Annotated in this window: 56 protein-coding genes and 3 tRNA genes (2 of these 59 cut by a window edge); 23 read left to right on the top strand and 36 right to left on the bottom strand. The window is 35.2% G+C overall.

Annotated features, from left to right (window positions below):
* Positions 1-300: the beginning of a DegT/DnrJ/EryC1/StrS family aminotransferase gene (locus FLB_RS13020; RefSeq protein ID WP_064716390.1), read on the bottom strand. The gene continues 831 nt to the left of window position 1, outside the view; the window shows 300 of its 1,131 coding nt (coding positions 1-300); its start codon is at positions 298-300; its stop codon lies beyond the left edge, outside the window.
* A 141-nt stretch (positions 301-441) separates the two neighbouring features.
* On the opposite strand from FLB_RS13020, the gene FLB_RS13015 reads away from it, so the two are divergent.
* The 4 genes from FLB_RS13015 (at position 442) to FLB_RS13000 (ending at position 4,685) form a co-directional block, all read left to right on the top strand.
* Positions 442-1,674 (top strand): 3-deoxy-D-manno-octulosonic acid transferase, encoded by a 1,233-nt coding sequence (locus FLB_RS13015; RefSeq protein WP_064716389.1) that lies wholly within the window; start codon positions 442-444, stop codon positions 1,672-1,674.
* Positions 1,671-2,114 (top strand): GNAT family N-acetyltransferase, encoded by a 444-nt coding sequence (locus tag FLB_RS13010; protein WP_064716388.1) that lies wholly within the window; start codon positions 1,671-1,673, stop codon positions 2,112-2,114. Before FLB_RS13015 ends, FLB_RS13010 begins: the two co-directional genes overlap by 4 nt.
* 34 nt (positions 2,115-2,148) lie before the next feature.
* Positions 2,149-4,305: a S46 family peptidase gene (locus tag FLB_RS13005; protein ID WP_064716387.1), complete on the top strand. Its 2,157-nt coding sequence runs from the start codon at positions 2,149-2,151 to the stop codon at positions 4,303-4,305.
* Positions 4,306-4,475: 170 nt separating this feature from the next.
* Positions 4,476-4,685: a hypothetical protein gene (locus FLB_RS13000; protein ID WP_064716386.1), complete on the top strand. Its 210-nt coding sequence runs from the start codon at positions 4,476-4,478 to the stop codon at positions 4,683-4,685.
* A 114-nt stretch (positions 4,686-4,799) separates the two neighbouring features.
* On the opposite strand, the gene FLB_RS12995 is transcribed toward FLB_RS13000, so the two are convergent.
* The 4 genes from FLB_RS12995 to mutS all read right to left on the bottom strand — a co-directional run bounded on the left by FLB_RS12995 (position 4,800) and on the right by mutS (position 8,185).
* Entirely contained in the window at positions 4,800-5,147 is a 348-nt protein-coding gene (locus FLB_RS12995) for a DUF1508 domain-containing protein (protein WP_064716385.1), read from the bottom strand.
* A 114-nt stretch (positions 5,148-5,261) separates the two neighbouring features.
* Positions 5,262-5,347: transfer RNA gene (locus FLB_RS12990), tRNA-Leu, on the bottom strand.
* A 15-nt stretch (positions 5,348-5,362) separates the two neighbouring features.
* A tRNA-Gly gene (locus tag FLB_RS12985) sits at positions 5,363-5,435 on the bottom strand.
* 143 nt (positions 5,436-5,578) lie between these two features.
* Positions 5,579-8,185, bottom strand: coding sequence for a DNA mismatch repair protein MutS (gene mutS / locus FLB_RS12980; protein WP_064716384.1), 2,607 nt, complete (start codon positions 8,183-8,185; stop codon positions 5,579-5,581).
* Between the two features lie 150 nt (positions 8,186-8,335).
* Here mutS and FLB_RS12975 point away from each other — a divergent pair, with 150 nt between their 5' ends.
* The 3 genes from FLB_RS12975 to FLB_RS12965 all read left to right on the top strand — a co-directional run bounded on the left by FLB_RS12975 (position 8,336) and on the right by FLB_RS12965 (position 11,629).
* Complete coding sequence (locus FLB_RS12975) at positions 8,336-8,776, top strand: DUF1573 domain-containing protein (protein ID WP_064716383.1); 441 nt, start codon at positions 8,336-8,338, stop codon at positions 8,774-8,776.
* 67 nt (positions 8,777-8,843) lie between these two features.
* Positions 8,844-9,374, top strand: coding sequence for an RNA methyltransferase (locus tag FLB_RS12970; RefSeq protein WP_064716382.1), 531 nt, complete (start codon positions 8,844-8,846; stop codon positions 9,372-9,374).
* A 95-nt stretch (positions 9,375-9,469) separates the two neighbouring features.
* A complete protein-coding gene (locus tag FLB_RS12965; RefSeq protein WP_082923294.1) occupies positions 9,470-11,629 on the top strand; it encodes a T9SS type B sorting domain-containing protein in 2,160 nt (719 codons plus the stop codon).
* Between the two features lie 170 nt (positions 11,630-11,799).
* Here FLB_RS12965 and folK read toward each other — a convergent pair whose 3' ends face one another.
* Positions 11,800-12,933 (bottom strand): 2-amino-4-hydroxy-6-hydroxymethyldihydropteridine diphosphokinase, encoded by a 1,134-nt coding sequence (gene folK, locus FLB_RS12960; RefSeq protein WP_064716381.1) that lies wholly within the window; start codon positions 12,931-12,933, stop codon positions 11,800-11,802.
* Positions 12,934-13,245: 312 nt separating this feature from the next.
* Here folK and sppA point away from each other — a divergent pair, with 312 nt between their 5' ends.
* Positions 13,246-15,006 carry a signal peptide peptidase SppA gene (gene sppA / locus FLB_RS12955; RefSeq protein ID WP_064716380.1) on the top strand — a complete coding sequence of 587 codons (1,761 nt, stop codon included), beginning with the start codon at positions 13,246-13,248 and terminating at the stop codon, positions 15,004-15,006.
* A gap of 225 nt (positions 15,007-15,231) precedes the next feature.
* Here the strand turns inward: sppA and FLB_RS12950 are convergent, their stop codons facing one another.
* Positions 15,232-16,029 (bottom strand): DUF2797 domain-containing protein, encoded by a 798-nt coding sequence (locus tag FLB_RS12950; RefSeq protein WP_064716379.1) that lies wholly within the window; start codon positions 16,027-16,029, stop codon positions 15,232-15,234.
* Between the two features lie 185 nt (positions 16,030-16,214).
* On the opposite strand from FLB_RS12950, the gene FLB_RS12945 reads away from it, so the two are divergent.
* On the top strand, positions 16,215-17,729 hold the full coding sequence (locus FLB_RS12945) for a GH3 auxin-responsive promoter family protein (RefSeq protein WP_064716378.1): 1,515 nt from the start codon (positions 16,215-16,217) through the stop codon (positions 17,727-17,729).
* Positions 17,730-17,805: 76 nt separating this feature from the next.
* On the opposite strand, the gene FLB_RS12940 is transcribed toward FLB_RS12945, so the two are convergent.
* Positions 17,806-18,243 carry a VOC family protein gene (locus FLB_RS12940; protein ID WP_064716377.1) on the bottom strand — a complete coding sequence of 146 codons (438 nt, stop codon included), beginning with the start codon at positions 18,241-18,243 and terminating at the stop codon, positions 17,806-17,808.
* A gap of 9 nt (positions 18,244-18,252) precedes the next feature.
* Positions 18,253-18,693: a hypothetical protein gene (locus tag FLB_RS12935; RefSeq protein ID WP_064716376.1), complete on the bottom strand. Its 441-nt coding sequence runs from the start codon at positions 18,691-18,693 to the stop codon at positions 18,253-18,255.
* Positions 18,694-18,816: 123 nt separating this feature from the next.
* Between FLB_RS12935 and FLB_RS12930 the strand changes: the two genes are divergently transcribed.
* A tRNA-Pro gene (locus FLB_RS12930) sits at positions 18,817-18,890 on the top strand.
* Positions 18,891-19,063: 173 nt separating this feature from the next.
* On the opposite strand, the gene serB is transcribed toward FLB_RS12930, so the two are convergent.
* From serB to FLB_RS12910, 4 genes are all read right to left on the bottom strand, one after another.
* Entirely contained in the window at positions 19,064-20,299 is a 1,236-nt protein-coding gene (gene serB / locus FLB_RS12925; protein WP_064716375.1) for a phosphoserine phosphatase SerB, read from the bottom strand.
* A gap of 219 nt (positions 20,300-20,518) precedes the next feature.
* On the bottom strand, positions 20,519-21,751 hold the full coding sequence (clpX, locus tag FLB_RS12920) for an ATP-dependent Clp protease ATP-binding subunit ClpX (protein ID WP_064716374.1): 1,233 nt from the start codon (positions 21,749-21,751) through the stop codon (positions 20,519-20,521).
* Between the two features lie 127 nt (positions 21,752-21,878).
* Entirely contained in the window at positions 21,879-22,553 is a 675-nt protein-coding gene (clpP, locus tag FLB_RS12915) for an ATP-dependent Clp endopeptidase proteolytic subunit ClpP (RefSeq protein WP_064716373.1), read from the bottom strand.
* Positions 22,554-22,755: 202 nt separating this feature from the next.
* Positions 22,756-24,081, bottom strand: coding sequence for a trigger factor (locus FLB_RS12910; RefSeq protein ID WP_064716372.1), 1,326 nt, complete (start codon positions 24,079-24,081; stop codon positions 22,756-22,758).
* 195 nt (positions 24,082-24,276) lie between these two features.
* Between FLB_RS12910 and FLB_RS12905 the strand changes: the two genes are divergently transcribed.
* Complete coding sequence (locus FLB_RS12905; protein WP_064716371.1) at positions 24,277-25,002, top strand: SDR family oxidoreductase; 726 nt, start codon at positions 24,277-24,279, stop codon at positions 25,000-25,002.
* Positions 25,003-25,329: 327 nt separating this feature from the next.
* Here FLB_RS12905 and FLB_RS14160 read toward each other — a convergent pair whose 3' ends face one another.
* Genes FLB_RS14160 through FLB_RS12885 form a run of 3 tightly spaced genes read right to left on the bottom strand, consistent with a single transcriptional unit; the run spans position 25,330 to position 27,203 of the window.
* Complete coding sequence (locus tag FLB_RS14160) at positions 25,330-25,674, bottom strand: phage holin family protein (protein ID WP_082923293.1); 345 nt, start codon at positions 25,672-25,674, stop codon at positions 25,330-25,332.
* A gap of 36 nt (positions 25,675-25,710) precedes the next feature.
* Positions 25,711-26,478, bottom strand: a complete 768-nt coding sequence (locus FLB_RS12890; protein WP_064716368.1) for an alpha/beta fold hydrolase — start codon at positions 26,476-26,478, stop codon at positions 25,711-25,713.
* 11 nt (positions 26,479-26,489) lie between these two features.
* Entirely contained in the window at positions 26,490-27,203 is a 714-nt protein-coding gene (locus FLB_RS12885; protein WP_064716367.1) for a pyridoxine 5'-phosphate synthase, read from the bottom strand.
* A gap of 114 nt (positions 27,204-27,317) precedes the next feature.
* Between FLB_RS12885 and FLB_RS12880 the strand changes: the two genes are divergently transcribed.
* From FLB_RS12880 to murI, 8 genes are all read left to right on the top strand, one after another.
* Positions 27,318-27,977 (top strand): CBS domain-containing protein, encoded by a 660-nt coding sequence (locus FLB_RS12880; RefSeq protein ID WP_064716366.1) that lies wholly within the window; start codon positions 27,318-27,320, stop codon positions 27,975-27,977.
* Between the two features lie 28 nt (positions 27,978-28,005).
* A complete protein-coding gene (locus tag FLB_RS12875) occupies positions 28,006-28,890 on the top strand; it encodes an NAD kinase (RefSeq protein WP_064716365.1) in 885 nt (294 codons plus the stop codon).
* A gap of 166 nt (positions 28,891-29,056) precedes the next feature.
* Positions 29,057-29,743: a DUF6089 family protein gene (locus FLB_RS12870; protein WP_064716364.1), complete on the top strand. Its 687-nt coding sequence runs from the start codon at positions 29,057-29,059 to the stop codon at positions 29,741-29,743.
* Positions 29,744-29,745: 2 nt separating this feature from the next.
* A complete protein-coding gene (locus tag FLB_RS12865) occupies positions 29,746-30,486 on the top strand; it encodes an isoprenyl transferase (protein WP_064716363.1) in 741 nt (246 codons plus the stop codon).
* Positions 30,419-33,175, top strand: coding sequence for an outer membrane protein assembly factor BamA (gene bamA / locus FLB_RS12860; RefSeq protein WP_064716362.1), 2,757 nt, complete (start codon positions 30,419-30,421; stop codon positions 33,173-33,175). The genes FLB_RS12865 and bamA overlap by 68 nt, the downstream gene beginning before the upstream one ends.
* On the top strand, positions 33,135-34,253 hold the full coding sequence (locus FLB_RS12855; RefSeq protein ID WP_317039028.1) for an OmpH family outer membrane protein: 1,119 nt from the start codon (positions 33,135-33,137) through the stop codon (positions 34,251-34,253). Before bamA ends, FLB_RS12855 begins: the two co-directional genes overlap by 41 nt.
* A gap of 20 nt (positions 34,254-34,273) precedes the next feature.
* Positions 34,274-34,771: an OmpH family outer membrane protein gene (locus FLB_RS12850; RefSeq protein WP_064716361.1), complete on the top strand. Its 498-nt coding sequence runs from the start codon at positions 34,274-34,276 to the stop codon at positions 34,769-34,771.
* An 83-nt stretch (positions 34,772-34,854) separates the two neighbouring features.
* The gene (murI, locus tag FLB_RS12845) at positions 34,855-35,631 is read left to right on the top strand and encodes a glutamate racemase (protein WP_064716360.1); all 777 of its coding nucleotides are present in this window, start codon (positions 34,855-34,857) and stop codon (positions 35,629-35,631) included.
* A gap of 21 nt (positions 35,632-35,652) precedes the next feature.
* Here murI and FLB_RS12840 read toward each other — a convergent pair whose 3' ends face one another.
* The gene (locus tag FLB_RS12840; protein WP_064716359.1) at positions 35,653-36,171 is read right to left on the bottom strand and encodes a gamma carbonic anhydrase family protein; all 519 of its coding nucleotides are present in this window, start codon (positions 36,169-36,171) and stop codon (positions 35,653-35,655) included.
* Positions 36,172-36,189: 18 nt separating this feature from the next.
* The gene (locus FLB_RS12835; RefSeq protein ID WP_064716358.1) at positions 36,190-37,188 is read right to left on the bottom strand and encodes a type IX secretion system membrane protein PorP/SprF; all 999 of its coding nucleotides are present in this window, start codon (positions 37,186-37,188) and stop codon (positions 36,190-36,192) included.
* 158 nt (positions 37,189-37,346) lie between these two features.
* Between FLB_RS12835 and FLB_RS12830 the strand changes: the two genes are divergently transcribed.
* From FLB_RS12830 to FLB_RS12820, 3 genes are all read left to right on the top strand, one after another.
* Positions 37,347-38,240, top strand: coding sequence for a NifU family protein (locus FLB_RS12830; protein ID WP_064716357.1), 894 nt, complete (start codon positions 37,347-37,349; stop codon positions 38,238-38,240).
* 154 nt (positions 38,241-38,394) lie between these two features.
* Entirely contained in the window at positions 38,395-38,838 is a 444-nt protein-coding gene (locus tag FLB_RS12825; RefSeq protein ID WP_064716356.1) for a hypothetical protein, read from the top strand.
* 75 nt (positions 38,839-38,913) lie between these two features.
* Positions 38,914-39,738 carry a mechanosensitive ion channel family protein gene (locus tag FLB_RS12820; RefSeq protein WP_064716355.1) on the top strand — a complete coding sequence of 275 codons (825 nt, stop codon included), beginning with the start codon at positions 38,914-38,916 and terminating at the stop codon, positions 39,736-39,738.
* A 2-nt stretch (positions 39,739-39,740) separates the two neighbouring features.
* Here FLB_RS12820 and tsaB read toward each other — a convergent pair whose 3' ends face one another.
* From tsaB to FLB_RS12785, 7 genes are all read right to left on the bottom strand, one after another.
* Complete coding sequence (gene tsaB, locus FLB_RS12815) at positions 39,741-40,406, bottom strand: tRNA (adenosine(37)-N6)-threonylcarbamoyltransferase complex dimerization subunit type 1 TsaB (protein WP_064716354.1); 666 nt, start codon at positions 40,404-40,406, stop codon at positions 39,741-39,743.
* 76 nt (positions 40,407-40,482) lie between these two features.
* The gene (locus FLB_RS12810; protein WP_064716353.1) at positions 40,483-41,778 is read right to left on the bottom strand and encodes an efflux RND transporter periplasmic adaptor subunit; all 1,296 of its coding nucleotides are present in this window, start codon (positions 41,776-41,778) and stop codon (positions 40,483-40,485) included.
* 6 nt (positions 41,779-41,784) lie between these two features.
* Complete coding sequence (locus tag FLB_RS12805; RefSeq protein WP_064716352.1) at positions 41,785-43,152, bottom strand: TolC family protein; 1,368 nt, start codon at positions 43,150-43,152, stop codon at positions 41,785-41,787.
* A gap of 81 nt (positions 43,153-43,233) precedes the next feature.
* Positions 43,234-44,349: an efflux RND transporter periplasmic adaptor subunit gene (locus FLB_RS12800; RefSeq protein WP_064716351.1), complete on the bottom strand. Its 1,116-nt coding sequence runs from the start codon at positions 44,347-44,349 to the stop codon at positions 43,234-43,236.
* A 26-nt stretch (positions 44,350-44,375) separates the two neighbouring features.
* A complete protein-coding gene (locus tag FLB_RS12795; RefSeq protein WP_064716350.1) occupies positions 44,376-45,641 on the bottom strand; it encodes an ABC transporter permease in 1,266 nt (421 codons plus the stop codon).
* Between the two features lie 2 nt (positions 45,642-45,643).
* Entirely contained in the window at positions 45,644-46,888 is a 1,245-nt protein-coding gene (locus FLB_RS12790; protein WP_064716349.1) for an ABC transporter permease, read from the bottom strand.
* The gene (locus FLB_RS12785; protein ID WP_064716348.1) at positions 46,881-47,582 is read right to left on the bottom strand and encodes an ABC transporter ATP-binding protein; all 702 of its coding nucleotides are present in this window, start codon (positions 47,580-47,582) and stop codon (positions 46,881-46,883) included. The genes FLB_RS12790 and FLB_RS12785 overlap by 8 nt, the downstream gene beginning before the upstream one ends.
* A gap of 162 nt (positions 47,583-47,744) precedes the next feature.
* Between FLB_RS12785 and FLB_RS12780 the strand changes: the two genes are divergently transcribed.
* Positions 47,745-49,154, top strand: a complete 1,410-nt coding sequence (locus tag FLB_RS12780) for a DUF4403 family protein (RefSeq protein ID WP_064716347.1) — start codon at positions 47,745-47,747, stop codon at positions 49,152-49,154.
* Positions 49,155-49,184: 30 nt separating this feature from the next.
* Here FLB_RS12780 and FLB_RS12775 read toward each other — a convergent pair whose 3' ends face one another.
* From FLB_RS12775 to FLB_RS12725, 11 genes are all read right to left on the bottom strand, one after another.
* Positions 49,185-49,445 (bottom strand): hypothetical protein, encoded by a 261-nt coding sequence (locus tag FLB_RS12775; protein ID WP_064716346.1) that lies wholly within the window; start codon positions 49,443-49,445, stop codon positions 49,185-49,187.
* Positions 49,435-49,977 carry a DUF420 domain-containing protein gene (locus FLB_RS12770; protein ID WP_064716345.1) on the bottom strand — a complete coding sequence of 181 codons (543 nt, stop codon included), beginning with the start codon at positions 49,975-49,977 and terminating at the stop codon, positions 49,435-49,437. Before FLB_RS12770 ends, FLB_RS12775 begins: the two co-directional genes overlap by 11 nt.
* Before the next feature lies 1 nt (position 49,978).
* Entirely contained in the window at positions 49,979-50,665 is a 687-nt protein-coding gene (locus FLB_RS12765) for an SCO family protein (RefSeq protein ID WP_064716344.1), read from the bottom strand.
* A gap of 1 nt (position 50,666) precedes the next feature.
* The gene (locus FLB_RS12760) at positions 50,667-51,308 is read right to left on the bottom strand and encodes a hypothetical protein (protein WP_064716343.1); all 642 of its coding nucleotides are present in this window, start codon (positions 51,306-51,308) and stop codon (positions 50,667-50,669) included.
* Between the two features lie 75 nt (positions 51,309-51,383).
* On the bottom strand, positions 51,384-51,734 hold the full coding sequence (locus tag FLB_RS12755; RefSeq protein WP_064716342.1) for a cytochrome C oxidase subunit IV family protein: 351 nt from the start codon (positions 51,732-51,734) through the stop codon (positions 51,384-51,386).
* 20 nt (positions 51,735-51,754) lie between these two features.
* Positions 51,755-52,732, bottom strand: a complete 978-nt coding sequence (locus FLB_RS12750; protein WP_064716341.1) for a cytochrome c oxidase subunit 3 — start codon at positions 52,730-52,732, stop codon at positions 51,755-51,757.
* A 42-nt stretch (positions 52,733-52,774) separates the two neighbouring features.
* Positions 52,775-53,362 (bottom strand): heme-copper oxidase subunit III, encoded by a 588-nt coding sequence (locus tag FLB_RS12745; protein WP_064716340.1) that lies wholly within the window; start codon positions 53,360-53,362, stop codon positions 52,775-52,777.
* Between the two features lies 1 nt (position 53,363).
* The gene (cyoE, locus tag FLB_RS12740) at positions 53,364-54,263 is read right to left on the bottom strand and encodes a heme o synthase (protein ID WP_064716339.1); all 900 of its coding nucleotides are present in this window, start codon (positions 54,261-54,263) and stop codon (positions 53,364-53,366) included.
* A gap of 103 nt (positions 54,264-54,366) precedes the next feature.
* Positions 54,367-56,472: a hypothetical protein gene (locus FLB_RS12735; RefSeq protein WP_064716338.1), complete on the bottom strand. Its 2,106-nt coding sequence runs from the start codon at positions 56,470-56,472 to the stop codon at positions 54,367-54,369.
* A 14-nt stretch (positions 56,473-56,486) separates the two neighbouring features.
* Positions 56,487-57,230 carry a deoxyribose-phosphate aldolase gene (deoC, locus tag FLB_RS12730; RefSeq protein WP_064716337.1) on the bottom strand — a complete coding sequence of 248 codons (744 nt, stop codon included), beginning with the start codon at positions 57,228-57,230 and terminating at the stop codon, positions 56,487-56,489.
* A 173-nt stretch (positions 57,231-57,403) separates the two neighbouring features.
* Positions 57,404-57,671, bottom strand: partial view of a VanZ family protein gene (locus FLB_RS12725; RefSeq protein ID WP_197488967.1) — the 3' portion only. The gene runs 50 nt beyond the window's last position; only the last 268 of its 318 coding nucleotides appear in the window; its start codon lies off the right edge, out of view — the gene reads right to left on this strand; its stop codon occupies positions 57,404-57,406.

Raw genomic sequence — 57,671 nt, 5'->3', positions numbered from 1 at the left:
GGTAAGTTGCAATAATGCAATCACTTCTACTGTTGCTGCAAACGTAAAATCGGCAGTGATTACTTCGTCTCCAGGCTTTAACCCTAACCCCATCATAGCAATTTGCAACGCATCGGTACCATTAGCACAAGGAATGACGTGTTTTACACCCAAATAAGTTTCTAATTCTTTCTGGAAAGTATGCACTTCAGGTCCGTTGATGTAAGTATTCGTATCTAAAACGTTTTGAATTGAGGCATTTACAACGTCTTTTATTTTATCATATTGACTTTTTAAGTCAACCATTTGAATTTTTTTCATTGGAAATTAATTTAAAGTTTGAAAATAAAGAGAAAATATCCTGATTTATTTTCGAAAAAAAGTGAGACAAAAATAGTCATTTAATGCCTTAGCACAATGAAAAACCATAAAGAAACTGTATTTTAGCCAAAATTTAACCCTATGTTTTTTTTATACAATTGCATTGTTCAAATCGCTGGATTGCTTTTAAAAATCGTTGCGCTCTTTAGTCCAAAAATAGCACTTTTTGTAAAGGGTAGAAAACATGTTTTTAAGACTTTAGAAGAAAAAATTCAACCCAACGACAAAACCATTTGGTTTCACGCTGCTTCCTTAGGCGAATACGAGCAAGGACTTCCAGTTATTGAAAAAGTAAAAGAAAAATTTCCTTCCCATAAAATTATAGTCACCTTTTTTTCTCCTTCAGGTTACGAGGTACGAAAGAATAATACTGTGGCTGATTGCACGGTTTACTTACCATTGGATACACAAAAAAATGCCCAAAAATTCATTGAGTTAGCCAATCCCGAACTGGTTTTCTTTATCAAATACGAATATTGGCCGAACTACTTAAACGAACTCAAAAAACGAGACATCAAAACCTATTTGATTTCTGGAATCCTAAGAGAAAACCAAGCCTTTTTTAAGTGGTACGGCGGTTTTTACAAAAAAGCACTGAACGCTTTTGATTTCTTTTTTGTACAAAACGAATCTTCGAAACAACTCTTGCAAAGCCTTGGTCACCAAAATGTTTTGGTTTCTGGAGATACGCGTTTTGACCGTGTGAGTACCATTTTAGAAAAAGACAACACCCTTGATTTTATAGCCGAATTCAAGAACAACAAAACCACTGTTGTTATAGGTAGTTCTTGGCCGAAAGACGAAGAAATTATCGCACAATATATTAACGAATCCACCAACGAAAACGTAAAATTCATTATTGCGCCGCACAATATAAAGGCAGAGCAAATAGCAAAACTAAGAGAACAAATTACCAAACCGACTGTCTTATTTTCTGAAAAAGAAAATCAATCCCTATCCGGCCAGCGCGTTTTTATTATCGACACCATTGGAATTTTAACCAAAATCTACAGCTACGCAGACATCGCTTATGTAGGAGGCGGTTTCGGAAATCCAGGGGTTCATAATATTTTAGAACCGGCAACTTTTGGAATTCCAATCGTAATTGGCCCTAATTATTCGCATTTTGCAGAAGCAATTGCGTTAGTAAAAGCAAAAGGTTGCATTTCTATTAAAAATAAATCAGAACTTTCGTTACTATTTAACGAATTGTTAAATAATACCCGTATTCGAAAAGAAAAAGGCGAAATTTGCAGAACGTTTATCCAAAACAACAAAGGAGCGACAAAAATGATACTAAAACATATCCAATGACACAATTTAAACCATTAGAAAATAAAGATATTGACATCATCTCTTCTTTAATGGCTGATTTTTATGCTATTGATCATTATCCTTTTAATCCTGAAGTTGCCCAAAACTTATTTAAAGAATTTATCGAGAACAAAAAACTAGGTCAAGGCTGGCTAATACTCCAAGACAACGAGGTAGCGGGATACTTGATTCTTACATTTGTTTTTAGCTTTGAATACCAAGGCATGATTGCTTTTTTAGATGAATTGTATATACTCCCTAAAGCTCAAGGCAAAGGAATAGGCAAAGAAGCAGTGGCTTTTGCTCAAGCCCACTGCAAAGCATTGGGAATACAACTTATTTACTTAGAAGTAGAAAAACACAATGTTCCTGCACAGCAATTATATCAAAAAAATGGTTTCATCAATCACCCACGAAAATTGATGCAATACAAATTATAACTTCAATACCTTTTTTTTAAACACAATTACTCTTATGAAATTCTTAAAACTATTCTTATTCCTTTTTGTATTCCAAACCCAAGCCCAACAAGGCGGCATGTGGATTCCTTCTCTCTTGGAAGGAATGAACGAAAAAGAAATGAAAAGCTTGGGCATGAAAATGACTGCCAAAGACATTTATGACACCAACAGATCCAGCTTAAAAGACGCTGTGCCTCAATTTAACGGAGGTTGTACCTCCGAAGTTATTTCGCCAAAAGGACTTTTACTAACCAATCATCATTGTGGTTACGGACAAATCCAATCGCACTCTAGCACCGAGCACGATTACTTAGCCGATGGTTTTTGGGCCTTTAAAATGGAAGATGAATTACCTAATAAAGATTTAGTAGTCACTTTTATTGTCAAAATAGAAGACGTGACCAAACAAGTTTTAGAAGGAGTAAATTCACTCACTAATGAAGCCGAAAAACAAAAGAAAATCCAAGAAAACATTAGCGCTTTAAGCAATTCATTTCCCAAAGAAGCTTGGCAAGAAAACAAAATCCGAACATTCTATGACGGTAATCAATACTTACTTTTTGTTACCGAAACCTTCAAAGACGTACGTTTAGTTGGTGCGCCACCCACTTCGATAGGGAAATTTGGATCGGATACCGATAACTGGGTTTGGCCACGTCATACTGGAGATTTTTCCCTTTTTAGAATATATGCCGACAAAAACAATCGTCCTGCAGCCTATTCAAAAGACAATGTTCCGTATACTCCAAAACACTTTTTACCGGTTTCTTTAGATGGAATTGCCGAAGACGACTTCACTTTAGTTTTTGGATATCCAGGAAAAACCAATGAATACCTACCTTCAGTTGCCATCAATCAAATTGCAAACGAACTGAATCCTGCAAAAATAGAAATCAGAGAACAAGCACTGAAAGTAGCCGATGGCTTCATGAGAAAAGATAATGCTATCAAAATTCAATATGCTTCAAAATACGCTGGGACCGCTAATTATTGGAAAAAATGGCAGGGAGAAACTCTAGGCATCAAGAAATCAAATGCAATTGCCGTCAAAAAAGAAGCCGAAAAGAAGTTTCAAGAAAAGGTTAGCAAAGCCAAAAAAGAAAAAGAATACGGTAACCTTTTGAGTGATTTCGAAAAAAACTACACTGAAATTGCGCCTTACGCTTTGGCCAGAGAGTATTTTAACGAAACTGTATTAAAAAACACAGAACTGCTTACTGTCGCTTTTAAATTCTATCAACTAGAACAACTCTACAATACCAAAGGCGAACAATCTTTTACAGACAGAAAAAACAATCTTTACAACGGACTAGGCGCCTTTTACAAAGATTTTAGCGCTAAAGTTGACGAAAAAGTATTCGAACAACTCCTTACGTTATATGCTACAAAAGTCCCAAAGCAATTCTTGCCAAATACACTTAACAATATTGATGTTAGCCAACTAACAAAATCCATTTATTCTAGTTCTAAACTAACATCCTATTCTGGTTCAAAAGAACTGCTAACGGGCGATACCAAAACGGTATTAGAAAATATTAATCGAGATCCGGCTTTTGTTCTGGTAAAAAGCATGGCTGACATGTATCAAAAGGAAGTGAATCCTACTTACGAGGCTTTAAATTTGAAAATAACAGAATTGCAACGCAATTACATGAAAGCACAATTAGAACTGAGCGAAAATTCAAGAATTTTTCCAGATGCTAATAGCACTTTGAGGGTGACTTATGGAAAAGTAAAAGGATACGAACCAAAAGACGGCGTATACTATAGCCCAATTACTTATCTAGATGGGATCATGGAAAAATACATACCTGGCGACTACGAATTTGATGTCTCTCCAAAATTGATTGACTTATATAAAAACAAAGATTTTGGAAATTATTCCATAAACGGGAAAATGCCAGTATGCTTTATTGGCACCAATCATACCACAGGTGGAAATTCAGGAAGTCCAGCGCTAGATGCCAAAGGAAATTTAATTGGATTAAACTTTGATCGCGTTTGGGAAGGCACTATGAGTGATATTTATTACGACCCTAGCATTTGTCGAAATATCATGGTAGATATTCGCTATGTGCTTTTTATAATCGACAAATATGCGGGAGCCAAAAATTTGATTGAAGAATTACAATTAGTACATCCTAAAAAAACCCAAAAAGGGAAACGTTAGTAACTAAAAGCTACTATTTTAACACGCCCACCAAATTGGCATACTATTTGATATTTAACCCATCGTGAACATAGAATATAATTTAAAAAAAATACAAAAAAATATATTGCGTATTAATTTTTTTATATCTTTGCCACGAATTAATAATTAACCTTTATAATAAAATTAAGATGAAAAAAGTATTTTTAAGTTTAGCTGCTGTTGCTGTATTAACTGTTGTATCTTGTAAAAAAGCTGACGCTGCTGCTGAAGGAGCTGAAGCTACTGCTGACACTGCTGCTGTAGCTGTTGACTCTGCTGCAACTCCAGCTGTTGATTCTGCTGCTACTGTAGTTGATTCTGCTGCTGCTCCAGCTACTGAAGCTCCAGCTAAAAAGTAATTTTTAAATTACAGAAAAAAATCAAGCCATCCATGTGATGGCTTTTTTTTGTACCTAAAAAAGCTCAAGAAACCATCTTGAGCTTTTGTTTTTTTTCTCTTTAACACTGAAGCATCAATCTGGAAAAACAAAGGTGTTTTCAGAAAAATCCAAAATCTCAGCCAACGCTGCATACTTTTTTATCTCCTCAATTCCTTTTATCAATCGCAACTCCGTAGTATATTTTCTACTGGTCGCCAAATGACGCTCACCCAACAAAAGCTTGAAAAAATATTGCCCCTTGGCAGATTTTACTTTTACAAAAACAGCCGTATCAATAGACGCCTTCAACAACACTATATCTTCTTCGCCCTCAAACTTCAATTCATAGCTTTGACTGGTAAAAATCACCTTTCCTTTACGCGAAGTAAAAACAAACTTATAGGTATCATTAAACCGTTTACTTACCACAAAAGCACCCATACACTTAATTTATACGTTAAAGATTTTAGAATCAAAATAATCCACTCACAGTGGACCAATGTTAGGATTTGTCATAAATAAAAAAAGCTCCAAACATAGTTTGAAGCTTTCTTGTACTCAGAGCGGGACTTGAACCCGCACGAACATTGCTGTTCACTGGATTTTAAGTCCAGCGTGTCTACCAATTTCACCATCCGAGCATTATGTGGTGTTTGAGCGAAAAACGGGGCTCGAACCCGCGACCTCGACCTTGGCAAGGTCGCGCTCTACCAACTGAGCTATTTTCGCGTTTCAAATTCTCAAAAGAACTGCAGTACTTGTTTCGTATTGCGGTGGCAAATTTAGCACAAATATTCAATAAAACAAGCCTTTTTTAGAAAAAAAATTCAATAAAAATATAACTTTCTGATAACCTATTCTTTACACTACAATTATTTTCGGCTCAACATTCGTTTTATCTCATTCAGCTTCATCAAAGCCTCCATTGGCGTTATCGAATTAATATCTAATTGTAAAATTTCTTCTTTAATCTCCTCCAACAAGGGGTCATCTAGATTAAAAAAACTCATTTGCATCTCATCTTTTGCGGCTTTGATTCCATTTAAAGCATCTCCTGAATGGTCTTTTTCTAGTTTCTTTAATATTTTCTGTGCTTTCAAAATCACCAACTGCGGCATTCCAGCCATTTTAGCTACGTGAATCCCAAAACTATGCGCAGAACCTCCTTTGACTAATTTTCGAATAAAAAGCACGGTATCTTTTAATTCTTTTACAGCGACATTATAATTCTGTATGCGCTTCAATGAATCGCTCATTTCATTCAATTCATGATAATGCGTAGCAAAAAGGGTTTTGGGTTGCGATGGATGCTCGTGCAAAAACTCAGCAATAGCCCAAGCAATAGAAATTCCATCATAGGTACTTGTTCCTCGACCGATCTCGTCTAAAAGCACCAAACTTCGATCTGAAATATTATTCAAAATAGAAGCCGTCTCATTCATTTCGACCATAAAAGTAGATTCGCCCATCGAAATATTATCTGAAGCTCCTACCCTAGTAAAGATTTTATCAACAATCCCCATTCTTACGCTATCTGCGGGAACAAAACTTCCCATTTGAGCCAAGAGCACAATCAAAGCCGTTTGTCTCAAAATAGCCGACTTACCCGACATATTGGGTCCCGTAATCATAATCAACTGCTGGGTATCTCTATCTAGGAAAACATCATTGGCGATGTAAGGCACTCCAACAGGCAATTGTTTTTCAATTACCGGATGACGACCGTTTTTGATATCCAACTCAAAGGTTTCATCCAATTCAGGGCAAACATATTGGTTTTCGATTGCCAATTGAGTAAAGGAACACAAACAATCCAACTGAGCTACCAAATTGGCATTCATTTGAACTGGTTTAATATAAGTTGAAATCCATTGAACCAATTGCTCAAAAATCTCTCCTTCGATTTTATGTATTTTTTCCTCGGCACCTAAAATTTTGGTTTCGTATTCCTTTAGCTCTTCAGTAATATAACGCTCCGCATTCACTAAGGTTTGTTTACGAATCCATTCGCTCGGTACTTTGTCCTTGTGTGTATTTCGAACTTCGATGTAATAGCCAAAAACATTATTAAAAGAAATTTTCAATGAAGAAATTCCCGTTCGCTCCGATTCTCTTTTTTCAATTCCTTCTAAGAATTCTTTTCCAGAAGTAGAAATCGCGCGTAACTCATCTAATTCTGAGTGTACACCAACCGCAATCGCATTTCCTTTGGCGATAGCCACTGGCGCATCTTGATTTAAGGTCGTTTTTATTTTCTCACGAAGCAAATCACAGCTATGCAAACTATCACCAATTACTTTTACAGCTTCTTGCGGACTTTGCAAGGCGATTGTTTTGATCGGCAAGATCGCATCTAAAGATTCTCTCAAATACACCACTTCACGAGGCGATACTTTGCCTGCGGCGATTTTTGAAATCAAACGCTCCAAATCAGAAATCTGTTTGATTTGATATTGTATTTGTTTTAAAACTTCTTGATTTTCTTTTAAATACGCCACTACTTGATGACGACTCTGAATTTTGGACGCATCCTTCAAAGGCAAAGCCAACCAACGCTTCAATAATCGTCCGCCCATAGGCGAAAGTGTTCGATCAATTACATCTAGCAAGGTCACAGCATTAGGATTATAACTATGATACAACTCTAAATTACGAATCGTAAAACGATCCATCCAAACATAAGCATCTTCCGCAATTCGTTGTATGGCCGTAATATGCTGTACTCTATTGTGCTGTGTTTCGGATAAATAATACAAAATAGCACCTGAAGCCACAATTCCTTCTTTCAATTCTTCGACACCAAAACCTTTTAAAGACGTAGTCTGAAAATGCTTCGTTAAGCTTTCAAACGCATAATCTTCTTTGTAAATCCAATCTTCAAGGTAAAAACTATGGTAATCGTCTCCGAAAGTTTCTCGGAACGTATTTTTGTTGTTTTTTGGCACTAAAACCTCACTAGGGTTGAAATTTTGTAATAATTTATCGATGTATTCTGCATTTCCTTGTGCGGTAAGAAATTCTCCTGTAGAAACATCCAAAAATGAAATTCCAATATTTTTATTGGTAAAATATACCGAAGCCAAAAAATTATTGGTTTTGGATTGCAACACCTCATCGTTCATAGAAACCCCAGGAGTCACCAATTCGGTCACGCCACGTTTTACAATCGTTTTGGTCATTTTGGGATCCTCTAGCTGATCGCAAATTGCGACACGAAGACCCGCTTTGACCAATTTAGGCAAATAGGTATTGATAGAATGATGCGGAAAACCCGCCAATGCCGTCTCCGTCTCAGATCCTGCACCTCTTTTAGTCAAAGTAATTCCGAGTATTTTGGAAGCACGAATGGCATCATCCCCGAACGTTTCATAAAAATCACCTACTCGAAACAACAAACAAGCATCAGGATACTTTCTTTTTATTTCGTTATATTGCTTCATCAATGGCGTTTCTTTCACGCCTTTTTCTTTTGCTGCCAAATTAGTGGGAATTAAATACTGTAAATATGACAGCGAATTTATAGATTTTAATGCGAATAATGAAGGGTTCAAAAATTAAAATTTTAAGCGAATTTTAAGCGCTGATTTGTATTTTTTGTATAGATTTGCTAGTATTTAAAATTAAATCATATGAAAAAAATATTTACCTTACTAGTAGTATTTGGCTTGGCAATAACTTCTGCCACAGCTCAAGAAACTTCCAAAAAAGCCAAAAAGGCAAAAACAACAGTAGCAAAAGTTAATGGCGCAGGTATGGTTTTCGATAGCGAAACTATTGATTACGGAACAATTGCGCATAATTCTGACGGAAAACGCGAATTTGTTTTCACCAACAACGGGAATGCTCCTTTGATCATTACCAATGCTCAAGGATCTTGTGGTTGTACTGTACCAAGTAGCCCAAAAGAACCTATCATGCCAGGTGCAAAAGGTGTTATAGGTGTAAAATATGCTACTGACAGAGTGGGCGCCTTCACTAAAACAGTTACTATTACTTCAAATGCGACTGGTCAACCAACAAAGATTTTGACAATCAAAGGAAATGTTTTACCTGACGAAGTAAAAAGCTAAAAAATATCAAAATTTCATTAAAAGCTTCCTTCCATTAGGAGGCTTTTTTTATTAAATCGACATTGCAATGAGAAAATTAGAGAATAGTGAACTCGAAAGAAAGTCTGTAGAGGGATTCAAAGAATCTAAAAAAACACCTTTAATTCTGGTCCTTGATGACGTGAGGAGTCTGCACAATATTGGATCTGTATTCAGAACCGCTGATGCTTTTTTGGTAGAAAAAATTATCCTTTGCGGAATTACTGCTACACCTCCCAACAAAGAGATTAACAAAACTGCTTTGGGAGCGACAGAAACTGTCGCTTGGGAACATTATGAAAACGTCTTGGAGGCCATAACTGCTCTAAAAAAAGACGACGTTATTACTTTGGCCATTGAACAAGTGGAAAGCGCCTTTTTTTTACAAAATTTCAAAATAGATCCTTCCAAAAAATATGCATTAGTTTTTGGTAATGAAGTACATGGCGTAGCTCAAGAAGCCGTAGCGCTTTGTGATGGCTGTATCGAAATTCCTCAATTAGGAACCAAACATTCTTTAAATATTTCGGTAAGTGCAGGCATTGTGGTTTGGGATTTATTCAAACAATATCACTATTGATTTCTTTATTGTTTGTTTTTTAAAAACTATAAAATTAGGCGCTAAATTCTTTTGTACAATTAGCAACCATTTGCAAATAATCTTATTTTTATAGAATGAAACAACACTTATTACTACTTTTCCTTTTTGTCTTTTGTTTTTTTCAATTTGGGCTTGCACACTCTACAATTCCTTCAAATGAAAAGAAACAAAAAAGAACTTTATCCAAAGCAGCCTGCATCAAAAAAACCGTTGCAAATATCGCCCCAACGCTTACCGCAACAGGCAATCAAACGTATTGCCCTCTTACCAACATTAACATTGTAACCAATATTAGCATCACAGATCCAGACGATACTAGCACAGAGGCCATTTATATTCAGATATCCTCAGGTTATAGTTTAGGGCAAGATGTGCTTTTTTTAAGTAATGTGTCTGCACATCCTGCAATTAAAAGTAGTTGGAATGCTGCTGAAGGAAAACTAACACTGAATAGTCCAACAGGAGTTGCTGTAAGTTACACGGATTTTGTTAACGCCATCAAGGATGTTCAATTCAACAACTCATCTGCAACTGCAGCTGGCAGTAGAAGTTTTTCAATTAGTATTGGTCAAGCCAATTATTTGCCAAGGAATGGACATTATTATGAATACGTTCCTAATGTTGGAATTACTTGGACAAGCGCTAAAGCCGCCGCTGAACTTCGAACTTATTATGGACTCAAAGGCTACCTAGCCACACTGACCGCTGCAGACGAAGCACAATTAGCAGGAAAACAAGCCCCAGGAGCAGGCTGGATTGGTGGAAGTGATGCTGAAACAGAGGGCGTATGGAAATGGGTAACTGGTCCAGAAGCCGGAACAATTTTCTGGAATGGAAACGCCAACGGAACCACTCCTAATTTTGCTTTTTGGAACACTAGCGAACCAAATCAATCCGGTGATGAAGATTACGCTCACATTACCGCACCAGGAATAGGAATAGCGGGTTCGTGGAATGATTTGTCCAATACTGGCGCCCCTAGTGGCGATTACCAACCCAAAGGATTTATTGTGGAATATGGAGGCATGCCAGGCGATCCAGTTTTACAACTTTCCGCCAGTACTTCGATAACTATTCCATCGATTCTAAGTACTACACCAGCCACAAAATGCGACCCTGGAAGTCTGATACTACAAGCCACCGCTTCTATTGGAACCATCAATTGGTACGATCAAAACTCAGGCGGGAATTTAATTGGCAGTGGCTCTAGTTTTACCACTCCATCTATAAACACCACTACTACTTATTATGTATCAACAACCTCTGGAGGATGTACTTCCAACAGAACAGCCGTTATTGCTACCATCAATTTGATTCCAACCATAACATCAACTAACTCTCCTGTAAGTCATTGCGGTCCCGCTGGAGTAACACTAACGGCAACGCCGTCCTCGGGAACGATTCATTGGTATGCCGATACCACGAGTACTACTAAATTAGGAACAGGAACGACCTATGTCACTCCATTTTTGAATGCGAGCACCACTTACTATGCCGAAGCAGTCAATACGAATTGTACCAACGGGACTAGAGTTCCTGTAGAAGTGAAAATTTACCCACTTCCAGCTGTTACGAATGAAGAAAAAATAATTTGTCAATCGAATCCTTTAACGCTTGATGCCGGCTTGAGCGGGATGTCTTATTTGTGGTCGACAGGAGCAACTACGGCAACCATTCAGGTGAATAATGTGGGTAATTTTTATGTTGATATTACTAGCCCTGCCCCTGAAAATTGTACGAGTAGAAAAAACTTTACAGTAATTCGGCAAATTGTTCCTGAAATAAAAGCAGTGGTTGTGAATGAAACCACGGTAACCATTGAAGTAACGAATACAGCACCTTATTTTGAATATTCTCTGGATAATATAAGTTATCAACCTTCGAATGTTTTTATAAATGTTCCCGCAGGAATTCAGACGGCTTATGTGCGAGATAGTAGTTTTTGTAATTGGGATCAAGAACAATTCATCGTTATTGCTCCCCCAAAATTTTTTACCCCAAATAATGACGGTTACAATGATGTATGGTATGTGAAAGATTTTGAAACCTTCCCAGAAGCGAGAATCACTATTTTTGACCGATACGGAAAATTACTGATTGAATTATCTCCTTCAAAAGTATCATGGGATGGCAGTTTCAATCAAAATCCTTTGCCCTCTACAGATTACTGGTATGTACTGAAACTAGATGATTCTGGGATTGAAAAAAGAGGTCATTTTTCTTTGAAAAGATAATACTCTTTGATGCTCTTACTTTGAAGCCAAATGCTAGCTTTTAGCCCCGATTGTAGTGGAAATCCTTATGACCCGGGGTTCGGGACATAAGATTGTAACGAAAAGCGGGAAACCCTGTTGCCAAAAAAAGCCTTTTCATCCGCTCCAAAAAAAAAAATGTAAAATCTACTTTATTGGATTTTCTTTTGAATTTCGTGCAGAACGTATAGATAATCGGATTGGTTTTTGACAAAGTCAAGATCTGAAACATCGATGATGAGTACATTCAAATCTTGCTGTGATTTGATGTAATCTAGATAACCAGTGTTGATTTTATCCAAGTAGTCTGCTTCGATGTTTTGCTCATAGCCTCTACCGCGTTTTTTAATATTTTGCAATAAACGCTGGGTGTTTTGATACAAATACACATACAAATCGGGTTTGGGCATTTCTTTATAAATGATGGAAAAAAGGGTGTGATACAAACGGTACTCGTCTTCTGCCAAAGTGATTTTGGCAAAAATTAGCGATTTGAAAATATGATAATCGGCTACGATAAAATCTTTGAACAAATCGAACTGCGCCAAATCATCGGACAACTGTTGGTACCTGTCGGCAAGAAAAGACATTTCGAGAGGAAAAGCGTAGCGGTTTTGATCTTTATAAAATTTTGGCAGAAAGGGATTGTCCGCAAAACGCTCCAATACTGTTTTGGCATTAAAATCTTCGGCAATTTTGCTAGTCAAGGTTGTTTTTCCTGCTCCAATATTACCTTCAAAGGCGATGTAATTGAATTTTTCTAGAGGAATACCGCTCAATGGTGCAGGGATGGTCGCTACGGCTTGGCATACACTTGTATCTGTCGTTTCGGAAATCAGTTCATTGATTGATTTTTTTAGCGTTGGGTGTATCCAATCCGACTGTATATCACGAAGTGGCAATAATACAAAATTGCGTTCCTGTAGCAACGGATGTGGTATGTTGAGCTTTTCGGTATCGAGCACCAAGTCATCAAAAGCAATGATATCGATATCTATTGTTCGAGATTGATAGCCTTGATCGCCTACTCGAACACGACCTAATTGTTTCTCAATTTTTAAAACCTGTTGCAATACTTTTACAGCAGAAAAAGAGGTATGAAGCCATAAGGCACAATTATAGAAAGAGTCGCTCACAAAGCCCCAAGCAGGTGTTTCGTAAACGGTAGAAATCTTGATAACCGTTCCTACTTCTTGATGCAACAATTGAATGCATTGTTGGAGTACTTCGAGGCGACTGCCTTGATTACTACCTAGTGATAAAATGACTTGATGCTGTGATTTCATATAAAATACAAAGTAAAGAAAAGAAAATTAGATTCACTATTTATAGCATAGCGGATTCAGGGAATTCTCTTTTAAAAAATTAGCAACGAATAGCAGAAATTGGCATTATTTTTATAGCTATTAAGTGTTCATGACATGAAAAGGCAGAGCAAACAAAAAACTGAAATAAATTAGTGTTTATCCGTTTTATGTATGTCGGAAATTTTAAAAGCGAATGCCTTGTGAACGGATTGCTTTGTCAAATGAAAAATACAGCTACATTTGTAACATTTAAAAAAGAATGTAGACTTACTTAATAAAAAATAACTAACTATGAGATTTTTAGGAAATATTTTAGCTACCGTTATAGGTATTTTTGTTTTTATAATGCTTTCTTTCTTTGGGATTATACTGATAGGAGTAATTTTCGGAGGAGATTCTGATACAGTTGAAGTAAAAAACAATTCTGTTATTGAATTGAATTTAGAAAGTATCGCCGATGATTATGCAGGTAAATACACCGATCCATGGATAACAGCCTTTTCTGAGCGTAAAAAAATTGGTTTAACCGATGTAATCAATGCCATTGAAGTTGCAGAAACAGATGTTGACATCAAAGGAATTTCTATTTTGAACACCAATTCTGGTTTAGGAATGGCACAAAGTAAAGAATTGAGAGATGCCTTGGAACATTTCAAAAAATCAGGAAAATTTATCCTTTCGTATTCTAATAGCTATTCTCAAAAAGAATACTATTTGAACTCTGTAGCCAACACCCTGTATCTGAATCCGATTGGCGAATTAGACTTTAAGGGTTTATCTACCGAAGTAATGTTTTTTAAAGACTTTCAAGAAAAATCAGGATTAAAAATGGAAGTTATTCGTCACGGAAAGTACAAAAGCGCCGTGGAACCTTTCCTAGAAAACAAAATGAGCGACGCTAATAGAGAACAAACCACAGCTTTATTGAACTCTATTTGGGAAAGTATTGTTACCGATATTTCAAAAAGCAGAAACATTTCTGTGGCTAAACTGAATGAAATCGCCAATGGTCTTTTGGCAAGAACTCCCGAAATGGCCAAAGCACAAAAATTAATCGATGTCATTGCCTATGAAGATGTCTACCACGATGCCATAAGAAAAGCGTTGAAAGTAGCCAAAGACGAAGATTACAATAGCGTTTCGATAGAAGATTATACACAAAAAACAAACACCACATCTATCAACACGGATACTAATGACGCTATTGCGATTATTTATGCTCAAGGCGAAATTGGAAGTGGCGAAGGAGATGTAAACGAAATTGGAGAAGGATCTATGCGTCGTTCACTTCAAGAGGCTAGAAAAAACGAAGATGTAAAGGCAATCGTGTTGCGAATTAACAGTCCTGGTGGAAATGCCTTAACTTCTGACTTAATTTGGAGAGAAATAGAATTGACCAAAAAAGTAAAACCTGTCGTTGTATCGATGGGTAATTATGCCGCTTCGGGTGGGTATTATATTGCATGCAACGCCAATACTATTTTTGCCGAAAAAAATACGATTACAGGTTCGATTGGTGTGTTTGGAGCGTTACCAAATTTTTCAGTAGCTGCCAATCGATATGGTATCAATTCAGAACAAGTAAGAACACACGAAAACGCCTCGAACTATAGTCCGTTTGTACCAATGGATGAAAAATTCAAAGCGGTGACTTTGGAAGGAGTGGAACAAATCTACAATACGTTTATAGGGCATGTTGCGCAAGGCCGAAAAATGACTCCGGCACAAGTAGACGCCATAGGACAAGGCCGTGTTTGGACAGGATCAGAAGCGGTAAAAATTGGACTGGTAGATAAGATTGGAGGCTTAAAAGAAGCTTTAGCGGAAGCAGCACGTTTGGCTAAAATCAAATCTTACAGCACTTTAAACTATCCTGAGTTCGAGAAAAATTTTGAAGACATGTTTGCTAACTTCCCATTTGCAAAATCAAAAGCTACTTTTATAAAAGAAGAAATTGGCGAAGAAAATTACCGACTATTGCAAGACGTAAAACGCTTTCAAAATCGCAAAGGAATTCAAGCTCTGATGCCTTTTGAAATTACTATTCAATAAAAAAATAAAAGATATAAATCAATCCGTTTAAGTATGCCTTAAACGGATTTTTTGTTTTAGAATGAGTATTTTAGTTGGTTACAAAAATTACAAATGTTGTTTTTTAGCCCCGATCGTAGTGGCATCCTTTGCCTTTTTTCTTTAAAAAGGCAAAGATATAACGGAGAGCGGGACGATGCTGGCAAGAATGCCTATTCATGCTGCTCTAAATAAGCTGCATTTTTTTTACTGCATTTCTATCCGAACAATATAGCCTTCGTAACTGCGAACGTTAAAAACGGTTCCGTCTGCAAACAATAAATACTGCCCTTTTATACCCACGAGTTGGCCTTGATAAAATGGTGTTTTGTCTAAATTCAAACTGTTCACTTTGGTGGGATAAACTACAACTGGATAATGCATAGCCGTCTTTTCGTTTTTTTCTAAACTAAAATATTCTTGAACTTCATCGGGAAGCCAAGCCTGTACTTTTGCCTTTTCTTGAACCAAATCTACGGCGTCATAAGTATTGGTCAGCATTTTTCGCCAGTTGGTTTTGTCTGCAAAATGATTTTTTAGCGCGACCTCTGTAATTCCTGCTAAATATCGATTGGGAACCTCCACGATGACGATGGCTTCTTCAGCGCCTTGATCAATCCAGCGGGTGGGCATTTGGGTTTTGCGCGTGACACCCACTTTGACTTCACTTGACAAAGCCAAATAAACGATATGAGGTTGTAACTGCACCTTTTGTTCGTAAGCTAAATCTCTGTCTTCTATGCCTAAATGTGCGGTACTTAACTCGGGTTTCATAATCCAATCGCCTACTGCTGGACTGGAATAAAAACAGTCGTAACAAAATCCTTGTCTAAAAATTTTTTTCTTTTTTCCGCAATTCAAACATTGATACCCTTGAAATTGAATACTAATTTCTTTATTCAATAGCTGGTTCATGTTTAAAAAACTCGATTCAAAAACCAAATAATATTGAATGGGATTTCCTATTTCGGTTGGCATTTTAGAGAGTACTCCTTCGTATATCATTTGGGATGGTTGATTTAGATTAAGATTTTACTCCCAATTAACATGTTTTTGTATCAGAATATTTAACAACTAATGAGCTAATTTTTATAAAAAACACTATTTTTGGGATTACCGCAAAGTTAGTATTTGAATCGATATTTTCAAATCAAATTACCGCGATCTAATTTCTAAAACAATATATTTTCATGCCTTTATCCATTATCAACTCCATCGCTTCTTGGTTTTTAAAGCAACGCATTCATCAAATTGAATTGTTTTTGAAGTACCCCAACGAAGTTCAAGAAGAACTGCTAATGAATTTGCTTCGCTCTTCTGAAAACACATTGTTGGGAAAGCAATATGAGTACAGTTCCATAAAATCATATGCCCAATTTGCGGAACGTATTCCGATTTCGAGTTATGAGGATTTGGAACCAATGATAGAAAGAACACGTCAAGGCGAACAAAATGTGCTTTGGGAGACTCCCATAAAATGGTTTGCTAAATCGAGCGGAACGACTAATGCTAAAAGTAAATTTATCCCAGTAAGTACAGAAGCGCTAGAAGATTGCCATTACAAAGGCAGTAAGGATTTATTATGCTTGTACCTCAACAATAATGAGGATTCGGAGCTGTTTTTAGGAAAAAGTCTTCGCTTAGGCGGAAGTTCTCAAATTTATGAAAATAACAATACTTTCTTTGGCGATTTATCAGCGATTTTGATAGAAAATATGCCAATTTGGGCCGAATTTAGTAGTACACCAAGTAACAAAATTTCATTGATGAGCGAATGGGAATCTAAAATGAATGCCATCATCAAAGAAACTGTTAATGAGAATGTAACTAGTTTTGCAGGTGTGCCTTCGTGGATGTTGGTTTTGATGAATAAAATTTTAGAAGAAACAGGGAAAAACAATTTAGTAGAATTATGGCCTAATCTAGAAGTGTATTTTCATGGTGGCGTGAGTTTTGATCCGTATCGCGAACAATACCATAAGATTTTGCCCAAAAACAATTTCAAGTATTACGAAATATACAATGCTTCCGAAGGCTTTTTTGCTATTCAAGACTTAAATTATTCAAGCGATTTGTTGTTGATGTTGGATTATGGTATTTTTTATGAATTTATTCCGATGGATACTTACGGTACTTCCAACCAAAAAGTAGTGCGTTTGGCCGATGTGGAATTATTTAAAAATTATGCCATGGTTATCACTACTAATGGCGGATTATGGCGTTATTTGATTGGCGACACTGTTCGTTTTACTTCACTAAACCCCTACCGAATAAGGGTAACTGGAAGAACTAGACATCACATTAATGTTTTTGGCGAAGAGTTAATGGTCGAAAATACGGATCAAGCCTTGGCAAAAGCCTGCAAAGCGACTCAAGCTGAAATTGTAGATTATACGGTGGCACCTATTTTTATGGAAGGCAAGCAAAAAGGAGCACACGAATGGATGATTGAATTCAAAACTCCACCACAAGACTTGATGCATTTTCACCAAGTGTTAGACAATACGTTACAATCTTTAAATTCTGATTACGAAGCCAAACGCTACAACAACATGACCTTAAACCCTTTGGTCATTAATGTAGCAAGAGAAAATCTGTTTTATGACTGGCTGAAACAACGCAATAAAGTGGGCGGGCAAAACAAAATTCCACGTCTTTCTAACCAACGAGAATATCTGGAGCAATTGAAGGAATTACAAAATTAATATGTGTACCAAAATGCCTAATTTCATTAAAAAAATTAGGCATTTAATTTAAGTACAATAAATATCAATTATTCTTTTATCCCTCCTTAACTTCATCAAAATTAACCATCCAATTTACCCCAAATTTATCAGTACACATTCCGAAATACGCTCCCCAAAAAGTATCGGTCATAGGCATCGATATTACACCATTTTCAGATAAACCATTAAAAAACCTATCAGCTTCTTCACGACTCAAGGCATTGATAGACACCGACATATTTTGCCCAAAAGTAACTGCACCCGAAGCACTATTACTATCGCTTCCCATTAAAACCGAATGAGCGCCTATAGGTAAAGAAATGTGCATAATTTTGTTACTGTCTTCCTCAGACAAAGAAGGATTTCCATCACTTTCAGGCATTTCTCCGTACCTGCCCACATAAGGAAACTCGCCACCAAAAACAGATTGGTATAACAAAAAAGCTTCTTCACAATTGCCATTAAAAATTAAATAAGGATTGATTGCTGTCATAATTATATACTATTTAGTTTCTGAAAGTTGTTTTAAGATGGCTAAACCTTTTGGAAAAGTATCTTCAAAATACTGCTGATATTGCGCTAAACAATCCATTGTTGTTTCTAGCATAACCCCATTAGGTGTTGTTGTTAATCGATACGTTTCCATAGCACCCGTCCATACTTGAGTCGCTTCATCTATAGGCATTTCCTGAAAATTTTTCAATTCTCCCAAATGCTTAAAAGCCATAAACTCATATTCTTGTTTTGTTTGAATAAGGCTATTCATTCCTTCGCCAGTGGGAGATAGAAAATGAATTTTACTTCCCTGTTCCCAATCACTAACAGCATAAGTTCCTTCACAAAATGCTGACGTCCATTGTCTGTAAGTAGCATCATCCCATAAAACGGTCCAAATTTTTTCTTTTGGTGCCTGAATCAAAATTGAAAAATGTAATGTTTCCATAGTTTTATCATTTACCCTAACCGATTGACAACAATAAAGTTACCTTTTTAAATTAACTCCCTATTAAAAAAACATAACTTTTCCTTTGATTTTTTTACAATAGATAGTAATTTCGGCACCTCTCGGGATGTAGCGCAGCCTGGTAGCGTACTAGCATGGGGTGCTAGGGGTCGCTGGTTCGAATCCAGTCATCCCGACTTCTTTAAACCAAAAATCCCTTTTACCAAGTGTAAATGGGATTTTGTTTTTCTACAAATAAATCAAAACTTACTATAACCTAGTTTTATCATTTTTGTCAAATCGAGCGCAGTCGAGATTGATTGTTCTCGACTGCGCTCGAACTGACAAATACAAGTTTGTATTGCAACCACTATTCCTGCATCATATCGATGTGTCGGTCATGATAACCTAATAAATACAAAACTCCATCGAGACCTAAACTCGATATGGAAGTTGAAGCACTTTCTTTTACTTTTGGTTTAGCATGAAAAGCTATTCCTAGTCCGGCTAAATTCAACATAGGTAAATCATTGGCACCATCACCAACAGCTATGGTTTGGTTAATATGAATGCCTTCTTTTTCAGCAATTGCCTTTAAGTATTCGGCTTTCTTTTGACCGTCTACGATTTCTCCTAAATAATTGCCCGTTAACTTACCATCTTTAATTTCTAATTGATTGGCATACACATAATCGATACCCAATTCTTTTTGCAGATATTCGCCAAAATAAGTAAAGCCTCCGGATAGAATAGCTGTTTTATATCCATAATACTTCAAGGCTTTCATCAAACGATGCGCTCCTTTGGTAATGGGAAGATTGATGGCTACATTTTGCAAAACTTCTTCGCTTAAGCCTTCTAAAAGCGCCATTCGTTTTTTGAAACTTTCGCTAAAATCAATTTCTCCATTCATAGCCGAGTCAGTAATCGCTCTTACCTCTTCCCCTACTCCAGCCAACTCAGCCAATTCATCAATCACTTCGGTTTGGATTAATGTTGAATCCATATCAAAACAAACCAAGCGACGGTTACGACGGTACATATTATCCTCTTGAAAAGAAATATCTACATTCAAATCGCGGGACACGTCCATAAAACTTGAGGTCATTCCGGTTTTATCTAATAAGCTTCCAGTAACGGATAATTGAATACAAGAACGGGGATATTCTTCTTTTTCGACCACCGAGGCTCTTCCCGTTAATCGTATGATTGAATCAATATTTAGTTTGTTGTTGGATAAAATTTGAGTCACTGCGGATAACTGAACCGCAGTCAATTCTTCACCCAACACATTGATGATATAGCGTTGTTTGCGTTGGCCTTTCACCCAATTTTCATAGTCTTCAATAGTAACAGGAGTAAACTTAACTTTGATTCCCAGCTCATATCCTTTAAATAATAGATCTTTCAAAACCGGACCTGAATTCGACCCCTTCTCAATTTCGAATAGAATACCTAAAGACAACGTATCGTGTATATCCGCTTGGCCTATATCCAAAATAATAGCTCCATAAGTAGCCAAAATAGAAGTTAAGCCAGCGGTTACTCCTAATTTATCCTGACCTGAAACTTTTAATAAAATGATTTCTTTTGCTACTACTGCCATTTTTTGAAAGATTTAATGAGTGCCAAAAATCGGGATTCTTATGTTGAAAAGAAAGGACTTTCGTGTTTTTATCAAAAGTGGAAAGAATGTTTTAAACCATCTACGTTTATGAATAAATCCGAAACAAATGACCTCTTTTAAGACCAAATCATTAACGAATAAAGCTCAAAAACGAATGTTTTTGAGCTTTATTTTACTTTTTATTGCGCTTGAAATTACTTAAGAAGCTATCTCCAAACGTTTCAATAAGTTTTTATTTAAAGTTTCTTGCGCATAGTCTTTATCGATGGCTAATACTTTATCGTCTGAACTTGGTAATTCATACATCGCATCGGTTAAGACGGCTTCGCATAAAGAACGTAATCCACGAGCACCCAATTTATATTCTAAGGCTTTGTCCACAATAAAATTCAAAGCTTCATCTGTAATGCTAAACGCAACGTCATCCATCAAGAATAACTTTTCATATTGTTTGATTAAAGCATTTTTAGGCTGTGTCAAAATCGCTCTCAAAGTAGCTCTATCCAAAGGATCCATGTGTGTTAACACCGGCAAACGACCGATAATTTCAGGAATCAGACCAAAATCCTTAATGTCTTTTGGAATAATGTATTGTAACAAATTGTCTTTGTCGATATTATCCTCATTTTTAGAAGTTGAATAACCAACCGCTTGACGATTCAAACGTTTTGAAATAATTCTTTCGATTCCATCAAAAGCACCACCAGCAATAAACAAAATGTTTTGAGTATTTACTTCAACAAATTTTTGATCAGGGTGCTTACGACCACCTTTTGGCGGAACATTTACCACGGTTCCTTCTAACAATTTCAATAAAGCTTGTTGAACACCTTCACCAGAAACATCACGAGTTATAGAAGGATTATCGCTTTTACGGGCGATTTTATCTATTTCGTCAATAAATACAATACCACGTTCGGCTTTGGCTACATCATAATCGGCATCTTGTAATAAACGCGTCAAGATACTTTCTACATCTTCCCCTACATAACCCGCTTCTGTCAAAACAGTCGCATCGACAATCGCTAAAGGCACGTCTAACATTTTGGCAATACTCTTGGCTACCAATGTTTTTCCGGTACCGGTTTGGCCGACCATAATGATGTTACTTTTTTCGATTTCTACTTCGTCGTCTAATTGCTGTTGCATCAAACGCTTGTAGTGATTGTACACCGCAACCGACATCACTTTTTTGGTTTGCTCTTGACCAATAACATATTGATCCAAAAACGCTCTAATTTCTTTTGGTTTTTTCAAAATCAAATCGCCTACTAACTTAGAGTTACCGTTTGATTTTAATTCTTCGAGAACAATTCCGTGCGCTTGCTCGATACATTTGTCACAAATATGTGCATCTATACCCGCAATCAATAAATTGGTCTCTGATTTTTTCCTTCCGCAGAAAGAACATTGTAACTGTTGTTTTGCCATCTTTTTTTTAGTGGTCAGTGGTCAGTGCTTAGTCATCAGTATCGGTTTTACAAGAAATTGTTAGTATTAAAAACACAAAACTCATTCTTAAAACTGAATACTAAAAACCTGAACACTGAATACTAATTTAACTTCTTCTTAAAACTTCATCTATCATTCCGTATTCTTTGGCTTCATCAGAAATCATCCAATAATCGCGCTCGCTATCAGCATATACTTTATCAAAAGGTTGTCCTGAATGGTGTGAAATGATTTTATACAATTCATCTTTCAATTTCAACATCTCGCGTAAGTTGATCTCCATATCAGAAGCTACTCCTTGTGCTCCTCCAGAAGGTTGGTGTATCATTACACGTGAATGAGGCAAAGCCGAGCGTTTTCCTGCAGCACCCGCACATAATAAAACCGCTCCCATAGAAGCAGCCATACCCGTACAAATAGTCGCTACATCAGGTTTGATGTATTGCATAGTGTCATAAATTCCTAAACCTGCATAGACGCTTCCTCCTGGTGAATTCAAGTAAATTTGAATGTCTTTGGAAGCATCGGCACTTTCTAAAAACAACAATTGTGCTTGCACGATATTAGCAATTTGATCGTCTATTCCTGTTCCTAGAAAAATAATTCTGTCCATCATTAATCTAGAGAAAACGTCTAACTGCGAAATATTCAACTGGCGTTCTTCTATAATATAAGGAGTCATATTGGTTGGATTCATTGCCGCAACGATTTTATCGTAATACATGGCATTAACTCCTTGGTGCTTTGTAGCAAATTTTTTAAATTCTTTACCGTAGTTCATTTTTATTTAGTTTAAAGTTTAAAAGTTTAAAAGTTTAAGGTACAATCTATAAATCCTTATTTTTAAACAAAAGAGCGTCAAAGAAAAATTCTTTTGACGCTCAAATATAACTATTTTTTATGGTTTCGGTTTTCTAATGAAATCATAAAGTTTAGCTCTCTATTTCAGAAATCAAACTTCTATTTCTAACCCTAACTATAATTTATTCTCCGTATGAAGCAGCGATAAATTCTTCGTAAGTAACTTCTTTAGTTGTTGGATTCGCTTTTTCTTTGAACAACTCCAATAATTTGGCAGCAACTACCTGCTCAGAAAGTCTTTTCACTTCTTCTTGGTTAGACAATACTCTAGCTACAATTCCTTGAACCTCTTCGTCTGTAGGATTTGTTTGCCCAAATTGTGCCATTTGTTGTTTGATAGCATTGGTAGTGAACGTTTTCAAATCCTCAAAAGTAATTTGAATATTACTTTGTGCCATCGCTTTTCCTTCGATCAATTGAAAACGCAATCCTTTTTCAGAACGTGCATATTCTACTTCAGCTTCTTCTGGAGTTAATTTTTTCTCTCCAACAGTTTGTAGCCATTTTTTCAAGAATTCAGCTGGCAAATCAAATTTAGTGTTGTCAATCAAAAAGTTTTGAACATCAGCCAATAATTTTTGATCTGCTTGTTGAGCGAATTGCGCCTCAGCATCTTCTTTGATTTTTGCTTTCAATTCTTCTAAAGTGGCAACATTTCCTTCACCAAACAATTTATCGAACAATTCTTGGTTCAATTCAGCTGGCTCAGAAGCATTAATTGCTTCGATAGTGAAATCTACATCAACGGCTAAATCGTGTACATTATCGTGTCCTACTTTTAGGTAATCCATTAATTGGTGATCGTCTTCAAACAAACCTTTAGTGTTTACTGTCACCACATCGCCTACTTTTTTACCGATAAATAAGTCTTGAGTAGCTTTGTCTTTGAAAGTATCCAAAGAAATAGATGTTGGGTTGTTGATTCCGTTGGCTTCGCTAGAGAAAATTCCAGTTAAATCATTACCTGCAGCTACTACTTCTTGAGGAATTGCTTTTCCAAATTGTTTTTGAATACGCGCTACTTGTCCGTCGATTAATTTATCATCAGCAGTAACGATGTATTTTACGATATCATTTTTAGCTTCTAAATCCAATTCGAAGTTAGGTACTAAACCAATTTCGAACTCAAAAGTTAATTCTTCCGCAGACCAATCTCTATTCTCTTCCTCTTTTGCAAGTGGAGTACCTAACAAATTCAATCTTTCAGACTGAATGTAACGCTCTAAAGCCAAGTCAATTACTTTCTTAACTTCTTCTATTTTGATTGCTTTTCCGTATTGTTTTTCAACCAAATCTTTTGGCACTGCGCCTTTTCTAAACCCTTTTACTTGAGCCAAAGGCATTTTTTCATTGATTCTTTTGGCTACTTGACCTTTGTAATCCATGTGCACCACATTCATCACAATTGTTTCAGTCACAGCATCTATAGCTACTCTTTTGATATCCATCGTCTTCTTTAATTTACGTAATAAAATTGGGTGGCAAAATTATAAAATTTTCAACTGGCAAACAAGCTTTTTATTTCCAACCTTTTGAATTGAAAAACAAGCGCTTATTTTCTTTAAACTTATGTTATAATTCATTCAAAATTGCATCAAAATCAAGAATTAGAATTAAATTTACTCTTTTAAACAGAAAAAATCATGAACAAACAACTCATCGTTATCACTGGAGCAAGCTCGGGTTTTGGATTAGAAATGGCTAAAGAATTCTCAAAAAGTGGCTATCCGCTTTTACTTTTGGCCAGAAGATTAGAAAAAATGGAAGCACTTAACCTTCCAAATACACTATGTAGAAAAGTGGACATTACAGATAAAAAAGCTTTTGAAAATGCCATTAGAGAAGCAGAAGCAGTATACGGAAAAACAGACTTATTAATAAACAATGCTGGAAAAATGCTTCTTGGTGACCTTGCTACTCAAGATCCAGCAGAATGGAAATCGATGCTGGATATTAATGTTACTGGTGTTATGAATGGAATGCAAATTGTTATGAATGACATGAAAGCAAGACAATGTGGGACCATCATTAATGTTTCTTCTATAGCAGGACTTCAACCTTTTGGGAATCATGCTGCTTATTGCGCATCAAAATACGCCGTTAGAGGACTTACTCAAACCGCTAGAATGGAGATGAGCCCACACAATGTACGCGTTATTGTAGTTGAACCTGGCGCGGTGACTACCGAACTTCTTGGGCATACTACCGACCAAAATATTATTGATGGATACAACCAATGGAAAGAAACTGTGGGCGCAGTAAACATTACTGCCAAAGACATAGCTACTACGATTAAATTCGCCTACGAATTACCACAAGGCGTACTTTTACGAGAAATTATCATTACTGATACCAAGCAAGACGCTTAACTCAAGAGGAACTTGTTTTCAACTAGCGTTCATGATTTTTTTCCGAAAAGTCATGAACGCTAGTTTTTTTTCATTTAATACAACCATCATTTTCGCAATTGAGAGCTACACTATTCATCGAAAAGCACTCAAGCATCTGGTTGATTGACAATATTTTGTGACTAAACAGGCAATTTGTTGCTCAATAGCCCCGGCAGGAGCGGCATCCTTTTTGGTGCCGATTTTTTTCGGCACCAAAAAGATATAGCGGATGACGGGACGATGCCTCCAAAAAAGCCTTTTGTTTCTGCTCCTTTGCCAAAAATCGGATGGCCTTTTTTCTACAATTTATTTTTCCTTAATAAATATCCCATAAGCGATAGACTGCGAAATGGAAAGCACTAAACTAAAGAGCAAGGCTGTCCAAAAAGAATCGACTACAAATCCGCCAACAATTTTGGTGCATAAAACTATTACCAAACCATTGATGACTAACAGAAAAAATCCGAAGGTTACAATGGTAAACGGTAAGGTTAGCACCACCATAATGGGTTTGATAAAAATATTGATAAGACCCAAAACGAATGCTACAATTAATGAGGTAACGAAACTTGCGACATGGACTCCTGAAATGATGTTGGATAGTAACAAAACTAATCCTGCGGTGATAAAAAGGCGTAATATCATGTTCATAATTTAATGTTTTTGGGTTAGTTTAAAATAGAAAAATTATTGGTTTTGTAAAAAATCAACACAAAACTGAAAAAAAAGTTTTGGATTCTCAGCATGCAACCAGTGACCTGCTTTTGGAATGGTTTGCAATTGCATGTTTGGAAAATGAAGCTGCATTTTTTCAAGATCTTGATCTAAAATATAATTAGAATTCCCTCCACGAATAAAAAGCGTAGGCATCATTGCTACGGCATTTTCTGGCAAAGCTTTACCAATTTGGTCAATTTTTTGATTAAAAACAGACAAGTTGAAACGAAAAGCTAATTGTCCTGGCTCTTGCCAATACAAACTCTTGAGCAAGAATTGTCGCGTGCCAAAATCAGGGATATGCGTTGTTAAAACAGCATCAACTTCGTTTCGGCTTGGTTGGGTAGAGAAATCAACCGCATTTAAACCCGCCAAAATTTCTTGATGATGTGGCGCATAATATTTAGGTCCAATATCGGCTACAATTAATTTTTGAACCAAATCTGGATAGGTGGTAGCTAACAACATAGCTACTTTTCCACCCATGGAATGCCCGATGATATCGATATTTGTTAAATTATTCGCCTTACAATAGTCGTATACATCTTGTACCATCAACTCATAGCTAAAATCATCCGAGTGAAAACTTCGTCCATGATTGCGTAAGTCCAATAAATGCACTTGATAGCCCTGATCTACAAATTGAGTTCCTAATGTTTTCCAATTGTCCGACATTCCTAGAAAGCCATGCATAATAACTAAAGGTTGACCTGAACCTTCTATTTTTGAGTGTAACATAACGAATTAAATTACTTTAATTTTTGCAAATACATATTAACAACATTATCTAACCCTAAATAAATAGCCTCAGAAATTAAGGCGTGTCCAATAGACACTTCTAACAAGCCTGGAATATTTTGATTGAAAAACTGAATATTATCCAAACTCAAATCATGTCCTGCGTTGATCCCTAATTTAAGTTCATTGGCCAATTCGGCTGCTTTTACATAAGGCTCGATTCCTTTTTCGTTTCCTAAACTGTATTCGTGCGCAAAGGATTCGGTATATAATTCTATTCTATCGGTTCCTGTTTTTTTAGCGCCTTCGATCATGGCTGCAATTGGATCGACAAAAATAGAAGTTCGAATGCCGTGGCGCTGAAATTCTTGGATCACCTCAGTCAAATAAGATTGGTTAGCGACGGTATCCCAACCCGCAGAAGAAGTGATTGCACCAATAGCATCTGGAACCAAAGTCACTTGAGTTGGTTTGCATTCTAATACCAAATCAATAAAATTATGTTGTGGATTCCCTTCGATATTGTATTCTGTATATACAATTGGTTTTAAATCACGAGCATCTTGATAGCGAATATGACGCTCATCAGGCCGAGGATGAATCGTAATACCTTGCCCGCCAAATTTTTGAATATCTGTGGCTACTTGTAGCAAATTAGGAACGTTACCGCCTCTAGCATTACGCAAAGTAGCTATTTTGTTGATGTTTACACTTAATTTTGTCATGTTACCTTATATAATTAATTCCAATACAGTATTGAGGAAACAAAAATACAAAGTAAAACCTAGGACTTTTTGCCTTTTTTTGATTATTTTGCATGAAATATTTCGGAGAGAACGATGACAGAAATTTTAAATTATATCACCAACGATTATAAAGCCATTGATAGCCAAGAAACCATAACGGCTATTCAAGACCATTTGGATGACATTCCGTTTTCGCACTTTCCTGTTCTAGAAGACGGCATCTATATTGGATGCATTATCAAAGATGACCTTGAAACCTTTGATGGAGACAAAAAAGTAACCGATTATCGCTTTACTTTGGAACCATTTTTTGCTAGAACCAAAATGATTTGGTTAGATGTATTGGAAGTTTTTGCCAAAAACCACACTAATTTAGTTCCTGTTTTAGACGAAAATAACGCTTATGTGGGATATTATGAAATAGAAGACATTATTAAGTTTTTTCATGAAACTCCTTTTTTAAAGGAACAAGGAGGCATTCTTGTGGTTCAAAAAGGAGCTTTAGAATACTCCATGAGTCAAGTTGCTCAAATCGTAGAAAGCAACAATGGCAAACTTTTAGGCCTTTTTATTTCAGAAGCCAATGCCGAATACGTTCAAGTTACGATTAAAATAAGTTTAGGAGCTATGAATGACATTATCCAAACCTTTCGTCGCTACAACTACGAAATCATTTCTGAACACCAAGAAGACAATTACATCAACAACCTAAAAGAACGATCCGATTACTTGGATAAATACCTTAGTATATAATATCACCCAAACGAATACTCCTAAACTCATGAAAGTAGCCCTATACGGTCAATATTATTTAGTAAGCACTGAACCGATCATCAAAGACATTTTTGTTTTTTTTAATGAAAATCAAGTCGAAATGGTGATTGAAGCTACTTTTCTTGACATGTTATATGAAAAGAAGATTGTACGAAAAGAATACAAAACATTTAGTTCGCATACCGAATTAGACAGTAGCTTCGACATGCTAATTAGCATTGGTGGCGATGGCACAATGCTCAGAGCAGTAACTTTGGTTCGCAATTCTGGCGTCCCTTTATTAGGGATAAACGCTGGCAGATTGGGTTTTTTGGCAAATGTTCAAAAAGAAAATATAGCTGCCTTTATGCAATTGGTTTTGGACAAAAAATACACCTTGTCTAAAAGAACCTTACTTAGCTTGTCTTGTTCTCCAGAAAACGAAACGATTCTTGATATCAACTTTGCTTTAAACGAAGTTACGGTTAGCCGTAAAGACTCTACTTCAATGATTACTATAGAAACGTATTTGAATGGAGAGTTTTTAAATTCCTATTGGGCAGATGGGTTGATTATTGCCACACCAACGGGAACCACTGGCTACTCTTTGAGTTGTGGCGGCCCGATTTTAACACCAGATGTAAAAAGTTTGGTCATTACTCCTATCGCCCCACACAACCTTAACGCAAGACCACTCGTTATTGCTGATGACACCGAAATTGTTCTTAGAGTTACCGGACGTGAGGATCACTATTTAGTTTCACTCGACTCCCGAATCACCACGGTACAAAACGAATCCGTATTGACTATCAAAAAAACACCGTTTCAAATAAATATGATCGAAATCCAAGAAGAAACCTTCTTAAAAACCCTTCGAAATAAATTACTTTGGGGTGAAGATCGAAGAAACTAAGTTTATTTTAAACCTTTCTATACGATACCATTAGAATTTGTCGTTTTAACTATTCAAGAGCTGTAGCTGAACAAAAACTTGTTTATTTCTGAAAAAAGTAGACATTTGTGCTATTGAGCGTTGATTAGTATTGAATATTATTATATTTGCACGCAATTTTATAAGTATGAAGAAATTCTTTTATTTGCTTTTAGTAACTTTTTCTTACGGAATTTCCTATTCTCAAATTCATGAAATAGGCCTTTTTGCTGGAGGAAGTAATTTTATTGGAGATGTAGGTGCCACCAATTACATTGCTCCAAACAAAGCAGCATTGGGTATCATATACAAATGGAACAAAAGCCCTAGACATGCTTATCGCTTTTCTTACACACAATCAATGTTACAATCGAATGACTCAAAATCAAAAGAAGGCAGTAGAATTCAACGAGGATATTCCTTCACCAATACCATCAAAGAATTATCAGCAGGATTAGAATTCAATTTTTTTGATTTTAACTTACACGAAACTAAAACAAAAATAACGCCCTATGTTTTTTCTGGAATCAATTATTTTTTTCATGACGAACTGTATGTAGATGCTATTGGAGATACTTATAAAGAAAAAACCGGAAATTCCATTGCTATCCCTATGATTGTAGGCATAAAATCGAATGTATCTCGTAGGTTTATTATTGGATTAGAAGTCGGTGCTAGATATACATTCACAGACAATATAGACGGAAGCAATCCTGACACTACCACTTTACAGCAATATCGTTTTGGCAACATCAATAATAAGGACTGGTATGTTTTTTCGGGTTTAACATTAACCTATACTTTTGGTGAAAAACCATGCTATTGCGCATACTAATTATGGATTTACTACAACAAATAGACACAAAAAAATTACCCAAACACTTAGCCATCATCATGGATGGCAATGGGCGTTGGGCAAAAAAACAAGGTTTCTTAAGAGCTTTTGGCCACGAAAGCGGCACAAAATCTGTCAAAAAAATCATTCAAGCTAGTGCAGAATTGGGTATAAAAAACCTAACTCTTTATGCATTTTCAACTGAAAATTGGAATCGACCAAAACTAGAAGTTGACACACTGATGAAAGTACTGATCAATGCATTAAAAAAAGAAGTCGATACCCTTCAAAATAACAACATCAAACTGAATGCCATTGGCAATCTTGAGTTGCTACCAAAGACTGCTCAAAACCAACTTTTGGAAGTAATTAACCTTACAAAGGACAATACATTAATGACACTGACCCTAGCCTTAAGCTACGGATCTAGAGAAGAATTAACAAATGCAGTAAGAATAATTAGCGAGAAAGTTAAAAATAATATAATTTCAATTGACACTATTGACGATTCAATTATAAATGAGCATCTTTACACGCATAATTTACCGGATGTAGATTTAGTAATACGTACCAGTGGTGAACACAGAATAAGCAATTTTCTGCTTTGGCAAATTGCTTATGCCGAGCTCTACTTTACGGATATTTTATGGCCGGATTTTAAAGAACAAGATTTATATGAGGCTATCCTTAGTTATCAAAAAAGAGAACGTAGATTTGGAAAAACAAGTGAACAAATTAAATAAAATTTTAGTGTTACAAAAAAGTATAAAAATAGCCTTTACCCTACTCCTTTTTGGAAGTTTTTCACAAATAAAAGCGCAAGACCGCGTCCCTTTTGACCAAGGAAAAAAATACATACTCGCTAAAGTAGACGTTACAGGGAAAATTAGTTTTAACAAACAAACCGTTGTTACTTTTTCAGGTTTAGAAAAAGGACAACAAATTACCGTTCCAGGAGAAGAAATAAGTAGCGCCATCAAAAAATTAGGCAAACTAGGTTTGTTTGATGAAATCACTTTTTATGTCAATAAAATTGAAAATGACAGTATTTTTCTTGAATTAAACATTCAAGAATTACCAAAATTGAAAGAGGTAAAATTTGTAGGCGTTAAGAAAAACAAAACCGAAGCGCTTATCAAAGACAACAACCTAAATAAAGGTAAAATTGTCAACGAAAACCTTATTACTACTACAAAAAATTACATAGAAAACAAGTATAAAAAAGATGGATTCTACAACACCAAAGTAGTGATTGTAAATACTCCTGCTGACTCTGCTACCAGCAACCAAGTCAATATGTTAATCAATGTTGACACTGGAACAAAAGTCAAAATCGCTAGCATTGATTTTGTTGGAAATAATAAATTATCCGACAAAACATTGAAGGCAGCAATGAAAGAAACAAAACAAAAGAAACTGACTCGAATTTTAAAGAAATCAAAGTTCATTAAAGCAAAATACAAAGAAGATCTTGAAAAAGTAATCGCAGTCTATAAAGAAAAAGGGTATCGTGACGCACGAATTGTTTCAGATTCAGTTTCCTATAATAAAGAGCAAAATGCGATTAATATTAAGGTAAATATAGAAGAAGGGAATAAATACTATTTTGGAAACATAAAATTCCTTGGAAACACCGTATATCCAGATCATTTATTATCTCAAGTTTTGGGTATAAAAAAAGGAGAAACCTACAATGGAGTACTTCTTGAAAAACGTATCGCCGATAAATCCAAACCAGACAGCGAAGACATTACCAATTTATACCAAAACAATGGTTACCTTTTTTCAAACATTAATGCTGTAGAGGTCAAAACCGCTAACGATACGATTGATTTTGAGATTAGAGTAACAGAGGGTCCAATAGCATATTTTAACAAAATATCAGTAGTTGGAAACGACAAAACTAACGATCGCGTTATTTATCGCGAATTACAAACAAAACCAGGTGATAAATACAGCAAAGATCAATTGGTTCGTACCATACGAGAAATTGGTCAATTGGGATTTTTCGATCCTGAAGCAATTGATCCTAAATTCAAAAATGTTGATGCCGGTGCTGGAACTGTAGATATCGAATACCATTTAGTAGAAAAAGGAGCCAGTCAAATCGAACTACAAGGAGGTTATGGCGGTGGAGGTTTCATTGGAACCTTAGGACTATCATTCAACAACTTCTCTGCAAGAAATATGTTTAAAAAAGAAGCTTACAAACCATTACCAATGGGAGATGGTCAAAAAGTATCCCTTCGTTTGCAAGCCAGTACATTTTTCCAGACGTATAGCGTGTCATTCTCAGAACCTTGGTTTGGCGGAAAAAAACCGGTTTCTTTTAGTTCATCACTCTCTTACAGTAAGCAATTTTTACAAAGTTTCTCTACAGGAAACTCAAGAGTAGACAAAAGCAAAAGCTTTAACATCTTATCGCTTTCTGTTGGAATCTCAAAACGTCTTAGTGAACCTGATGATTTTACGTATTTATCACACGCTATCAGTTTTCAAAGCTATGACTTGAATAATTACTTTACAGGATTGTTTAGCTTTGGAAATGGCTATTCTAACAACTTAGCTTATACGATAGGAATTACACACACCAACAAAGGTTTCAATCCGATTTTCCCAACCTATGGATCAGAGTTTAGCTTATCAGCTAAATTCACCCCACCTTATTCCTTATTCAATGGAGTAGATTATAAAAATTTAGGAGAACTTAAAGAAAACAAATACATTTACGATGGAAGCATTGGCGACTCATACGTAGGAGATAACGGAATAATAGTCAACAAAGGAGATTACGTTGAGGCAATACCCACGCAAAACACTAGACCAAATAGTGTAACTGATTATAAAGACGCCGCGGCAGATCCTGCCAAAGTGGATCAACAAAAATTCAATTGGTTAGAATATTATAAAGTAAAATTCAAAGCAGATTGGTATACTAAAGTATATGGAAAATTCGTTTTAAGAACTTTGGGAGAATTTGGTTTCATGGGAGCTTACAATCAAAACAGAGGACTAGTTCCTTTTGAGCGTTTCTTCTTAGGTGGTGATGGTATGCAGAATTTTGCCATGGATGGTAGAGAAACCATTCAGTTGAGAGGGTACCCAAACAATTCATTAACCCCGCTAGTAAATGGTTCACAAGATGGAGCAACAGTTTATAATAAATTTTCAATGGAGCTACGTTATCCTATAACCTTAAAAGCATCGGCCTCGATTTATGCTTTAGCGTTTATGGAAGCTGGATCATCATTTGCTAACTTTAAAAACTATAATCCTTTCGATTTAAGTCGTTCGGCTGGTTTTGGATTACGTGTTTTCATGCCTGCTTTTGGTTTATTAGGAATCGATTTTGGTCATGGATTTGACCCAATTCCAGGACAAACCAAAGCCAATGGATGGGAAACCCACTTCATTATTGGTCAGCAATTCTAGAATTATTGAAACTAACCACATTCAACGCTATAAAGTTATGAGAAAACATATTTTATTTATATTTTTATCCCTTTTTGTAGTTGCAATTGGTAATGCTCAGTCGAAAGGGCCAAAAATTGGGTATATCGATATGGAGTACATTTTACAAAATGTAAACGGCTATATTGACGCAACCAATCAATTAGAAGTTAAAGCACAAGCTTGGAAACAAGAAATTGAAGTTAAAAAGAGTGAAATTAAAAAATTAAAAGACGCTCTAATCATTGAAAAAGCCTTACTAACAAGAGAGTTAATAGAGGAAAGAGAAGCTGAAATTAAATTTCTTGATACCGAATTGTTAGAATATCAACAAAAAAGGTTTGGAGCTAATGGCGATTATATTTATCAAAAAAGTTCTTTATCAAAACCCGTTCAAGATCAAGTCTTTACCGTCGTACAAGATATTGCCGAACGACTAAAATTTGATTTTATATTTGACAAAAGCTCTGATATGACAATGCTTTTTGCAGCAAAAAGATTCGATATTAGTGATCAGGTATTACGAAAGTTAAACAATACCGATAAACGAGAAAAACTAAGTAAAAAACAGCAAGAAGCTGAACAAGCAAAAGAAAAAATTCAAGAAGCTCTAGATGAAAATCCAGAGTTAAACGAACGTCAATTACAATTAGAGGCAAAAAAAGCAGCAAAAGAAAAGGCACTTGCAGAGCGCATTCAGTTACAAGAACAAAAAAGAAAAGATTTCGAAGATAATAGACGTAGACTAAAAGAAGAAAGGGAAGCTAAAAAAAATGGCACAGTTTCTGTAACCACTGAAAAAGTAGCAACTGAAAAGATTAAAACGGAAAAAGCAGCCACAACCATAAAAGATGAGACTGCAACGACAACAAAAAATAATGCTGAAATTGAACGAGAAAGAATTGCCGCCGAAAGAGCCAAATCAGTAGAAGCTAAAAAACAAGAAATCGCTGATCGTAAAAAAGCATTAGAAGAAAAAAGAAAGAAGATACTAGAAGAAAGAGAAGCACAAAGAAAAGCCAAGGAAGAACAATTAAAACAAAAAACAAACGGAAATTAATTACTAAATTTTTTAAAACAATGAAACAAATCAAAACTTTATTAATTGCAGCAATGGTAGTATTGGGAGCAAATACAATGAATGCTCAAGCAAAGGTTGCACATGTAAATGTTGGTGAAATTATGACTAAAATGCCAGCTATGCTAGACGCTCAAAAACAATTAGAAAAATTGAGCACTACTTATGATGCTGAGTACAAAAAAATGGTTACTGAATATCAAGATTTATTAAAAAAATACGAAGCTGAAGCAAAAACTGTTACGGATGCTGTGAACGACACTCGTGGTAAAGAAGTGCAAGACATGCAACAACGTATTGTAGCTTATAGAGATAATGCTCAAAAAGAATTACAACAAAAAGAATCAGACATTACTAAACCATTATACGAAAAAGTAAGAGCATCTATCCAAAAAATTGGAAAAGCAAAAGGAATCCAATACATTTTAGATGGAGCTTCTCTTTTATTAGCTGATGGTCCAGATTTGACAGCTGATGTTAAAAAAGACTTAGGTTTCTAAGAAAAAACCAACTTATAGTACAACTGCTCCTTTCTTTAGATCGGAGCAGTTTTTTTTTGAACAATTTATTTAACTTTGTTACTATGAATAACAATCAACCCATAGGCGTTTTTGATTCTGGTATTGGCGGCACTTCTATTTGGAAAGCCATCCATCAATTGCTACCTAACGAACAAACGATTTATTTGGCCGATAGTAAGAACGCTCCCTATGGACAAAAGTCTAAAGAGGAAATCATTGCATTGAGCATGAAAAACACAGAACTCTTACTAGAAATGGGATGTAAACTTATAGTAGTGGCTTGTAATACTGCCACAACCAATGCCATTAGAGAATTAAGAGCCAAATACGACATTCCTTTTATTGGGATTGAACCAGCTATCAAACCTGCGGCAACACATTCTAAGACTCAAACCATTGGCATTCTTGCCACTCAAGGCACTTTAAACAGTGAATTATTCAACAAAACAGTCGAGAGGTATCAAGACACCAAAATCATTGAACAAATTGGCCATGGATTAGTTCAACTAATTGAAAGTGGTAACATCGACTCTGTAGAAATGAATCAATTACTAACTGAATATCTTACACCAATGATTGCGGCTAATATTGATTATCTAGTTTTAGGCTGTAGTCATTATCCGTATTTGATTCCACAGATTAAAAAAATATTACCTCCTCATATCCAAATAATTGATTCTGGTGAAGCAGTTGCAAAACAAACACAAAATGTTTTGAAAGAAAAAGTAGGACTCTCGAGTTTAACAGAAAGTCATCCTATGTTTTATACTAATACAGATCCAAAAGTCCTTTCTGATATTTTAGATAATAAGTATCAAGTTCTCTGTAAAGATTTTTAGTTTTAAAAGGGATTTTAATAATTAGTTTTCTTCTTTAAACCAGCTTGAGTACATGACGTAATTATTAGAAATACGTTCGATTTCGCCAGCAAAATCAGATTGATCAATATCTTTTACTTTTTTTGCAGGAACTCCAGCAAAAATCGTCCCTGAAGGCACAATAGTGTTTTGTGTAATCACAGAACCAGCTGCAACGATAGCATTACTTTCAATCACACAATTATCCATCACAATGGCTCCCATTCCGATTAAAACATTGTCATGAATCGTACATCCATGAACAATTGCATTATGTCCAATAGATACATTATTACCTATCACCGTTGGATGCTTTTGGTAAGTACAATGAATCACTGCACCATCTTGAATATTGACCTTATTCCCTATCGAAATTGAATTAACATCACCTCTCACCACAGCATTGAACCAAACACTACAGGATTCCCCGAAAGAAACCTCTCCTACAATAGTGGCATTTTCGGCAACATAACAATCAGTTGGAATTTTGGGAGACTTCCCATTAACAGATTTAATTAACATAACTTGGGATTTAAGGAATTAATTAATTGCAGGACAATTACAATCGTATTTTTCTCGTTTACAAAACAGGTTCAACCCTAAAGTAATTTGGTGATACCCTCCATTATCAAAACGAACGGCTCCTGCTACTTGAGAATACGTGTAGGCTAACATGAAGTTATTATAGTTCAAACCAACGATAGGACTAAAAAACTGCAATTTCTGAGTAGCCACACTATTATTATTGATGTATTCGGCACCATCTAAACTTCTTCTATACGACAATCCTCCCCATATACTTCCAAAATCTAGATTTTTGTAGGCTTTTAAATTCACATCAATTGTTTTTTCTTGAGTTTTCTCTGTTAATTGAAACAGAACAGAAGGCTCCCACAGTACCTTCTCTTTGTTTCCAAAAATATAACCAGCACTCAATAGATATTTCCTCAAATTGTCACTTTCATAGACACTATAAATTGCTCTTCGAGTTTCTACCACATTCTTTACAGTAGCATGCGCATAAAAATTCAAGTAATTATACGAAGCGCCAAAGTCGAAATTTAAGTAAGAATCTCTTTGAACTATAGTTCCATTAATATTGGGATCAAAATCGCCTGAATTCAAAAATGCTGTTTCATCCAATTGACTTTGAATTACGCCAGCACTCAAACCAAAAGACAATTGATTCAAGTCAATTTCATCACGAGAAAACAAAAGATGATATGCGTATGAAACTTTCAATCCTTTTTGAGAATGGTATCCATTTTTATCGTTAAAAACAATAATCCCGGCTCCAGCTCTATCTGAAACACGTCCGTTAAAACTCAACGTTTGCAATTGTGGAGCATCATCTTGACCAAACCATTGTTTTCTTGCCGTCAAGCGTATTTTTGCGCAATTAGAAGCGCCAGCCATGGAAGGGTGAATTAAATAATAATTATCGGATAAATAATCAGAATAAACAGGTACTCCTTCTTGCGCATTGGCAAACCCTATCACAAAAAGAACTAGACTTAAAAACTTAAATTTTATATACATTTAGTAATACTATTAATGAAATCGATAGACCAAAAAACAAGACAAATGGTTGAAGTTAATACTTATTATTCCTGTTTATTATTAATTAATCTTATAAAAAACCAAATATAGGTATTAGTAGAAAATAACTTTAGTAATTTTGCGAAAAATAATAAGTCATGACAAAAATAACTATAAAGGAAACCCAAAATCCAACGATATTGAAATTTGAATTTCCTGATTTCATTACACAAAATGAAAACTACGAATTCAAGAACATTGATGAGACAAAAAATGCTCCATTGGCGCAACAATTATTTTATTTGCCATTCGTAAAAACCGTATACATTTCGGGGAATTTCATTGCAATCGAACGCTTTAGCATTGTAGAATGGGACGATGTAAAAGAGGCCGTTGCAGAACAAATTGAGAAATTTGTAAATGATGGAGGAACAATCCTAACGGTTGATGAAAACAGAAGCAAAAAACAACCTATAACGGTTTATGGAGAAACTACTCCAAACCCAGCTGCACTGAAATTTGTTGTTAGCAGAATGCTTACAAAAACACCTATCGAATATAAAAATATTGACCAGACTTCTTCTTCACCTTTAGCTCAAGAATTATTTAAATTCCCTTATGTAAAAGAAGTTTTCATCGATGAGAATTATGTTTCGGTAACAAAATATGAAATTAACGACTGGCAAGAAATCACCTTAGAACTAAGAACATTTATCAAACAATTTATCGAAAATGGTGGGACAGTTATCGATGAATCACTTTTAGATATCGCATTGAAAGATGAAAAAATAAAAGATCAAAACTTTGATAACCTAGACGAGACTTCTCAAAAGATCATTAACATTTTAGAAGAATATGTAAAACCCGCAGTAGCTGCTGATGGTGGAAATATTGTTTTTGATTCTTATGACGACCAGACTGATACCGTAAAAGTAATGATGCAAGGAGCTTGTAATGGTTGCCCTTCTTCAACTTTCACCTTGAAAAGTGGTATTGAAAATATGCTTAAAAGTATGTTGAATAATGACAATATAAAAGTAGAAGCCGTCTAAAGCCTCTCAACTTTAACTAAAGCGTCTCAACAGAGGCGCTTTTTTGTTTTCAAAATATATAAATAGTTAATTTTCAGTTATTTTAAAAACAACAACGAAAGATTTTCATAATAAATTGTTTATCATTGTGTACTAATTTTAACTATCAAATACCATGGGTATCACATCATTTTTTAAAAATCTATTTGGATCAGCAAAGGAATCGGCAACAGAGGTAGCCAAAGAAGCTGAATCAACATTTGAAGAAGTAAAAGAAGCCGCAGCACCTCATATCGATAGTGCCTTGAAATTTGCGGATGAATCCTTTGAAAAGGTAAAAGAAACCGCCGCACCATACCTTGAAAAAGCAGAAAAATTAGCTGATGAAACTATTGATAAAGTAAGTACTGCAGCTACTCCAGTTATAGAAAAAGCAGAAGAATATGCCAATCAAACCAAAGAAATCATTAATGAATATGCAGACAAAGCAGAAACTGTACTTGGAGATTTGCTGGATCAAGTAAAAGAAAAAACTGAAGCAGTTACAGAAAAAGCAGAAGAAGATGTCACAGAAAAAGCAAACGAAATTAAAAAAGACATAGATGAAGCCACAAAATAATTTCTAAATAATTGTACTTTTGCAGATCACAAACCTTCTCGTTGAGAAGGTTTTTTTAATAAAAAAACAGGTAGTATGGAAGTAAACCCAAACCAATTAACCAATTACGCATCGCTACTTTGGAATGCCGTTCTTGATTATTCTCCAAAAATTATTTCGGCATTTGTAATTCTGATTGTTGGTATTTACGCCATCAGATTAATCACTCGATTGATCAAAAAAATAATGGTCAAAAGAAATTTAGACCCCACACTCACGAAATTTTTAGCCGATATTCTGATTTGGGCATTGCGAATCCTTTTATTTATTGCTTTCATATCGAAGCTTGGCGTAGAAACCTCTTCTTTTGTTGCTATTTTAGGAGCTATGGGATTGGCTGTTGGTTTATCGCTTCAAGGCTCTCTTTCAAATTTTGCGGGAGGAATGTTAATCATTCTTTTTAAACCCTTCAAAGTTGGCGATACTATCGAAGCTCAAGGTCAAATTGCCACAGTTTTAGAAATACAAATTTTTGTAACCAAACTGGTTACCGCAAACAATCAAACCATTTTTATACCGAATGGCATTTTATCCAACGGAACTATTATCAATTATTCAACACAAGGGCAACGCAGAGCCGACTTGACTATCGCCATTTCATATGAAACAGATATCAAAAAAGCTAAGGAGATTATTGCAGAAGTTATGCGAAGTAACCCAAAAGTTTTGTCTAATCCAGCACCAGAAGTTACCGTAAAAAACTTAACCGATAACGCAATTCAACTAGCGGTGCGTCCGTGGGCTAAAAATGAGGATTTTGGCGCTGTCTTTTCAGAAACATTAGAAAATTGCAAATTGGCTTTTGATGCTGCTGGTATTACAATACAACCTTATGTTAGGGAATCTTCAATTCAAAACTAAAATTACTTTTTAGTAGTAATCATAAAATCTTTCAAGTAAAAAGGTTCAAAATAAGCGACATCTACGGTGTCGCTTTTTTGGTATTTCTCAAAACTCAAAGCACTCATTTCTTTGGCAGACGGATATTGAATCCCTTCTAAAAAGACAAAATTAGGAGCGGAAAGTACCGTTTTACATTTTTCATTGCAATCCCCAATAAAATAGAGGGTCTCTTTACTATCGGCAAACGAATTTTCAGTGATCACTTCGGCTTGAATGGCTCTCTTCTGCTCATAATTGGCATCAAAAATAGCACTGTATACTTCCATTCTTCTGGCATCAATCATTGGAACGATACAACCATCTGTTTGCTTTACTTGTCTAGCTAAAGTTTGCAGAGTATCAATCGCAATCAACGGAATATCCAAAGCATAACACAAGCCCTTGGCCGCCGAAACACCTATTCGTAATCCTGTATACGAACCGGGGCCTTGACTAACAGCAATGGCATTAAGGTCTTTAAAAGCAATTCCTGCCTCTTGAATTATTTCCTCTATAAAAACGTGTAAGCGTTCGGCGTGAGAATAACCCTCCTCGGACATCTCTTTGCATAAAAGTGTAGCCCCATCTTTCGCTAAAGACACGGAACAATTCTTAGTAGCTGTTTCAATATTTAATAAGTATGCCAAAACGTAAATTGTATAAACTTAAAAAATCACAATCTTCTTTGACGATTGTGATTTTTTAAGTTGTTAGACTATGATTTTATTTCTTTCCTTCTTTTGCATTATCGGTTTTCAAGGAGACTTTATCCCCTGAATTGAGCTCTTTAGAAACCGTTGTATAAGGCCCAGTAATAACTACATCTCCCTTTTTCAAGCCCGATAAAACCTCAATATTGGTATCATCCTGAATACCAGTTTTGATTACTCTAATTTTTGCTTTATTGCCAACTTTCACAAAAACACATTCGAATTTTTTATCGCTTTTCGGTTTTGATTTTTCGTCATTAGGATCCTCTACTTTAATTTCTTTTACCGCAGCGGTATCTGATTTTACAACTACTGAACTAATTGGCACAGTTAAAATATTCGATTTAGTATTCGTAATAATATCAACTGTAGCAGTCATTCCCGGTCTAAAAGGCGAATAAGTACTTGGCTTACCTTGTAATAAATCTTGATAAGACTCTTTCAAAATTCTAACTTTTACTTTAAAGTTAGTCACCTGATCCGCCGTTAAAGTAGAACTAGCTGAATTTGAAATACTAGTTACAACGCCTTTGAATTGTTTTTTCAAATAAGCATCTACCTCTACATTCGCTTTGTCACCAACCTTTATTTTTACAATGTCATTTTCGTTTACATCTACTTCAACCTCCATATTGTTCAAATTGGCTACGCGTAAAATCTCGGTTCCTGCCATTTGTTGCGTTCCCAAAACACGTTCTCCTAATTCTACATTCAATACAGAAATAGTACCATCAGCAGGCGCATAAATAGTGGTTCTACCTAAGTTATCTTTAGCTTCAAGGACTGTTGCAGAAGCACTCTGTACGTTGTAATAAGCGTTTTGTTTGTTGGCTTTGGCTACTTCAAAAGAAGCTATCGCTTTGTCCCAATCTGCTCTTGAAATAATACCTTTATCATACAATGATTTGTTTCGGTCATAATTGGCTTTGGCTTCTTTGTAAGAAGCTTCAGATTGGCTTAAACCTGCTTTGGTTCCTGACAAATTGGATATCGTTCTGTTATAACTAGAGGTGTATAAATCTGGATTTATTTTAACCAATAAATCTCCTTTTTTTACCACTTGTCCTTCTTTTACATTCAATGCAATAATTTCTCCAGATACTTCAGAAGATATTTTTACTTCAATTTCGGGTTGTATTTTTCCAGTAGCAGAAACGGTTTCTACAATGGTAGATGCAGCCACATTGGCAATTTCAATTTCGGTTCCTTTATCTTTATTTCCAATTACTCCTGATTTGGAAAGCCCTACTAAGGTTCCTATTAAGACAACGGCAACGGCTAAAAGTATATAAATAGTTTTCTTAGACATAATGTATTAGTTTTTTAAGATTGGAATTCCAAAATAGAATTCAAGTATTTTAATTTTAAAAATATAGTCGTATTTGGTTCGGATTACTTCTGATTGTGCATTGGTCAACAATGTTTGTGCTTGATTAAAATCGAAGGAATTCATCATCCCCACCGCATAACGTTCTTTCGCGTAATTGAACGCTTCTTGTCTAGACTCCAAGGCAACAATAGCCGATTCGTGTGTTTTTAAAGCACCTTTAGCATCGGTAAAAGCCGTGTACACATTTCTTTGTAAATCTAATTCTTGTTGTTCCAAAGCTATTTTAGATTTCTCTAAATTGACTTTGTTGCGCTCAACATTATTCTTTACCGACCATCCATTAAAAATTGGAATTGATAATTGTGCACCAAATGCTTGTCCTTTATTATCTCTAAACTGATCCCAAAAAGGCAAAGCTGATTTAGTAACTGGATTACCATTTTGATCTAAACCAATTCTATCAGCATAAGCAATCCTTGTATTATAATTGTAAAACCCTTGCAAGGTTGGTTGAAAAGCTCCTTTGGCAATGGCCAAATCTTTTTGAGCTACTTCTAAATTCGTTTTAGCAATTTTCAACTCAGTTCTTGATTCTTTTGCTTTATCATAAATAGCTGTGGCAGGTTGAGCCAAAATATTATTTTCATCCTTAATACTTTGATTGTCTATTACATCAAAATCATAAAAATCTTTCAACTGTAACAATTGGGCTAAACTCAATTTTGAAATCAATAAAGCGTTTTCAGCTGTGACTACATTCTGTTTATTAGTAGCCACGGTTGCCTTTATGTCTAAAACATCTCCCCTTGGTATGGATCCTGCCTTCACTAATTCCTCAGAACGAGTCAATTGCTTTTCAGTAATGGCCAACTGCTCTTTTTGAACTTTTAAATTTTCTTTGTTAAACAAAATTTGTAAAAAGGCATTTGCTACATTAAGAGCAATATCTTCTTGCATTTTAAGCAATTGATATTTTGAAGCTACAATGGCTAAATTTGCTCTACGCAACGTATTTTGATTTTGCAAGCCTTTATAAATATCAACACCTAATGTTCCTCCTACAGAAGTAAACTGAGTGGTTTGATTTCGCAGTAAACCGGTTGTAATATCCTGGTTTAAACCAATATTCCATGAGTGTGAAGTATTAGCATTTAGCGAAGGAATAAAATTTCCCACTGCCCCTTTTTTATTAATCTCAGCAGTTTTGATATCTAGCGCGGTGTTTTTGATAGAAATATTATTTTCTATCGCATATTTTACACACTCTTCTAAAGTCCAGGTTTTAGTTTGTGCCGTTCCAACAACGGAAGCGAACAAAAAGAACACTAAACTTAAATAATTATTTTTTTTCATAAATCGGGAATGAAAGTGCAACAAATATACTGCACAAATTTAACATTTTTTCAAAATTAGCAACTAGTTTGTGGGGCTTAATTAGGGCTTGGGCTCTTCGGTTAACAATCCTTGATTCCATACTTTTATCTTGTCTGTATCTTTAATTCCGCTTTTTATCTGAACATAAATTCCATCGCTTACACCCAAAACCAAATCTTTACGAACAAATTTTTGTGGTCCTGTTTGGACTTCAACATAAGGTTTCTGAGTTTTTTTATCAAATTGTACTAACGCTTCTTTGATAGCCAAAACTTTATCGGCTTTTTCCAAAATAATAGAAGCATTTGCGCTTAATCCTGCTCTAATAAAGGTGTTATCGCGATTGGTCATTTTTGCTTTGATTTCAAATTGAATCGCGCCATTTTCGGTTTTTCCCTTTGGAGCAATGTAATTCAAAACCGCATCGAATTTTTTGTTTTCGATAGCACCAACCGTAATCTCAATTGGCAAATTTTCTTTTATTTTACCCACTTCAGATTCGTCGATTTTTCCAACAAAAATCATTCTTCCAACGTCGGCTACACTTGCAATAGTCGTTCCTTCATTGAAATTGTTACTTTCAATAACTTGATTTCCTACTTTCACGGGGACATCTAATACCATTCCGTTTACCGTAGAACGAATCAAAGTGTTCGCATAGTTACCCATTCCAGATGTAGTACCTGTTTTTACGATATCGTTGCTTTTTTTAGCTGCAACATAGTTTTGTTTTGCTTGTTTATATGCTACTTGAGCAGCGTCAAAATCATTAGCAGAAATCACACCTTTATCGAATAATGTTTTTTGCCTTTGAAATAATTTTTCTTGGTTATCCAAATCGATTTTGGCCGTTTGCACTTGATTTTGCGTATTATTCAAAGTAGAAACATTCGCTACAACTTTAATTTTAGCAATCAAATCACCAGCTTTAATTGTCTCGCCAGCTTTAATGTATACTTCTTCAATAATTCCAGAAATATTAGGCTTAATCAATACCTCTTCGTCAGGAACGATATTACCTGTAGCGATAGTTGTTTTTACAATAGTTTTATTTTCTGTTTTATCGGTTTGAAAAACTACCGGTGGCTCCTGATTTTTAGTATACAAGTAGTACAAAGCGCCAAAAAAAACTAGTGCTATTACGACTAATACAGTTATAGTAATTCCTTTTTTCATTGTAAATATGGTTATTCGGTTATTATTTATTCGGTTCTTAATGCATCTACAGGTTTTACACGAATGGCAGTTTGCGCGGGAATAAATCCTGCAAGTAATCCTGAGCCAATCAAAATGAGTAGCGCAAAAAACACTACTGCTAAATCTACACTTGGATTCGCAAACATCATATCATCACTCGGCATGCTATCCAAAACAAAATTCAAGACCCACAATACTCCTGTTGCCAATGCAATACCAAACATTCCTGCCATAATCGTCAAGAAAATAGCTTCGGTTAATATTTGTGTTCTTATGGCTCCAGGTGTAGCTCCAAGAGCTCTTCGTATTCCTATTTCTTTGGTTCGTTCTTTTACTACAATTAGCATAATATTAGAAATTCCAATCACACCAGAAAGCAATACCAAAGTACCCACGAAATAAGCAATGAATCTCAAAATAGCAAAGAGACTTTGTACTTTACTAAACTCTGCATACAAGTCAAAATTACCAATAGCACGATCGTCTGCCGGATTTATGGAGTGTCTCCCTTTCATAAACTCCAAGATTTTTGGCTTTAAATCCGTAATTGAAGCGCCATCATTCGCCGTTAGTGCCATCCAACCAACCGTATCTCCAAAATTAAAAGCTTGCTGAAAAGTCGTAAAAGGAATAAAGATTTTTTTCTGTTCTTCCTCTCCTCCACCTCTATTGTTGGACTTTGATTTATACACTCCCACAATCATAAAATTCACGCCATTGATCTTGATATAACTCCCAATAACTTCTTCCGCTGGAGTATATAGTTCTTTGATTACGCCTTGACCAATGACAGCAACTTTCCTTTTTAAATTAATGTCTTGTTGGTTTAAAAATCGGCCTTTTGGAATATCCATAGGCTCTTGATTTATCAACTCTGGATAATCCCCGTAAATAGTATAAGCTGCTGTTTTGGTACCACGAACCACATTATTGGCTCCCTCAAAACCACCTAATTGATTTCGTGGTGACACATACAATAAATCAGGAAAATTCTCTTTCAACGCAGCAACATCAGCATTTTTAAAATTAAATTTTCGGTTAGCCGGCAACCCTTTATATGGTTTTGAAGCGGTTTGTGACCACATGAACATTGTATTGGTTGCAATACCATCAAAGCCTTTTTTCACTCCGTTTTCTAAACCATTTCCAGCAGCAAGCAAGATGACCAAAATAAAAATCCCCCAAAACACACCAAAAGCCGTGAGAATAGTTCGGAACGTATTGGCCGTCAATGCTTCTAAAATCTCATTCCATTTATCTCTATCAAACATAATTATTCGTCTCTAAGTGCTACAATAGGTTTGATTTTGGCGGCATGATAGGCAGGAAAAAAACCTGCCATTGCGCCAGCGAATACTAATAAAATTAAAGTAGTAATAGCTACCCCAAAATCTACTTCTGGATTTAAAAAATAGTCACTTTTCACATAAGGGCCAACGAGTTCAAGCAATAACAAACTGGATAACAAACCTATAAAACCAGCAATTGTGGTAATAAAAATAGACTCGTGCAAAATCATCCCCACAATAGAAATAGGTGATGCGCCAAGTGCTTTTCGAATTCCAATTTCTTTGGTACGCTCTTTTACAATAATCAACATAATATTACTAACCCCAACTACTCCTGCAATAATAGTACATATTCCAACCCACCAAAAAAATAGACGGATGTACAAATTCAAATCATAAAATTGCTTAGCATTTTCAATAGAATTATTAATTCCTATGGCACTTTCATCATCTGGTGCAACGGTATTTTTACTTCGTAACATTTGCCCTAATTCTGCCGTAAACTTGGTAGATTGTGCTAATGCTTCTTCATAAGTTGCCATTTTATTCAATGTAAATTGCATATTACTTATTTTGTCGCCTACACTAAAAGCTTTCTGAGTTGTGGTGATAGGCAAATAAATCCTTGATTCCTCACGTTCTCCTGATGGATCCGTAAACACACCTATAACCTTAAAATTCACATTATTGATTACGATTTCTTCTCCGATAGAATTCTTATCTTTAAATAAATCCAACTTTACTTTCTGACCAATAGCAGCCACTTTTTCGTTATGCAACAAATCATTTTCGTTGATAAAACGTCCGCTAACAATTGTAGCATTTTCTAAAGCTAAATAATCCGGATAAATCCCTCTGAATTGATAATTTCCTGTTTCTTTTCCGTAAACGATAACACCATTCCAATAAGAATAAACTGCTGATCTTCGATCCAGCTTATCATCAAATTTGGTAACCGCCAAGTTGTAATCACTATTCCTGAACTGCACTTCTCTTCCTGGGTTCAGTCCTTTATATTCTTTGGTTGTAGTACCCGTCCATACTTCAATTATTCCTTCCGCATCACGTTCGAATTGTTTGGCAATTCCGTTTTGCAATCCTTTCCCAGCGCCTAACAAAATCACCAAAATAAAAATACCAGAAGCCACAGAAATACCCGTCAAGAAAGTTCTCAACTTATTTTTGGCAATTGCCTCAAAAATTTCCTGCCAGCGTTCCGTATTAAACATAAGAAGAAGCTCTTACTTGTTCTACTAATTTATCATCTATTATCAATCCATCTTTCAAGACTACATTTCGCTTGCACATGGCAGCAATATCTGGCTCGTGAGTTACAATTAGAATGGTTTTCCCTTCATCATTAATTCCTTGAATTAGCTCCATAACTTCATAAGATGTTTTGGTATCTAATGCCCCTGTTGGTTCATCTGCTAATAATACTTTTGGATTTGAAGCCAAAGCTCTAGCTATTGCAACCCTTTGCTTTTGTCCCCCAGAAAGTTCGTTAGGTAAATGATGCGAGTGACTATCCAATCCTACTTTTTTCAAATAAGCCATTGCGATTTCGTTGCGCTCTTTTCGTTTCACACCTTGATAATACAAAGGCATTGCAACATTGTCTAATGCAGTTTTATAATTAATCAAATTAAAGGACTGAAAAACGAAACCTAGAAACTTGTTACGGTATCTAGAAGCAATGGTTTCATTCAGGTTTTTTATAGGTACATTATCTAAAATATAACTTCCACTATCTGCCTCATCTAATATACCTAAGATATTGAGCAAGGTCGATTTACCTGAACCAGACGAGCCCATTATGGCTACCAACTCTCCTTCTTGTATATTGAAATTAATTCCTTTAAGCACATGTAAGGAAGAAGAACCCATCTTATAGGATTTATGCAAGTCTTTAATTTCAATCATACTAAAAAAATTATGGCATTAATGGAATTTATGAACAAAATCAATTGTTAGTATTGCTACCTAAACAATTCTAAACGATAAGACTCGATTGCTTTGAAAATGTTACAAAAAAACTAGAATAATATTTGTTTTAGTATTTTTACCAAAACAAACTTTCATCAAATGTCAAAAATTTTTCTTTTTATACCCATTATATTTGCAGTAACACTATTCGCAAGTTGTTCTACAGTTAACAAAATTGCTGCCTTAAAACCAGAACCCGACGACGCAATTCCCTTAGTATACGAAAGCAGCCCATCGTTTATTAACCTGCCCGTTACCATCAAACTAAAAGACATCGAGAACAAAACCAATGCTTCCCTTAATGGTTTGATCTATGAAGACAACACCATTGAAGACGATGACATTGAATTGAAAGTTTGGAAAGAAGCTCCTATAACCATCAACAATGCACACGAAGGAACCACCGAAAAAATTAAAACCGTTTTACCGCTTAAAGTGTGGGTGAGATACCGAATCGGAACAAAAAAACTAGGGGTAGAATTGTACACTTACAAAGAGTTCAATCTAAATGGCGTGGTAACATTACATAGCGAAGTAAATCTCACCAATTGGCGCATGCATACCAAAACCGAATTAAAATCTTTGGATTGGAAAGAGAGTCCAACCATGGTACTGCTTGGAAAAAATGTCCCCATCACTTACATCATCAACCCAACCATAAGTCTATTCAGATCAAAAATTGAAAAGAAAATTGACGAATCGATTGAAAAATCAATGGATTTCAAACCTAATGTTTTAGAAGCTTTAGAGAAAATATGCACTCCTTTTGAAATGAGCGAAGCGTATTCGAGTTGGCTACGAATTTCACCAATTGAAATTTATACCACCAATGCTCGATTAAAAAATGACACTTTTGTTTTAGAAATGGGAATGAAATGCAATATGGAAACCCTAATTGGTACAAAACCCATCTCAAAATATGACAAAAACAAAATTGTCCTAAAACCGGTTACTCAAATTCCTCAACAAATCAACACCAATATTGCCGCAGTTTCTACCTATCAGGAAGCTTCAAGGATTATGACCAAAAACTTTAGCGGGCAAGTTTTTGGCTCTGGCAATAAAAAAGTGAGTGTAGAGAACGTAAATATTTGGCACAAAAACGGTAAAATGGTGATTGCTTTAGACCTTCTAGGAAGTATTAATGGAACTATTTATCTTTCGGGTTTTCCTCAATACAATGAAAAAAGTAAAGAAATATATTTTGATAAACTAGACTATGTCTTAGATACTAAAGACAAATTAATAAGAACTGCCAATTGGCTTGCACAAGGCATTATCTTACGGAAAATTGAAGCCAACTGCAGGTATTCGATCCAACCGAATTTGGACGAAGGCAAGAAAAGCATGATGACTTACCTGAATAATTATTCTCCATTGCCTGGTGTTTTCGTAAATGGTAAAATGGAAGACATTCAATTTCAAAAAATTCAATTGACCAATCAAGCAATCATTGCTTTCATTAATGTAAAAGGTTCCGTTAAAGTTACCATCGATGGATTGAAATAAAACAAAAAAAGGCTGAATTCAGCCTTTTTTTTATGATTTTTTCTTCTTCATTCGATACACATAATACCCAATTCCCGCTACCAGCAGATAAGGAATCACCATCAAATATACGATACCATCATTAACTGCCGCTGCTTTTGTAGCATTGCCTTCACTGGTTAATGCTGCCCTACACATAGCGCATTGCCCATAAGATGAAATTTCAAAAAGGAAAAAACAAATTCCAAAAAGGAGGACTTGTAATTTACTACTTCTTAGTACGCTCTTCTGACTTTTTACTTTAACTCGCATAATACGGCGCTATCATTAAGTAAACGATTACTCCAGTTACAGCAACATACAACCAAATAGGGAAGGTGATTTTGGCTATTTTCTTATGCTTATCAAACCTTTCAGCGAGTGCACGAACATAAGTAATAAGCACCAACGGAATTACAGCTATAGATAAAAGAATATGCGATAAAAGAATAAAGAAATAGACATATCGAAGTACACCTTCTCCACCATAACTAGTAGAATCTGTGGTCATATGATAAGCGATATACATTACCAAAAAAGCTAATGAACAACCTATTGCTGTTTTCATTAAATTTTCGTGTAAACGTCTATTTCCCTTTTTGATCGCCATAACTGCCCAAACTAGTAAAACAGCTGTTATCCCATTGATTGTAGCATAGATTGGAGGTAAAAATCGCAATGGAGCCACTTCAACTCCAAAATCTTTTAATTTAACTTTAAACAATATAGCAACTGCTACAGGGATTAAAATAGATAATAGTACAATCCATTTATTGTATTTCTTTTCAACTGAATTTTGTTCCATTTTATTCTTTTAAAAGTAATTTAATATCTTCTTGAATGTCTTTAACGCCTTTTTTATCTAATCCATCATAGTACAAAATTGGATTTCCAAACTCATCTTTTCTACAACGAATATGTCCTTTTTTGTCTACCAAAGCAAATAAACCAGAATGCTCAAAACCGCCACTAACTTTATTGTTCGCAGCAGCGTATAGATTAAATCCTTTGTTTGCCAAATCAAAAATGGTAGTTTTATCTCCTGTTAGAAAATTCCAATTTGAGGATTTAACTCCTAATAGTTTTGCATGTTCTTTAAGTACGGCAGGTGTATCTGTTACTGGATCAATAGTTATCGAAACAATTCCAAAATTAGGGTTACCAAAAAATGTCTTTTCAATTTGCAACATACTCAAATTCATCTTAGGACAAATCGAAGGGCAAGTGGTAAAGAAAAACTCTAGAACATATACTTTTCCGTCATAAAAATCATTGTTTATTTTTTTTTGATCCTGATTAATCAAATCAAAGTTTGGAGAAGCTCCAACATCAACAAGACTTTCTGCTGCAACTCCAGCCCCACTATCTTTGTCCAATCGATCTGATTTGACTACAGCACCACCTTCTACCCGATCTATTATCTTAGGGATAGCATAAATGCCAAAAATCAAAATAATAAATGAAATTCCAATGTATGATTTATTCTTAAACATATTACAATTGTTTTGTAGCGTTATGATTCTTTTTCAATGCTGCTTTGTATTCATACAATAAGATTTTGAAATCATCCAACATTTCATTACTTAATTCCGCTGGATGAAAAGTATTGTAGCCTTCTTTGTATTCTTCTTTATCTTTTCTTCCTCTCAAATTGCGTTCTTTATCCAAAATATACACATTTGGAGTTCCAAATTTAGAATCTAATGCTGTCTTTAAATTTAATTGTTTATGAAAAGCTGCAATTTCATCGGTAGTTGCGAAAACAAAATTCCATTGTTTTACATCTGTAAAAGCTTTTAAAGCATCTAAAACGGCTTGAGCGTCTTTTTCGGTTCCAATAGGGCAAAGCATAACAAATTGTAAATCTTTAAAAGTGTGGTAACGTTGATAAATCTTTTGATTCAAATTAAAAAGATTTCCTCTATTAGCTAATAAATTAGTTCCTGGAAAACCAAGAACAGTTATTTTTCCATCCAATCGAACCACATCGCCGCGTAATGATTTCCAATTACCAAAATCAGCAACTTTTGGAGTAATTGTAGGTAATTTAGTAAAACTATTCACTCCAGAAGCAAAAAACAAATAAGCTACTATTGGAAGAATAAACAAGACAAAAAGAACAATATTTTTTTTCATCAGAAGGGTGTATTGAGAGTGTAAAAATAAAAAAAGCTCCGATATTTCGGAGCTCTTTTCTGAATTAATATTTAGTTAAAAATTCCATTTAATAACAGAATTCTTAAAAACCCCGAATACATAATCACCTTCAGTTAATAGAATAAAAAGTAAATATAAAATTAAAAATATTAGCGGAGCAACTACAGCACTTTGCAAAGATTTTTTTTCACCTTCCATGTGCATAAAAGCCCAAACTATATAATAAGCTTTGAAAATTGTCAATATGTAGAATATCCAATTTAGCAAGTTCATTCCAAGAAAATTAGTAAAATGTAAAGCTTCAGGTTTGATAATACCTAAAATAACTTCAACTGTAGTTACCACTGAAAGCAAACCAAAAACAAACCAAATTCTTTTTGTGTTAGAAACGTGTTCGTGTGACATAATAATAAGTTCCTTTAAAATTAAACAAGATAAAATACGGTAAATACAAATACCCAAACCAAATCTACAAAGTGCCAATATAGACCAACTTTCTCCACCATTTCGTAGCTTTTACGTTTTTCGTAAGTCCCCAACAAAACATTAAAAAAGATAATGATGTTAATCACAACTCCAGAAAACACGTGAAAACCGTGAAATCCTGTGATAAAGAAAAAGAAGTCCGCAAATAATTTACTTCCGTATTCGTTATGTGTTAAGTTAGCACCTTCAATAACCAATTTTGCATCCGCTAATCTAGCCTCAGACTCTGCTCTTGAAAGCACTAATTTCTTTTTGTCTTTTGTAATTGTTTCTGTTCTAACCAATATATCAGGGTTGGCTTTGAAACCCGCTTGTATTTCAGCAACAGAATAAGAAGGCAACGCTGGCTCACTCATAAACCATTTGGCTTTGCTACGAGTCAACTGTTCACGTTCTTCAGGCAATGTTTTTGCAAAGTCTGCTAAAGCAACACGCTTACCGTCTTTGTCTACAAATTGAAGTAAACTTCCACCTGTAGTTTCTACCGCACCATACTCCCCTTTGATGAAGTTTTTCCACTCCCATGCTTGAGAACCAACAAATATTAAACCTCCGATGATAGTCAAGAACATGTAGATTGCCACTTTATCTTTCTTCATTTGATGACCTGCATCAACAGCTAATACCATTGTTACAGATGAGAAAATTAAGATAAAAGTCATTAAGGCTACATAATACATAGGAGCTGATACTCCATGTAAAAATGGAAAGTGAGTAAACACTTCGTCGGCTAAAGGCCAAGTTTCAATAAATTTAAATCTAGAAAATCCATAAGCTGCAAGAAAACCTGAGAAAGTCAAGGCATCTGATACGATAAAAAACCACATCATTAATTTACCATAACTCGCTCCCATTGGCTCATTTCCGCCACCCCATGTCTTTTCGTCGTTGTTTGCAGTAGTAACTGTCGCTCCCATAAAATTAATTCGTTAAAAAGTTCCCAAATTTACATTTTTTTCTTATTTAAAGAAATATAAAAACAAAAATAAATAAACCCACAATAAATCAAGAAAATGCCAATACATTACACCAAGTTCAATTCCAAGAGATTGAGTTGCGTTGTATTTTTGTTTAAAATGATTATAAATAATAATTAGTAAAGAAATCAAGCCTCCAGCCAAGTGCAACAAGTGCATAACGGTTACAATATAAAGGAATGTAGTAGTAATAGAACTAGCAGGTCCTGTAAAAAAATAACCTTGGGCCACAATTTGACCAAAACCAACAAACTGCAATACTACAAATGAAATCCCTAAAGCTAAAGTAATCAACAACCATTGTGTAGTGGCTTTATGATTGTCACGTTGAATGGCTTTTTTAGCCAAATGAAAGGTAATACTACTCACCAAAATGGCAAAAGTACTAAGTAAAAAAGCCGAAGGCAATTGAAAATCTTTCAACCAATCTACTCTAGATTTACTAACTACAAAAGCACTAGTTAGCCCTGCAAACATCATGGTCATACTTACCATAGCAAACAACAAAATCAACTTATAGGATCTTGCCGTTCTGGATTGATGCTCGTCTTTAGTCATTGTCATATCCATACTATCTTAAAAATTTATCTACTATATATATTAATTGTAACAAGGTGATATACGAAACACTTACCAACATTAAGGTTCTAGCGGACTTAGATGTTCTTAATTGATATACTTTTACCGCATAAAACAACATCCATAATCCCAACAAAAACACTAAAATTGCCGCAACAGGCGTTAAAAACAAGGAACCCGTATAACCAAACATTGGCAAAAGCGACGCAATTATTAACCAAACCGTGTATAATATAATCTGTAAAGCCGTTCCATTATCTTTTTTTCCTGTAGGCAACATAAAAAAACCTGCCTTTTCATAATCTTCATATAAGAACCAACCTATAGCCCAAAAATGAGGAAATTGCCAAAAAAACTGAATCAAAAACAAGGTACCTGCTTCAATGCCAAATTCACCAGTAGCTGCTACCCATCCTAACATGAACGGAATTGCTCCTGGGAATGCTCCAACAAAAACAGACAAGGATGTCATTGTCTTTAAAGGTGTATAAACACTTGTGTATAAAAAAATCGAGATTGCACCAAACATGGCTGACTTTGGATTTATACTATACAACAATGCCAATCCCAAAATAGTTAACAATGTTGCCACAACTAGAGCTACTCTTGACTGCATTCTTCCCGAAGCGACTGGACGATCCTTAGTTCGATCCATTAAAGCATCTAAATCCTTTTCAATAACCTGATTGTAAGCATTAGAAGCACCAACCATGCAATACCCACCTATAGCTAATTTTAGCAATATCCACCAAGTACTTGTTTCGAAATGATCAACTCCCAAAACAAAACCAGCAATGGATGAAAAAACAACACTAATGGCAAGTCCAGCTTTAGTGATGGCTTTAAAATCTAAATAAATGGATTTGAGGGAAACTGTATTTGTCAAAACGATTAAAACTAGTGTTACTTTTATAAAAACTTTTGCAAAAGTAGGTTATCAAAAGGGATTTGACAAAAAACAAGTCATAAAAAAAGTTGCTATTAAAATAGACCTACTAATAATCAAAATAGAAATTAAAAATATCGGATCTTACTCCTACGGTAAACCAATTAGTACTTTGGGTAAAAGTAGCAATGGTATTTTGAGAAGGATCGAAGTTTCTATAGATATAACTAGCAAAAAGTTTCAAATTAGTAGCTGGATTGACCAAATACCCGCCTTGAATGTCTGCTATAAATACTTTGGTTTTATTCCCTTGCCCTACTTTTACACCGGTATCAAAAGGGCGTTTATCATCGTAGTCTTTGTAAATATTACCCCCGTAATTAAAACTATCTTCAGTAGTATTAAAATCAAGACCTCGAGTCCCAAAGGTTACTTTAGCATCAGCAAAAAGTCTTCCTTTGTGATAACGAGCAATTGCAATTAATTCATTAAAATTCCCTCCCCATTGATGTCCCAAACTTTGATTGTTATGCGCATAATTCGTAATAGGATTACTGTGCGAATACACATAAGGACGCACGTGATTGTATTCTAACTGCAATAAAAGATTATTCACTTTGAAAGCATTGTAATACTTCACCCCTAGTTGATATCCAAATTTATTTTTCCAACTATTATCTCCTCCTTTTACATCTCCCAACGAGAACTCATCTAGCAAAAACTGTCCGTAAGCATTAAAAGATGCATCCCACTTGTATTTAAAAGTTAATCCCAACAAAGCATTTCCGCTTCTAGATGACGATCCAAACTCTACAGCACGGTAAAATATAATAGGATTCACAAAGCTCATATCAAAGCCTCGGTTATTGTCTTTTGTCCAAACAACTGATTCAAAAAAACCTAAATTCAAACGATTCGAAACATTCCAACTAAGGTAATGATTCGCCATGAATTTGGTAGCATACGTTCGATCTACAGTCACTTCTGGACGCACATCCTTGAGCCACATGTAGGTATTGGTGTATTTAATTTTCCAAAAATTAGTGTTGATTTTGAAATATGGATAAGGACTTGCACCATCACTTTCTAACAAAGAACGATACCCATCACCAATAAAATTCCTTCCGTATCCCAATTGCAAATCAATAAATTTATTTGGTGTAAACGTAATATTGGCCTCCGCCAAAGGAAAATCATACCCATCATCTTTGAATCTTTTGGCAATACCAATTCCAGGAATTATCGCTGGATTTCCACCTGAAGGTTTAATGGATTCTGAATATTGATTATAATAATCTGCAAAACGCCCTTGGCTTTCAAAAACTGTAGTTGTAAAATTCAATTGCTTTCCTAATCCTCCTCTAAAATTGAGCGCACGAGTATTCACATATGTATAGGAATTCTCGGTTTGTGAAGCTTTTCCTAATTGTAAATCAAAAATAGGATTTAAGGAAAACCAATAGTCTTCTCCTTGGATCTCAACGGTGTTTTCATTCCATAATTTTCTAGCCCACCAGCCAGAAGCTTTCTTTTTCAACTGCTCATTTACTGCTTTCAAATCATAATACTTAGCTACTTCGGCATAAGTATAGGGCTTGGAAGCGGTATGATTATTACTTCCTACTTGATTCATTTTGGCATCAAATTGCGCATAAAGACTATGCGAAAACGGCACATTTAAATGACTTTCGTATTCTGGATTGCGGTATTTTTTATAAACAATACTATCTAATTCTGTTAGTTTTGGACTTTTAACATTGAGAATCTCTGCTTTGGCTCGTGCTTCCGCTTCAAACTGTTCTTTTGATTTTAAAGGAATGGCAATAGCAATAGTATATTTAGAATAAGTTGGCTTCCCGTTATACGTGGCAGGACTCACTTTGGGCATACTCGCAAAAACTCTTTTAGCCTCGTTACTAAGCGATTCGGATACTGCATCAACGTACAATACTTTAAATTTTCCCTCTGCGGTAACTTCAAAAAGGACTTTTATATTTCCTTTGAAAGCATCATTTTGTGGCACTTTGAAATTATCAAACACAAAATCTTGCACTTGATTATAAAAACATATTTCAACAAGTTTGGGCTCAAGATTTTGACAAGTTTCAAAAACAGGAAAACGTTCCACCTCATTAAAAGCCGAAACATTCAGGTTTTGGCTGCAACACCAGTTTAATCCAAGAAAAAAGAACAGCGCACTGTAAAGTTTGTACATAATTTTACAAATAATTAATATCCATTTTGAGTATTTACACCATCCACAATGGCTTTTGCCCCCGAAGTACCAATTCGCTGAACACCTAGCTGAATCATTTCAAGAGCATCTATATAATTACGAACACCACCAGCAGCTTTTACAGGTAATGGAGAGGCATTTTCGAGCATAATTTTTATAGTATCAACTGTCGCTCCATTAGGCTCATTGTTGGGCGTTACATAAAATCCAGTAGAAGATTTTACAAAAACAGCAGCATATTGCTCCTCTTTAAAGTTTTGTATGACTACATTTTTGATTAAAGCAGAAAGTTGCATAATCTGACCATTATTCAAAGCTGCAACCTCAATAATCCATTTTACTACTTTTTTATGGGTCAATCCCAATTGTGTCCCTTTCAAAATTTCTTCTTTAACTAAAGCAATTTCGCCTTTTTTAAACGCCTCATAATTACAAACAAAATCCAAATCATCTGCTCCATCAGTTATGGCTTGTTGAGCTTCGGCCAATTTAGTTGCCAAATCAGATTGCCCATTGGGAAAATCAATAACCGTTCCTACCAATAGGTTAGAGTGAGCATCTTGAATCATTTTTTTAGCCAAAATCACTCGATCAGGACGAATCATAATCAGTTTGAAATGCTCTCGAATAGCCTCTTCAATAAAGGATTGCGCAACCAAAACATTTTCTGCTTCAGATAAATTAGCTTGTAGATTGGTTTTTAAATAGGTAGAATCAAGATAGGCTCTAACATCCATTTTAATAAGGAATTGAAATTGATAAATAAGTCGTACAAAAATACATTATTAATTGAAAACACTGGCGTAGCGTTCTCTTTTTATCTTTACTTATCAACAAACAAAAAAATATAACCCCAAAAAAAAATATAACCCAAAAAAAAAAGAATCCCATCGATATGGGATTCTTATCTCTATTTTTGTTGTGTTTCTTTTTTGTCTTTAAATTGATACAAAAGAGCAATTGCAAATAGTGAGCCAAATATATTAGCCAAAACATCTGTAATATCTGCACTTCGTGAAGTAGTAAAATAGCCTTGAATGAATTCGATTAACAATCCGAAGACAAGAGAAAGCAAAAATGAAAAACACATCACTTTTGAAAAACTACTCCATCTGCCACTTTTAACCAAAGTGATTCCCCATAAAAAAGTGAAGAATAAATGCAATAGAATGTGTACT

It is taken from the genome of Flavobacterium succinicans, assembly GCF_001662485.1.
Lineage (GTDB): Bacteria > Bacteroidota > Bacteroidia > Flavobacteriales > Flavobacteriaceae > Flavobacterium > Flavobacterium succinicans_A.
Note: the sequence above shows the minus strand (reverse complement) of the source record. Positions and strands in the feature narration are given on the sequence as shown.

Excerpts from the sequence above, each read along its gene's own strand:
- FLB_RS13015 (WP_064716389.1), top strand. The coding sequence starts at position 442 with ATGTTTTTTTTATACAATTGCATTGTTCAAATCGCTGGATTGCTTTTA.
- FLB_RS13010 (WP_064716388.1), top strand. The coding sequence starts at position 1,671 with ATGACACAATTTAAACCATTAGAAAATAAAGATATTGACATCATCTCT.
- FLB_RS13005 (WP_064716387.1), top strand. The coding sequence starts at position 2,149 with ATGAAATTCTTAAAACTATTCTTATTCCTTTTTGTATTCCAAACCCAA.
- FLB_RS13000 (WP_064716386.1), top strand. The coding sequence starts at position 4,476 with ATGAAAAAAGTATTTTTAAGTTTAGCTGCTGTTGCTGTATTAACTGTT.
- FLB_RS12995 (WP_064716385.1), bottom strand. The coding sequence starts at position 5,147 with ATGGGTGCTTTTGTGGTAAGTAAACGGTTTAATGATACCTATAAGTTT.
- FLB_RS12975 (WP_064716383.1), top strand. The coding sequence starts at position 8,336 with ATGAAAAAAATATTTACCTTACTAGTAGTATTTGGCTTGGCAATAACT.
- FLB_RS12970 (WP_064716382.1), top strand. The coding sequence starts at position 8,844 with ATGAGAAAATTAGAGAATAGTGAACTCGAAAGAAAGTCTGTAGAGGGA.
- FLB_RS12965 (WP_082923294.1), top strand. The coding sequence starts at position 9,470 with ATGAAACAACACTTATTACTACTTTTCCTTTTTGTCTTTTGTTTTTTT.
- folK (WP_064716381.1), bottom strand. The coding sequence starts at position 12,933 with ATGAAATCACAGCATCAAGTCATTTTATCACTAGGTAGTAATCAAGGC.
- sppA (WP_064716380.1), top strand. The coding sequence starts at position 13,246 with ATGAGATTTTTAGGAAATATTTTAGCTACCGTTATAGGTATTTTTGTT.
- FLB_RS12950 (WP_064716379.1), bottom strand. The coding sequence starts at position 16,029 with ATGATATACGAAGGAGTACTCTCTAAAATGCCAACCGAAATAGGAAAT.
- FLB_RS12945 (WP_064716378.1), top strand. The coding sequence starts at position 16,215 with ATGCCTTTATCCATTATCAACTCCATCGCTTCTTGGTTTTTAAAGCAA.
- FLB_RS12940 (WP_064716377.1), bottom strand. The coding sequence starts at position 18,243 with ATGACAGCAATCAATCCTTATTTAATTTTTAATGGCAATTGTGAAGAA.
- FLB_RS12935 (WP_064716376.1), bottom strand. The coding sequence starts at position 18,693 with ATGGAAACATTACATTTTTCAATTTTGATTCAGGCACCAAAAGAAAAA.
- serB (WP_064716375.1), bottom strand. The coding sequence starts at position 20,299 with ATGGCAGTAGTAGCAAAAGAAATCATTTTATTAAAAGTTTCAGGTCAG.
- clpX (WP_064716374.1), bottom strand. The coding sequence starts at position 21,751 with ATGGCAAAACAACAGTTACAATGTTCTTTCTGCGGAAGGAAAAAATCA.
- clpP (WP_064716373.1), bottom strand. The coding sequence starts at position 22,553 with ATGAACTACGGTAAAGAATTTAAAAAATTTGCTACAAAGCACCAAGGA.
- FLB_RS12910 (WP_064716372.1), bottom strand. The coding sequence starts at position 24,081 with ATGGATATCAAAAGAGTAGCTATAGATGCTGTGACTGAAACAATTGTG.
- FLB_RS12905 (WP_064716371.1), top strand. The coding sequence starts at position 24,277 with ATGAACAAACAACTCATCGTTATCACTGGAGCAAGCTCGGGTTTTGGA.
- FLB_RS14160 (WP_082923293.1), bottom strand. The coding sequence starts at position 25,674 with ATGAACATGATATTACGCCTTTTTATCACCGCAGGATTAGTTTTGTTA.
- FLB_RS12890 (WP_064716368.1), bottom strand. The coding sequence starts at position 26,478 with ATGTTACACTCAAAAATAGAAGGTTCAGGTCAACCTTTAGTTATTATG.
- FLB_RS12885 (WP_064716367.1), bottom strand. The coding sequence starts at position 27,203 with ATGACAAAATTAAGTGTAAACATCAACAAAATAGCTACTTTGCGTAAT.
- FLB_RS12880 (WP_064716366.1), top strand. The coding sequence starts at position 27,318 with ATGACAGAAATTTTAAATTATATCACCAACGATTATAAAGCCATTGAT.
- FLB_RS12875 (WP_064716365.1), top strand. The coding sequence starts at position 28,006 with ATGAAAGTAGCCCTATACGGTCAATATTATTTAGTAAGCACTGAACCG.
- FLB_RS12870 (WP_064716364.1), top strand. The coding sequence starts at position 29,057 with ATGAAGAAATTCTTTTATTTGCTTTTAGTAACTTTTTCTTACGGAATT.
- FLB_RS12865 (WP_064716363.1), top strand. The coding sequence starts at position 29,746 with ATGGATTTACTACAACAAATAGACACAAAAAAATTACCCAAACACTTA.
- bamA (WP_064716362.1), top strand. The coding sequence starts at position 30,419 with ATGAGGCTATCCTTAGTTATCAAAAAAGAGAACGTAGATTTGGAAAAA.
- FLB_RS12855 (WP_317039028.1), top strand. The coding sequence starts at position 33,135 with ATGGATGGGAAACCCACTTCATTATTGGTCAGCAATTCTAGAATTATT.
- FLB_RS12850 (WP_064716361.1), top strand. The coding sequence starts at position 34,274 with ATGAAACAAATCAAAACTTTATTAATTGCAGCAATGGTAGTATTGGGA.
- murI (WP_064716360.1), top strand. The coding sequence starts at position 34,855 with ATGAATAACAATCAACCCATAGGCGTTTTTGATTCTGGTATTGGCGGC.
- FLB_RS12840 (WP_064716359.1), bottom strand. The coding sequence starts at position 36,171 with ATGTTAATTAAATCTGTTAATGGGAAGTCTCCCAAAATTCCAACTGAT.
- FLB_RS12835 (WP_064716358.1), bottom strand. The coding sequence starts at position 37,188 with ATGTATATAAAATTTAAGTTTTTAAGTCTAGTTCTTTTTGTGATAGGG.
- FLB_RS12830 (WP_064716357.1), top strand. The coding sequence starts at position 37,347 with ATGACAAAAATAACTATAAAGGAAACCCAAAATCCAACGATATTGAAA.
- FLB_RS12825 (WP_064716356.1), top strand. The coding sequence starts at position 38,395 with ATGGGTATCACATCATTTTTTAAAAATCTATTTGGATCAGCAAAGGAA.
- FLB_RS12820 (WP_064716355.1), top strand. The coding sequence starts at position 38,914 with ATGGAAGTAAACCCAAACCAATTAACCAATTACGCATCGCTACTTTGG.
- FLB_RS12810 (WP_064716353.1), bottom strand. The coding sequence starts at position 41,778 with ATGTCTAAGAAAACTATTTATATACTTTTAGCCGTTGCCGTTGTCTTA.
- FLB_RS12805 (WP_064716352.1), bottom strand. The coding sequence starts at position 43,152 with ATGAAAAAAAATAATTATTTAAGTTTAGTGTTCTTTTTGTTCGCTTCC.
- FLB_RS12800 (WP_064716351.1), bottom strand. The coding sequence starts at position 44,349 with ATGAAAAAAGGAATTACTATAACTGTATTAGTCGTAATAGCACTAGTT.
- FLB_RS12795 (WP_064716350.1), bottom strand. The coding sequence starts at position 45,641 with ATGTTTGATAGAGATAAATGGAATGAGATTTTAGAAGCATTGACGGCC.
- FLB_RS12790 (WP_064716349.1), bottom strand. The coding sequence starts at position 46,888 with ATGTTTAATACGGAACGCTGGCAGGAAATTTTTGAGGCAATTGCCAAA.
- FLB_RS12785 (WP_064716348.1), bottom strand. The coding sequence starts at position 47,582 with ATGATTGAAATTAAAGACTTGCATAAATCCTATAAGATGGGTTCTTCT.
- FLB_RS12780 (WP_064716347.1), top strand. The coding sequence starts at position 47,745 with ATGTCAAAAATTTTTCTTTTTATACCCATTATATTTGCAGTAACACTA.
- FLB_RS12775 (WP_064716346.1), bottom strand. The coding sequence starts at position 49,445 with ATGCGAGTTAAAGTAAAAAGTCAGAAGAGCGTACTAAGAAGTAGTAAA.
- FLB_RS12770 (WP_064716345.1), bottom strand. The coding sequence starts at position 49,977 with ATGGAACAAAATTCAGTTGAAAAGAAATACAATAAATGGATTGTACTA.
- FLB_RS12765 (WP_064716344.1), bottom strand. The coding sequence starts at position 50,665 with ATGTTTAAGAATAAATCATACATTGGAATTTCATTTATTATTTTGATT.
- FLB_RS12760 (WP_064716343.1), bottom strand. The coding sequence starts at position 51,308 with ATGAAAAAAAATATTGTTCTTTTTGTCTTGTTTATTCTTCCAATAGTA.
- FLB_RS12755 (WP_064716342.1), bottom strand. The coding sequence starts at position 51,734 with ATGTCACACGAACACGTTTCTAACACAAAAAGAATTTGGTTTGTTTTT.
- FLB_RS12750 (WP_064716341.1), bottom strand. The coding sequence starts at position 52,732 with ATGGGAGCGACAGTTACTACTGCAAACAACGACGAAAAGACATGGGGT.
- FLB_RS12745 (WP_064716340.1), bottom strand. The coding sequence starts at position 53,362 with ATGGATATGACAATGACTAAAGACGAGCATCAATCCAGAACGGCAAGA.
- FLB_RS12735 (WP_064716338.1), bottom strand. The coding sequence starts at position 56,472 with ATGTACAAACTTTACAGTGCGCTGTTCTTTTTTCTTGGATTAAACTGG.
- deoC (WP_064716337.1), bottom strand. The coding sequence starts at position 57,230 with ATGGATGTTAGAGCCTATCTTGATTCTACCTATTTAAAAACCAATCTA.